The organism is Danxiaibacter flavus (genome assembly GCF_041060425.1).
In the GTDB taxonomy this organism is placed as follows: domain Bacteria; phylum Bacteroidota; class Bacteroidia; order Chitinophagales; family Chitinophagaceae; genus Danxiaibacter; species Danxiaibacter flavus.
The window spans coordinates 393,417-451,087 of record NZ_JAULBC010000004.1; the positions used below are offsets into that span (position 1 = coordinate 393,417).

43 protein-coding genes and 8 tRNA genes (2 of these 51 cut by a window edge) are annotated in these 57,671 nt (G+C 41.2%); 22 read left to right on the top strand and 29 right to left on the bottom strand.

What is annotated here, in order from left to right; genetic code table 11:
* A protein-coding gene (locus tag QTN47_RS14300; protein WP_369330075.1) for an LOG family protein crosses the window boundary here: on the bottom strand, nucleotides 1-22 show its start. Its footprint begins 722 nt before the window's first position; only the first 22 of its 744 coding nucleotides appear in the window; its start codon is at nucleotides 20-22; the stop codon falls past the left edge of the window.
* A gap of 314 nt (nucleotides 23-336) precedes the next feature.
* Here QTN47_RS14300 and QTN47_RS14305 point away from each other — a divergent pair, with 314 nt between their 5' ends.
* From QTN47_RS14305 to QTN47_RS14320, 4 genes are all read left to right on the top strand, one after another.
* A complete protein-coding gene (locus QTN47_RS14305; protein WP_369330076.1) occupies nucleotides 337-1,107 on the top strand; it encodes an exodeoxyribonuclease III in 771 nt (256 codons plus the stop codon).
* 179 nt (nucleotides 1,108-1,286) lie between these two features.
* Nucleotides 1,287-1,592 carry a DUF4286 family protein gene (locus QTN47_RS14310; protein ID WP_369330077.1) on the top strand — a complete coding sequence of 102 codons (306 nt, stop codon included), beginning with the start codon at nucleotides 1,287-1,289 and terminating at the stop codon, nucleotides 1,590-1,592.
* 296 nt (nucleotides 1,593-1,888) lie between these two features.
* Nucleotides 1,889-2,164: an HU family DNA-binding protein gene (locus QTN47_RS14315; protein ID WP_369330078.1), complete on the top strand. Its 276-nt coding sequence runs from the start codon at nucleotides 1,889-1,891 to the stop codon at nucleotides 2,162-2,164.
* 27 nt (nucleotides 2,165-2,191) lie between these two features.
* On the top strand, nucleotides 2,192-2,461 hold the full coding sequence (locus QTN47_RS14320; RefSeq protein WP_369330079.1) for an HU family DNA-binding protein: 270 nt from the start codon (nucleotides 2,192-2,194) through the stop codon (nucleotides 2,459-2,461).
* 300 nt (nucleotides 2,462-2,761) lie between these two features.
* Here QTN47_RS14320 and QTN47_RS14325 read toward each other — a convergent pair whose 3' ends face one another.
* On the bottom strand, nucleotides 2,762-3,778 hold the full coding sequence (locus QTN47_RS14325) for an SH3 domain-containing protein (RefSeq protein ID WP_369330080.1): 1,017 nt from the start codon (nucleotides 3,776-3,778) through the stop codon (nucleotides 2,762-2,764).
* A 233-nt stretch (nucleotides 3,779-4,011) separates the two neighbouring features.
* Here QTN47_RS14325 and QTN47_RS14330 point away from each other — a divergent pair, with 233 nt between their 5' ends.
* On the top strand, nucleotides 4,012-4,131 hold the full coding sequence (locus tag QTN47_RS14330) for a 30S ribosomal protein THX (RefSeq protein ID WP_369330081.1): 120 nt from the start codon (nucleotides 4,012-4,014) through the stop codon (nucleotides 4,129-4,131).
* A 235-nt stretch (nucleotides 4,132-4,366) separates the two neighbouring features.
* Complete coding sequence (locus QTN47_RS14335; protein WP_369330082.1) at nucleotides 4,367-6,091, top strand: hypothetical protein; 1,725 nt, start codon at nucleotides 4,367-4,369, stop codon at nucleotides 6,089-6,091.
* Nucleotides 6,092-6,384: 293 nt separating this feature from the next.
* Here the strand turns inward: QTN47_RS14335 and scpA are convergent, their stop codons facing one another.
* The 9 genes from scpA to nhaD form a co-directional block, all read right to left on the bottom strand.
* Entirely contained in the window at nucleotides 6,385-8,517 is a 2,133-nt protein-coding gene (gene scpA / locus QTN47_RS14340) for a methylmalonyl-CoA mutase (protein WP_369330083.1), read from the bottom strand.
* Between the two features lie 621 nt (nucleotides 8,518-9,138).
* Nucleotides 9,139-10,950 carry a methylmalonyl-CoA mutase family protein gene (locus QTN47_RS14345; protein ID WP_369330084.1) on the bottom strand — a complete coding sequence of 604 codons (1,812 nt, stop codon included), beginning with the start codon at nucleotides 10,948-10,950 and terminating at the stop codon, nucleotides 9,139-9,141.
* Nucleotides 10,951-10,995: 45 nt separating this feature from the next.
* Nucleotides 10,996-12,288: an acetyl-CoA hydrolase/transferase family protein gene (locus QTN47_RS14350; RefSeq protein WP_369330085.1), complete on the bottom strand. Its 1,293-nt coding sequence runs from the start codon at nucleotides 12,286-12,288 to the stop codon at nucleotides 10,996-10,998.
* A gap of 59 nt (nucleotides 12,289-12,347) precedes the next feature.
* A complete protein-coding gene (locus tag QTN47_RS14355; protein WP_369330086.1) occupies nucleotides 12,348-13,607 on the bottom strand; it encodes a sodium ion-translocating decarboxylase subunit beta in 1,260 nt (419 codons plus the stop codon).
* 10 nt (nucleotides 13,608-13,617) lie between these two features.
* Nucleotides 13,618-14,037 (bottom strand): acyl-CoA carboxylase biotin carboxyl carrier protein subunit, encoded by a 420-nt coding sequence (locus QTN47_RS14360; protein WP_369330087.1) that lies wholly within the window; start codon nucleotides 14,035-14,037, stop codon nucleotides 13,618-13,620.
* 92 nt (nucleotides 14,038-14,129) lie between these two features.
* Nucleotides 14,130-14,471 (bottom strand): OadG family transporter subunit, encoded by a 342-nt coding sequence (locus QTN47_RS14365; protein WP_369330088.1) that lies wholly within the window; start codon nucleotides 14,469-14,471, stop codon nucleotides 14,130-14,132.
* A gap of 10 nt (nucleotides 14,472-14,481) precedes the next feature.
* Nucleotides 14,482-16,044 carry an acyl-CoA carboxylase subunit beta gene (locus QTN47_RS14370; RefSeq protein WP_369330089.1) on the bottom strand — a complete coding sequence of 521 codons (1,563 nt, stop codon included), beginning with the start codon at nucleotides 16,042-16,044 and terminating at the stop codon, nucleotides 14,482-14,484.
* Nucleotides 16,045-16,183: 139 nt separating this feature from the next.
* Nucleotides 16,184-16,597, bottom strand: a complete 414-nt coding sequence (mce, locus tag QTN47_RS14375; protein WP_369330090.1) for a methylmalonyl-CoA epimerase — start codon at nucleotides 16,595-16,597, stop codon at nucleotides 16,184-16,186.
* Nucleotides 16,598-16,872: 275 nt separating this feature from the next.
* A complete protein-coding gene (gene nhaD, locus QTN47_RS14380; RefSeq protein WP_369330091.1) occupies nucleotides 16,873-18,153 on the bottom strand; it encodes a sodium:proton antiporter NhaD in 1,281 nt (426 codons plus the stop codon).
* Nucleotides 18,154-18,643: 490 nt separating this feature from the next.
* Here nhaD and meaB point away from each other — a divergent pair, with 490 nt between their 5' ends.
* A complete protein-coding gene (gene meaB / locus QTN47_RS14385; RefSeq protein ID WP_369330092.1) occupies nucleotides 18,644-19,672 on the top strand; it encodes a methylmalonyl Co-A mutase-associated GTPase MeaB in 1,029 nt (342 codons plus the stop codon).
* Between the two features lie 190 nt (nucleotides 19,673-19,862).
* Here meaB and pdxH read toward each other — a convergent pair whose 3' ends face one another.
* Entirely contained in the window at nucleotides 19,863-20,504 is a 642-nt protein-coding gene (gene pdxH / locus QTN47_RS14390; RefSeq protein WP_369330093.1) for a pyridoxamine 5'-phosphate oxidase, read from the bottom strand.
* 338 nt (nucleotides 20,505-20,842) lie between these two features.
* Nucleotides 20,843-23,164, bottom strand: a complete 2,322-nt coding sequence (locus QTN47_RS14395) for a GH92 family glycosyl hydrolase (protein WP_369330094.1) — start codon at nucleotides 23,162-23,164, stop codon at nucleotides 20,843-20,845.
* A 254-nt stretch (nucleotides 23,165-23,418) separates the two neighbouring features.
* Between QTN47_RS14395 and QTN47_RS14400 the strand changes: the two genes are divergently transcribed.
* On the top strand, nucleotides 23,419-23,892 hold the full coding sequence (locus tag QTN47_RS14400) for an anthrone oxygenase family protein (RefSeq protein ID WP_369330095.1): 474 nt from the start codon (nucleotides 23,419-23,421) through the stop codon (nucleotides 23,890-23,892).
* A gap of 382 nt (nucleotides 23,893-24,274) precedes the next feature.
* Here QTN47_RS14400 and QTN47_RS14405 read toward each other — a convergent pair whose 3' ends face one another.
* The 14 genes from QTN47_RS14405 to rplM form a co-directional block, all read right to left on the bottom strand.
* Entirely contained in the window at nucleotides 24,275-27,646 is a 3,372-nt protein-coding gene (locus tag QTN47_RS14405; protein WP_369330096.1) for a glycoside hydrolase family 38 N-terminal domain-containing protein, read from the bottom strand.
* Nucleotides 27,647-28,010: 364 nt separating this feature from the next.
* The gene (locus QTN47_RS14410; protein ID WP_369330097.1) at nucleotides 28,011-29,606 is read right to left on the bottom strand and encodes a RagB/SusD family nutrient uptake outer membrane protein; all 1,596 of its coding nucleotides are present in this window, start codon (nucleotides 29,604-29,606) and stop codon (nucleotides 28,011-28,013) included.
* Between the two features lie 265 nt (nucleotides 29,607-29,871).
* A complete protein-coding gene (locus tag QTN47_RS14415) occupies nucleotides 29,872-32,394 on the bottom strand; it encodes a SusC/RagA family TonB-linked outer membrane protein (RefSeq protein ID WP_369330225.1) in 2,523 nt (840 codons plus the stop codon).
* Nucleotides 32,328-32,876, bottom strand: a complete 549-nt coding sequence (locus QTN47_RS14420) for a carboxypeptidase-like regulatory domain-containing protein (protein ID WP_369330098.1) — start codon at nucleotides 32,874-32,876, stop codon at nucleotides 32,328-32,330. Before QTN47_RS14420 ends, QTN47_RS14415 begins: the two co-directional genes overlap by 67 nt.
* A gap of 816 nt (nucleotides 32,877-33,692) precedes the next feature.
* Nucleotides 33,693-36,020, bottom strand: coding sequence for a GH92 family glycosyl hydrolase (locus QTN47_RS14425; protein WP_369330099.1), 2,328 nt, complete (start codon nucleotides 36,018-36,020; stop codon nucleotides 33,693-33,695).
* An 81-nt stretch (nucleotides 36,021-36,101) separates the two neighbouring features.
* The gene (locus tag QTN47_RS14430; RefSeq protein WP_369330100.1) at nucleotides 36,102-37,319 is read right to left on the bottom strand and encodes a DUF5005 domain-containing protein; all 1,218 of its coding nucleotides are present in this window, start codon (nucleotides 37,317-37,319) and stop codon (nucleotides 36,102-36,104) included.
* A 53-nt stretch (nucleotides 37,320-37,372) separates the two neighbouring features.
* The gene (locus QTN47_RS14435) at nucleotides 37,373-40,066 is read right to left on the bottom strand and encodes an ROK family protein (protein ID WP_369330101.1); all 2,694 of its coding nucleotides are present in this window, start codon (nucleotides 40,064-40,066) and stop codon (nucleotides 37,373-37,375) included.
* A gap of 19 nt (nucleotides 40,067-40,085) precedes the next feature.
* Entirely contained in the window at nucleotides 40,086-41,273 is a 1,188-nt protein-coding gene (locus QTN47_RS14440; protein WP_369330102.1) for an MFS transporter, read from the bottom strand.
* 364 nt (nucleotides 41,274-41,637) lie between these two features.
* A complete protein-coding gene (locus QTN47_RS14445; RefSeq protein WP_369330103.1) occupies nucleotides 41,638-42,366 on the bottom strand; it encodes a GntR family transcriptional regulator in 729 nt (242 codons plus the stop codon).
* Between the two features lie 220 nt (nucleotides 42,367-42,586).
* The gene (gene pyrH / locus QTN47_RS14450; RefSeq protein ID WP_369330104.1) at nucleotides 42,587-43,306 is read right to left on the bottom strand and encodes a UMP kinase; all 720 of its coding nucleotides are present in this window, start codon (nucleotides 43,304-43,306) and stop codon (nucleotides 42,587-42,589) included.
* Between the two features lie 541 nt (nucleotides 43,307-43,847).
* Nucleotides 43,848-44,687, bottom strand: coding sequence for a translation elongation factor Ts (gene tsf, locus QTN47_RS14455; protein WP_369330105.1), 840 nt, complete (start codon nucleotides 44,685-44,687; stop codon nucleotides 43,848-43,850).
* A 154-nt stretch (nucleotides 44,688-44,841) separates the two neighbouring features.
* A complete protein-coding gene (gene rpsB / locus QTN47_RS14460) occupies nucleotides 44,842-45,858 on the bottom strand; it encodes a 30S ribosomal protein S2 (RefSeq protein WP_369330106.1) in 1,017 nt (338 codons plus the stop codon).
* A gap of 36 nt (nucleotides 45,859-45,894) precedes the next feature.
* Nucleotides 45,895-46,284: a 30S ribosomal protein S9 gene (rpsI, locus tag QTN47_RS14465; RefSeq protein ID WP_369330107.1), complete on the bottom strand. Its 390-nt coding sequence runs from the start codon at nucleotides 46,282-46,284 to the stop codon at nucleotides 45,895-45,897.
* Between the two features lie 24 nt (nucleotides 46,285-46,308).
* A complete protein-coding gene (gene rplM, locus QTN47_RS14470) occupies nucleotides 46,309-46,752 on the bottom strand; it encodes a 50S ribosomal protein L13 (protein ID WP_369330108.1) in 444 nt (147 codons plus the stop codon).
* Between the two features lie 1,045 nt (nucleotides 46,753-47,797).
* Between rplM and QTN47_RS14475 the strand changes: the two genes are divergently transcribed.
* From QTN47_RS14475 to QTN47_RS14520, 10 genes are all read left to right on the top strand, one after another.
* Nucleotides 47,798-47,870: transfer RNA gene (locus tag QTN47_RS14475), tRNA-Glu, on the top strand.
* A 1-nt stretch (nucleotide 47,871) separates the two neighbouring features.
* Nucleotides 47,872-47,944, top strand: a tRNA-Gln gene (locus QTN47_RS14480).
* Between the two features lie 7 nt (nucleotides 47,945-47,951).
* A tRNA-His gene (locus QTN47_RS14485) sits at nucleotides 47,952-48,024 on the top strand.
* A 5-nt stretch (nucleotides 48,025-48,029) separates the two neighbouring features.
* A tRNA-Ile gene (locus QTN47_RS14490) sits at nucleotides 48,030-48,102 on the top strand.
* A 20-nt stretch (nucleotides 48,103-48,122) separates the two neighbouring features.
* Nucleotides 48,123-48,195 (top strand) — tRNA-Lys (locus tag QTN47_RS14495).
* Nucleotides 48,196-48,199: 4 nt separating this feature from the next.
* A tRNA-Asn gene (locus QTN47_RS14500) sits at nucleotides 48,200-48,271 on the top strand.
* 93 nt (nucleotides 48,272-48,364) lie between these two features.
* A tRNA-Ser gene (locus QTN47_RS14505) sits at nucleotides 48,365-48,447 on the top strand.
* A gap of 22 nt (nucleotides 48,448-48,469) precedes the next feature.
* A tRNA-Phe gene (locus QTN47_RS14510) sits at nucleotides 48,470-48,542 on the top strand.
* A gap of 29 nt (nucleotides 48,543-48,571) precedes the next feature.
* Nucleotides 48,572-49,057 carry a ribonuclease H-like YkuK family protein gene (locus tag QTN47_RS14515; protein ID WP_369330109.1) on the top strand — a complete coding sequence of 162 codons (486 nt, stop codon included), beginning with the start codon at nucleotides 48,572-48,574 and terminating at the stop codon, nucleotides 49,055-49,057.
* A 600-nt stretch (nucleotides 49,058-49,657) separates the two neighbouring features.
* Nucleotides 49,658-50,758, top strand: a complete 1,101-nt coding sequence (locus QTN47_RS14520; protein ID WP_369330110.1) for a slipin family protein — start codon at nucleotides 49,658-49,660, stop codon at nucleotides 50,756-50,758.
* Between the two features lie 75 nt (nucleotides 50,759-50,833).
* On the opposite strand, the gene QTN47_RS14525 is transcribed toward QTN47_RS14520, so the two are convergent.
* Nucleotides 50,834-51,829, bottom strand: a complete 996-nt coding sequence (locus QTN47_RS14525) for a PDDEXK nuclease domain-containing protein (RefSeq protein WP_369330111.1) — start codon at nucleotides 51,827-51,829, stop codon at nucleotides 50,834-50,836.
* Nucleotides 51,830-52,160: 331 nt separating this feature from the next.
* Here QTN47_RS14525 and QTN47_RS14530 point away from each other — a divergent pair, with 331 nt between their 5' ends.
* From QTN47_RS14530 to QTN47_RS14545, 4 genes are all read left to right on the top strand, one after another.
* Nucleotides 52,161-52,526, top strand: a complete 366-nt coding sequence (locus tag QTN47_RS14530; protein WP_369330112.1) for a PadR family transcriptional regulator — start codon at nucleotides 52,161-52,163, stop codon at nucleotides 52,524-52,526.
* 10 nt (nucleotides 52,527-52,536) lie between these two features.
* Nucleotides 52,537-54,738, top strand: a complete 2,202-nt coding sequence (locus tag QTN47_RS14535; RefSeq protein WP_369330113.1) for a PspC domain-containing protein — start codon at nucleotides 52,537-52,539, stop codon at nucleotides 54,736-54,738.
* 420 nt (nucleotides 54,739-55,158) lie between these two features.
* Nucleotides 55,159-55,926 (top strand): 16S rRNA (adenine(1518)-N(6)/adenine(1519)-N(6))-dimethyltransferase RsmA, encoded by a 768-nt coding sequence (rsmA, locus tag QTN47_RS14540; protein ID WP_369330114.1) that lies wholly within the window; start codon nucleotides 55,159-55,161, stop codon nucleotides 55,924-55,926.
* A 205-nt stretch (nucleotides 55,927-56,131) separates the two neighbouring features.
* On the top strand, nucleotides 56,132-57,061 hold the full coding sequence (locus tag QTN47_RS14545; protein WP_369330115.1) for an NAD(P)-dependent oxidoreductase: 930 nt from the start codon (nucleotides 56,132-56,134) through the stop codon (nucleotides 57,059-57,061).
* 238 nt (nucleotides 57,062-57,299) lie between these two features.
* Here QTN47_RS14545 and QTN47_RS14550 read toward each other — a convergent pair whose 3' ends face one another.
* A protein-coding gene (locus tag QTN47_RS14550) for a hypothetical protein (RefSeq protein WP_369330116.1) crosses the window boundary here: on the bottom strand, nucleotides 57,300-57,671 show its 3' portion. Its footprint extends 147 nt past the window's final position; only the last 372 of its 519 coding nucleotides appear in the window; its start codon lies off the right edge, out of view; its stop codon occupies nucleotides 57,300-57,302.

Sequence of the window (57,671 nt, forward strand, 5' to 3'; positions counted from 1 at the left end):
GAACACTTTTCACTTTTTCCATATCTGCAAAATCAATACAAATTATGTTAATGATGAAATAATTTTTTTTGAAAACCACGGAGGCACGGGCGACACCGAGAAACACGGCGATCTTTTGCCACCAAGACAGAAAGAACACGAAGGGACACTAAGTAAGCTTCTTTGTGCTGCTTAGTGACCTTAGTGCCCTGAAGGTTGGCAATAATGTGGAAAACGTATAACGTATAACTTACAACGTATGACCAGTTCTAAGCTTTACGCTTTAGGCTTTAAGCTAACTTACCACTTTGCCCTTACTCCATTAAGCTTTATTTTGCACCCGCTAAAACATTAACCATGCGTGTTATTTCATACAACGTAAACGGATTACGTGCTGCTATTACCAAGGGTTTTATTGATTGGCTGGCTACAGATCCGGCTGACGTGATATGTCTGCAGGAAACAAAAGCGCATAAAGACAATGTGGATTATGCAAGAATTGAGGCCCTTGGGTATGAGACTTACTGGTTCTCAGCTGAAAAAAAAGGATATAGTGGCGTAGCCATTTTCACAAAAATAAAGCCTGACAATGTGCAGTTTGGGAATGGCATTATGCAGAGCGATGCCGAAGGTCGTGTAATCAGGGCCGATTATGGAGATATTACGCTTATTAATGCTTATTTCCCTTCCGGAACAAGCGGTGATGAAAGACAAACTTATAAATACCAATGGCTGGATGAATTCCTGGAATATTTAAGTGTACTTAGAAAAACAAGGCCCAAACTGATCGTAACCGGTGATTACAACATTGCACACAAGGAAGTTGATATACATGATCCGAAAGGAAATAAAAAGTCATCAGGTTTCTTACCGGAAGAAAGAGAATGGCTGGACAAAATGCTGGCCAACGGATTTGTTGATACGTTCCGCTGTGTGAGGCCGGATGAGCTACACCGCTACAGTTGGTGGAGCCAGCGTTTTCCGTCTGTTCGCCTGCAAAATAAAGGATGGCGTATTGATTATATAACCGTAACCGAAAATCTGAAAAAGCAGATTGTTGACGCTGAGATCTATCCGGATATTAAGCACAGTGATCATTGCCCGGTATTTTTAGAGCTGAAAGCATAGTTTTAAGCTTAAAGCCCAAAGCCTAAAGCTTAAAACCATGCGAAGAATTAAAGCAACCAGACTGTGCGCAAACTAAGAAGTAAGCTTTAGAATTACTTATATGGCTTTACATTTTGAACTGGAGAAGTGACTAGCTTTAGGCTTTAAGCTTTACGCTTTGAGCTTCTAAAATTCATCTTATGTTAATCTACAACGTTACCGTAAAGGTTGATTTATCTATACACGAACTGTGGCTACAATGGCTGCAGGATATTTATATTCCCGAAATATTGGGTACCGGCTGCTTTGTAAAGCATCAGTTATTGCACTTGCTGGAGTTGGATGACCGGGAAGGAATTACCTATGCTATACAATATTATGCAGAAAGCAAGGCCAATTATAACCGGTATATAAGTCTGTACAACCAGGGGTTTTTACAGCAGGAAAAGGCCGCCTGGGGCAATAAAACCGTGCATTTTGCCACTATTATGGAGGTTGTGAATTGATTGTGGAAATCTATTTTTATTGTTGTTGGCCAATGCAAAAACTGTTGTATATTTCTTTTAAACCCGCGACAGCACTGCATTTTAATATATAATCTTCTGAAATCCTTTACAGCAAAGGGTTTCAGAAGATTTAAGATTTTTTCTTGCAATTGCACAATATGTTCATTTACGCTGAATCCCTTGCACTGTGCGAGGTACAGCAAATGCCCAATATAAAAACTTAACAAAATTTATTTTGTTGATATGTAAAACCTAATACATTTGTTATGATTTACTAACAACAAAAAATCATAACTATGAACAAAGCTGAATTGGTTGCCAAAATTGCAGAAGATGCAGGCATCACAAAAACCCAGGCCAACGCTACATTAGATTCTTTTACAACTGCTGTAGCAAAATCTTTGAAAAAAGGTGATTCTGTTACTTTAGTAGGTTTTGGTACTTTTTCTGTTACCAAAAGAGCTGCACGTACAGGACGTAACCCACAAACAGGCGCAACTATTAAAATTGCGGCAAAAAAAGTAGCGAAATTTAAAGCTGGCGCAGATCTTGCAAAGACTGTAAACAAATAGTTTTTAATTATTTTAAATAGAACAATCATGAACAAAGCTGAATTGGTAGCTAAACTTGCGGATGATGCTGGTGTAACTAAAACACAGGCTAACGCTGCATTAGATTCTTTTGTAGAAGCTGTTACTAAAACTTTAAAAGGTGGTGGTAAAGTAACGCTGGTAGGTTTCGGTACTTTCTCTGTATCTAAACGTGCTGCACGCACTGGCCGTAATCCTCAGACCGGCGAAACAATCAAAATTAAAGCGAAAAAAGTTGCTCGCTTTAAAGCTGGTAAAGAACTGTCTGAAAAAATCTAACTAGTTTGGATTATATCAAAAAAGCAGAAGTGTTGCATAACGCTTCTGCTTTTTTATTTCTCTCCCACTTACATTATTTTTTTGGTTACACAGAGAAACAGCCGGAGAAGACACAGAGTGCCACAGAGCTTTTGCAAGTATGATCTATCATTTTCTTTGCGCTTGTCTACTTCACACGATTTAGTCGATATGGCGCTCAATACTCATCAGTTCTACTGAATATAATCAACCCACAGCACATCAATCTCTCTTACCTATCTTATAATCTTACACGTCTTACGGTCTTACTATCTTACTCTCTTACTGTCTTAACTCAAGCTTCTCCCCCTCCGCATCATAATAAAACTCATCATCCGCCCCACAGTTATATGGCATTAAAAATTCCCTGTCAAGGTTATTATTCTCCACATCTTTTAGCGGAACAAGAAACAATGTCTCGGGATCAGAAGCTTTTCCACCCACACCTATAACAAGATAGACAGGTTTATTTTCATCTTCAGCATATTGTTTATAATTGTTAAGCAGAGAAGATTCGAGTTCAATTTTATCGTTAAAAAAATAGTGCCGCCACTTGCACTCAAGTCCGAACGCACGATTTATTTTTTCGCCATTTTTAGTGCCGCTAAACATGATCTCAAAATCTGGATGCTTGTTTGACTGAGCAAATATTCCTTCCACATACTTATCCGATCGCCAGCGTTTGATTGATAAAGATGGATTCTTACTTAATTTCTTAATGATAAATTGTTCAAACGCGTCGCCCTTGTCTTCACCCTCTGCAAGAGGAATATAATCCGGCATATGTTCTTCGACAGCATTCACCACCGGTGGCACAGGGTCGTTCTCACTCACAATTGTCTCCGTTGGAATACGCTCCGTTTGCATTGGAACAGTTGCTACCGTTTTTTTAACCGGTGGAGTTGGCTTATCGAGTTTTGCCCGGATCCATTTATACAGGAAGTAAAGAACAATTATGATCAGCAACCATTTAAACAGCTTGCCAATAAAGCTCCAAAAACCGCCACTACCAGGTCTGTCCTTTACATCTATTTTCTCGATCATTTGTGCAGCCACAAAACCCCTTGTATTGTTTTTAATGGCTACCACTTCCATCCATCCTTTTAAATCATGAATGGCTTCAAGGGTATCTCCTTTTAGTGCAACTGTGATGGTATTGTAATTCTTGCCGGGACCACTCCTGATATTTAATCCATCTACTGTCACGCGGTAATACTGTTGTGCAATCGCAGAAGAACCGGTTGCGAAAACAAGACCGGTAATCAATAAAATGCTTAAATATTTTAAACAATGCTTCATAACACAGGTTAAGGACGATCATTTTTCGACGCCGTGCCTCAGCCATAACGAATATATACCAAATTCATAAAATATTTAGAAACAAAGAAACCAGCCGATTTACTTTAAAAAGATGACAAAAAATGGCATTTATAATCATCGAAGTAGCCTAAAAACCATTCTTACTTTTTTAAGTAAATAGTTTTTTGCATTTTTGCAGCTACCAAATTATTCATTTATTAAAAAAATACGTCATGGGAAGAGGTGATAAAAAAACCAAAAAAGGTAAAATATTTAAAGGTTCTTTTGGCAAAAGCCGTTTAGCAAGACCTTCAAAAGCTAAAAAAGCTGCTGCAGAAAAAAAAGAAGCTTAATTAATTATACAAAAGCTTGACGTACGGATCAGTTCTTAGGAATGATCCGTATTTCTTTTTATAAAAGGATTATTTCTACTCAATCCTGATAACTATCTTCCGTACTCCTCCGTCATCTATAAAATATCTTCGTTTAGTATCAGGCATTACTTTTAATGCAACACAGTCTGCATTGGCCAAAGATTTGTATCTTATCCATAAGCTCCTTTTTGTCCAACACATAAAACGGATTAACATGAGGTTTCGTTCTATTCTGCTTGCAATGCTTTACTTCTCTTTTTTATCATGTCGCCAACAGTTGCAACCCAACCCGGTTTCGCAACAACATCTTGTAACCGTTGATTCAATGGCTGATATACCTCAACCATTAAAGATCATCGACTGGCATAGCATGGCAACATCTTTTGACAGCATTGCGTATAACGTTAATGAAACAGGACAATACTGGCCGTTGATTTGGTGGGACAGCAGCCGCAAGAACTTTGATCAGCCGGTAATGGCATTATATACAGCAATGGGTGATGCAAGGCAGGGCCCTAAAAATAACAAAGGCATGTTTCATGAATCCGTAGCGGCAATGGGTGGAGCACTTGGGGCTTCTTTGGTGGGTATTAACAAAACAGATCAACATGGTTTGAACTATGTCGCCATGCTGAAAAATTATTTTAACAGGGAAACGAAATGGAACATTATGATGAACAATACCAACCCCCAGGTTGCCTTGCTTGGCGGCGGCTATGGAAGGGACTGGTGGTATGATGTTTATCCAAACGTATTGTTTTATGGCGTGTACAATCAATATCCCAACGAAAAAGATTTTGATTACATCGCGAGAAGTATCGCCGACAAATTTTACCAGGCCGATTCAGTTTTAAACGGAAATTATGATTATACATTCTTCGACTATGATAGCCTGAAGCCGAAAGTTAACTGGATCTGCAAACAGCCGGATGCAGCAGCGGGTCATGCGTACGTGTTATATAATGCTTACAAAAAATGGGGCGACGAAAAATATCTGAAAGCAGCCAATAACGCACTTACTGCTTTGCTAAAAGAAAAGGACAATACTTTTTATGAAATACTGATGCCATTTGGCGCGTATACTGCAGCAAGACTTAACGCAGAAAAAAATGACAGTCTTAATGTAAAAAAGTTGCTCGACTGGACATTTGATGGCACAGCAAAATGCAGGGAAGGATGGGGCGTACTCGTTGGCAGATGGAATGCAATGGATATTTCCGGCATTGTTGGCAGCACGGTAGATCATGGCGGTTATGGCTTTCTAATGAACACGTTTGATCTTGCGTGGCCGCTGGTTCCGCTGGTAAGGTATGATCAATCTTATGCCAACGCTATCGGAAAATGGATGTTAAATGCAGCCAATGCTGCAAAATTGTTTTATCCGCAATACATGCCTGATGATCATCAAACGCTTCCACAACTAAAGTCGATCACTAAAGGAGTCATAGGATATGAAGGCATTGTGAAGCAATCAACATTTGACGAGTATAAAAATATCGCAGCGCCCGTAGCGCAAGGAGATGGCCCCAAATGGGTTCCGGGCAAAAATCCGGATGTTACGCAATTCAGTGTGTACGGCAGTGCGCATGCAGGCATATTTGGCGGAATTATCCGCAATACCAATGTTGAAGGCATCTTACAACTAAACTTACTTGCTACTGATTTTTTCAGGGATAAAGCTTACCCTACTTACCTTTATTACAATCCATATAATGAAGAAAAAACTATTGCGATTACAACCAGCAGCGACGATGCTGTTGATCTGTACAACACAATAACCCGCTCTTTTACTGTTACAAATGTAAAGGGTAGTGCAGAAATCAAACTGCCTGCAAAGGGATCAGCAGTAATTGTTATAGCGCCAGCTGGTGGCAAGGGAGCGTATAAGGATAAGAAATATTTGATTAATGATGTAGTGGTTGATTATCATGCGAGGTGATACGTGCCTGTAACCACCTAAACGCCGTGTAAAGTCTCCAGTCTTCGTGGTTTTACTCTGTGGTTTCTAATGATGCTTATTCATAACAAATCGCCAGATGCGATAGAATAAGACTGCAGAGCCCGGAAGCTCAGTACAGCGGAATGCAGCCAGGTAATTAACCCTCCGCTAAGCCTCCTCGCTTCGCGGTCTTACTTTATCATTTGCAGCAATGCATAAATTCACACTATTATTAAATTCAACAAAAACAGCCGACACATCTACATGCCGGCTGCTTCTTTAACTATGAACCTTTACGCTAACACCATTAATTTTTCAAGGATCGTTTTTGCGCAAACCGGAATTCTTGAGCCGGGTCCAAATACTGCTATAACTCCTTTTGAAAACAAATAGTCATAATCCTGTTGCGGAATTACGCCGCCGGCAAACACAATAATATCTCCGCGGCCAATCTTTTTAAGTTCCTTCACAAGCTGCGGAATCAACGTTTTATGACCGCCTGCAAGTGACGATGCGCCCACAAAGTCAACATCGTTCTCTGCGGCCTGCCTGGCAACTTCTTCCGGTGTCTGGAATAACGGCCCCATGTCCACATCAAAGCCCATATCTGCAAAAGATGTAGCAACTACTTTGGCACCTCTGTCATGTCCATCCTGCCCCATTTTAGCGATCATGATCCGGGGACGCCTGCCTATCTCTTCCGCAAACTTGTTGGTAAGTTTCAAAACATCGGCAAATTCTTTATTACCGGCCGTTTCAGATGAATATACGCCAGCTATTGTGCGAATGGCAGCTTTATGTCTGCCAAATACTTCTTCCATGGCATTTGATATTTCGCCCAGTGTTGCGCGCGCTCTCGCCGCGTTTACTGCAAGCTCCAGTAAATTTCCATCGCCTGACCTTGCACATTCGGTCAAAGCCGTTAGCGCATTGTTGGCTGCATTACAATCACGCTCCGCCTTAAGTGTATTCAATCTGTCAATCTGTTCTTTACGTACCGCTGCATTGTCCACTTCCAATACCTCAATATCCGTCTTCTCATCCACCTTATATTTGTTTACTCCAACCAGAACATCCTTGCCGGAATCTATCCGGCCCTGCTTTCTGGCCGCAGCTTCTTCAATACGCATTTTAGGAATGCCTGTTTCAATAGCTTTCGTCATACCTCCCAAATCTTCTACCTCTTCAATAAGTTTCCACGCTTTTTCAACAAGCTGTTGTGTCAGATACTCCACATAATAAGATCCTCCCCATGGATCAACCACTTTGCAAATATTGGTTTCGTGTTGCAGATACAATTGTGTATTACGCGCGATACGTGCAGAAAAATCAGTTGGCAGCGCAATGGCTTCATCCAACGCATTGGTGTGTAGCGACTGTGTATGACCACAAGCCGCAGCCATTGCTTCAATACAAGTACGGGCCACATTGTTATAAGGATCCTGTTCGCTAAGACTCCAACCAGAGGTTTGCGAGTGCGTTCTCAGCGCCATTGATTTTGGATTCTTTGGATTGAACTGCTTCACCAGTTTGGCCCATAAAACTCTTCCGGCGCGCATCTTTGCAATCTCCATAAAATGATTCATGCCTACTGCCCAAAAGAATGACAGCCGTGGCGCAAATTCATCTATCGACAATCCCGCCTTAATTCCGGTTCTTAAATATTCCAGTCCGTCAGCCAATGTATATGCCAGTTCAATATCAGCAGTAGCTCCAGCTTCCTGCATGTGATAGCCGGATATGGAGATAGAATTAAACTTCGGCATGTTCTTGCTTGTAAAACGGAATATATCACTGATGATCTTCATTGAAGGTGCCGGAGGATAGATATATGTGTTGCGCACCATAAATTCCTTCAATATATCATTCTGGATCGTTCCACTGAGCTTTTCCATTGACACGCCCTGCTCTTCTGCAGCAACAATATAAAATGCCATGATCGGAATAACAGCTCCATTCATCGTCATGGATACGGACATCTTATCCAACGGAATCTGGTCAAACAAGATCTTCATATCCAAAACAGAATCTATTGCAACACCAGCTTTACCCACATCGCCCACAACGCGCGGATGATCTGAATCGTAACCTCTGTGTGTTGCAAGGTCGAACGCAACAGACAAGCCTTTTTGACCTGCAGCCAGGTTTCTCCGGTAAAATGCATTGGATTCTGTAGCTGTAGAAAATCCAGCGTACTGCCTGATCGTCCATGGCTGCATTACATACATGGTTGAGTATGGACCACGCAGATAGGGCGGTATTCCGGCAGCGAAACCAATATGTTCCGCGTGGCACAGATCTGTTTTATTAAATGCCTGCTTCACTGCTATATGTTCAGCAGTCTGCCACTCTTCTTTCGAATTTTGATCTGCGTGCTTTGTCGATGCATAATGATGTAAATCTACTTTTGAAAAATCTGGCTTCATATACATTCTGTTTTACTGAGAATTACTAATTATCACTTCGATGGCATTTAGCCAAGAGTTGTCAATATCAAATGCCCACAGAATATCACAATAAGACCAATATTCGGGAGACCTCTCCTGTCGTGCCAATGACAGAGTTTATAACAGTCACAATTTTTCCCGTAGGGAATTAAGCTCAATAGAAATGATCGAATCGAGAACCTCATAGCCCGTTAGGGCTTTAACCAATTTTAACGGGGTTAATGTCCTACGGACAATAAGGACCTTGTATGTTAGGACTTCTATTAAGCTATAAGCCCTACGGGCTATCGACACCGGGTATACTGTCATTATTTTTTTGATTGTGGCAAACCAAATCTCCCAGTCGAGGTGACGATGCGGTTGCTGACTTGCACATTATTATGTACTTGCTATTAATACTCTTTCAATTACTGTTTCTGGCTGGCCAGGATCATCATGTTGACGAAAGGAGACATCTCCCAAAGTTGACGATGTCTGCTTAATTAAACGACACTGAATTGCCACTTATAGAATGCCCCTTATGGACACATCTTCATAAATGATTCAATACCTATATGGGCTACAGCAAACTCATTTAAAACAATAATCTGCAATAGATTCTCACGTAATTCCCAATCTACATTGAAAGGCGCCAAGAACCTCAATGGCATTTGACCGCAGATGAATGAATTCATCAACCCCTGCATTTTTTAACTGTTCTACAACCGTTTCCGGATAACCCGCCACAACAAGTAATTTATGTTTAGAGGCACTTCTAAATTTCTTTGCAAACCTTGTCCCTTCTGCAACATAAGCTTCATCTGAAGAACACATCACTACAATATCAGCTTCGCTTTTTGTGCTTTCTTCAACAGCTTTATCAATGCTGTCAAAGAAGACCTCATCAAGCACTTTAAACCCAGCCACGCCAAAGAATTCGCCGGCAAAAGTTGACCGTGTTTTTCGCATGGCAAGGTCACCGAAACAAGCCATATAAACTGCCGGAATAGATCCTGCCTTTTGCCAATGCATTAATGTTCTGTTTTTCAACTCTTCAAACTGATATGCTGCATGCTGCTGCGGCAATGTTAATTTCCCAGGTTTACTACTGTGTCTGCCGCGCAGGTTTAGCGGCGCTGTCTCCGCCGGATCAGGAAATTTATTGCTGCCTACATATACCCGCTTCCGGGAGCTTATATCTTTTTGCTTTTGATTTCTTATCTCACAAATTTTCTCTTGAATGATCCCACTATTGTAACAAGCAATAAACCCACCTTTGTCTTCAATTTTCTGCAAAAGATCAAGTGCACTTTCCGCCAACTGTGTCGTAAGATTTTCGATGTAATAAGAACCTGAAGTTGGATCTGTTACCTTATCGAAATAGGATTCTTCTTTTAACAGATTGGAGATATTTAATGCGATCCGCTGACTGAATTTATTGCCGGTCCGGCAATGTTTGTCGTGAGGTTGAACCAACAATGCATCGCAACCGCCGAGTACAGCAGACATTGCCTCGGATGTATTCCTGAGCAAATTCACATTGGGATCGAGCGCAGATTTCGACCACATTGAATTTGAACTCATAATCCTCATGCAGGATGTATTACCAGCATACAACGGCGCTATCCTGGCCAATAACAATTTCAGGGCACGAAGCTTTGCAATCTCAAAAAAGTAATCACCACCAATAGCCATGTGAAAAAGTATTTTATCAAGCAGTTCTTTTGGCACAAGCCATTTGTCTAACAAAAGATCTATATAGTCAATCAACTTGTTTAAAGTAAAGGCGATCTCCTGTGTGCTATTGCAACCTGCATTTGCAAATGCATGCGATTTAATAACAACTGTCTTAAATCCGGGATATTTGAGGGAAAGCCGAACCACCTCCGCAAGCTCACAAATTTCTGCTCTTGTATTATCCAACGATGCCCATCCGAGAATATCGGATTCAATAAATCCTTTGAGGGCTGACGCAGCAACTCCTTTTTTCCGTACATAATCGAAGTAAGCCTTTGTGAATGTAACAGAAGGAACGGGCAACGAAAAAGACACTTCGTTTTCTGCCAGATCAAGATTGTTTAACAACAGATCAAACTCAATATGCTCAGTGTCTTTCAGACGAAACAAGAAACCATTTGCACCAAATTCCAGCATTTCATGCGCTTCTTCATTCGCCTTTATCATGTCAGTTACGTTAACTTCTACGTACCTCGTCCATGCGCCGGCTGAAGCTTTACAGAAATCCTGCCGGCTAAGTATTTTTGTTTCATCTAAATCTTCCGGCGTGTAAAAAGGCTGAACGTCAAATCCTTCATCTGTTTTCCAGACAAGTTTTTTATTAAAGTCACTACCTTTTAAATCCCCGGTAGCTTTAGCCTTCCATTCTTCTTTTGGTATTTTCGGAAAGTCCGAAAATAGTTTATGCAGATTCATATGCTGATGTGTTTCTCGGTGAAAAATATTTACTCTCGGTTTGGGTTAACAGTTGAAAGAAAAGTATCCGCTGCCAAACCTTTCAAACGCAGCTTTTTCCAATTCTTCACGAACAGAAGGATGAGCTACATTGATAATCGCCTTTGCTCTTTGTGCCAGGTTCTTACCTTTAAGCTCAGCCACTCCATATTCTGTAACGATATACTGCGCATGTGCTCTTGTTGTAACTACGCCGGCTCCCGGCTTTAGCATCGGAACAATTTTGGAAACGCCTTTCTGTGTCATAGAGGACAATGCAGATATCGCCTTGCCACCGCAGGAGAGCGCTGCACCACGCATAAAGTCCATTTGACCACCAACACCTGAATACATTGCAATGCCAATGCTATCTGCACAGATCTGGCCGGTTATATCAACTTCCAACGCCGAATTAATTCCAACTACTTTTGGATTTCTTCTGATGACGGATGTATCGTTCACGAATGAGATATCCATCATTTGCACGTTGGCATTATCATCCAGAAAATCGTATAACTTTCTTGACCCCATAGCGAAGCCGGAGACGATCTTATTCGGACAAACGATTTTTCTCGATCCGTTTACAACACCTTTTTCTATCAACGGCAATAAACCATCTGAGAACATTTCAGTATGAATACCCAGGTCTTTATGATTATCCAAATAGGATAATACAGCATTGGGAATACCACCGATTCCCATCTGCAAAGTGGACCCATCTTCTATCATAGCCGCTATATGTTGTCCCATCATGCCTTCTTCCATGCTCGGTGTGCTCATAGACATTTCGTGCAATGGAACGTTCACATCAACGCAGGCAGCAAACCGGCTGATATGTATAATGCCGTCTCCAAGTGTTCTTGGCATTTGCGGGTTTACCTGGGCAATGATCGTTTTTGCAGTTTCCACACCACCGGCAACAATATCGACCGATGTACCCAGGGTACAAAAGCCATGTTTATCAGGTGGTGATACATGTACCAATACTACATCCAATGGCAATGAACCGTTTCTGAAAAGCACTGGTATGTCACTTAAAAACACAGGCATATACTGCGCACTTCCTGCCTGAACATATTTTCTGATGTTTGCGCCGATAAAAAAACAATTGGTCTTGAAGCTTTCGCTATATTCAGGTTTTGCGTAATCACAATAGCCATCTGTATGTAAATGGAAGATCTGCACATTCCTTAATTCAGACGCTCTTTCTACCATTGCCTTCAGCAATATTTCAGGCGTGGCGCATGCGGCCTGTACAAGCACCCTGTCATTTGACTTGATTAATTTAACAGCATCTGCTGCGGACATATACTTTGACATAGCATAGATGTTTTAATTAATGAATCTTTACCTATTACTGTTAAGCGCCGCATTCTTATTTAACCCAAAAAGCTTAATAAAATACCGGCCGCAACAGCGCTGCCTATAACACCGGCAACATTTGGCGCCATTGCGTGCATTAAAAGGTGATTGTTTTTATCGTACTGCAATCCGACCATTTGCGATACGCGGGCGCTGTCTGGCACTGCAGATACGCCTGCGGAGCCAATTAACGGATTGATCTTGTTGCCATCTTTCAAAAAGAGATTCATAAACTTCGCAAAGAGAACACCGCCTGCACTGGCAACTACAAAAGAAGCTGCACCCAGGATGAAGATCTTCATGGAACCCCAGGTAAGAAATACATCGGCCTGCGTTGAAGCACCAACCGTTAGACCAATTAAAATAGTGACTACATCAATCAGCTTTGTTCTTGCCGTCTCTGCAAGTCGCTCAGTACGTCCTGATTCTTTAAGGATGTTGCCAAAGAATAACATTCCAAGCAGCGGTAATGCTGATGGAGAAATAAAACAGGTAAGTAATAAGCCAATAATCGGAAAAAGAATTTTCTGCTGTTTCGATACTGCGCGCGGAGGCTTCATTTTAATCCGTTTCTCTTTTGCAGTTGTTAGCGCTTTCATCACAGGCGGCTGAATAATAGGCACCAGCGCCATATATGAGTAAGCAGCTATTGCAATTGGCCCAATGAATGAGGGCGCCAGTTTCGAAGAAAGAAAAATAGCGGTCGGGCCGTCTGCGCCGCCTATGATACCAATTGCACCGGATTCCTTTAGTGTAAACCCGAGCAAGATAGCACCGGCAAATGTTGCAAACACACCTAATTGTGCGGCGGCGCCTAATAAGATCAATTTAGGATTGGAGATGAGTGTGGAGAAATCTGTCATTGATCCTATTCCAAGAAAGATGAGCGGCGGATAAATACCCTTTATTACACCGAAGTACAGGTAGTTGAGTACAGAGCCTTGTTCATATACACCAACCTGGTAACCGGCAACAAATGGAATATTGCCGATAAGAATACCCACTCCTATCGGGATCAGCAACAAAGGTTCATAATCATACTTTATGGCAAGCCAGATAAACACGAGTCCCACTATTATCATCACTACATGTCCTATTGTAACATTTGCAAAACCGGTGAACTGCAAAAATTTGGTAAGTCCGCTCAATGTTTCCCTAAGCAACCCTTCATGACTATTTACCGATTCGGGCGTAGTACCAATCACCTGGGCCATACAGTATCCGCCAACAACAAACAACAAAAGGATTATTGCAAAGTATTTAAAGATTGATTTCATAATTTGATAGTTATACAATTTCCAACAACAAGTCGCCCTGCAATACGCTTGCGCCCTGTGTAACTTTAATAGAATGAACTGTACCTGATGATTCAGCCAGGATACTATTTTCCATTTTCATTGCCTCAAGAATCATTAGCGTGTCTCCACTTTTTACGGTATCACCCTCTTTCACTTTTATAGCGTGAATAAGCCCGGGAAGTGGTGACAATACTTTTTTTACAGAACTTCCGGCGCTTAGCGGCTCGATCTTTTGTGAGGGCCTGGGTTCGTAGCGAACAAGGGTCGGCGTTTTTGTTGTCTTGACCTCCGTTTCCATTTCCACCTGGAACGGAGATCCATTTACTTCTAATTGAATTGTGCTACCTGAGGCTTCCTTTATATCTACCTCATAGCTATTGCCGTTTATTTTAAGCTTGTATTTTTTCATGATACCATTGCGTTTGTTTTCAATGAACAGACCTCAAAATTTATGGCGACAGAAGAACCCTGATCTTTTCTTACTGTCACTTAAATGCTTATTTATCTCCTGATAAAATTGTGGCTGCCATAAATTTTGGAACTCCAGGGTGAATAGTTTTTAACTGATTGATTGATTGTGAGAATAGCATTTTCTTCATCGTGCATTTCATCTAAAAACATATGGACCGCTGCAGATATGGCTGTTATTTCCTCTGCACTGTTATATTGTTGCTTAATACCAGCGCTTGTATTGTCGTTAGAGGCCGTTGTCCTGCTTATTTTTATTGAAAGGATCGCTGGCAGAATATTTTGAAACACCTGCTGCAGAACAATAAGTGCAAGGAACACAATGCCCATACCGATGATCAGAATGATAATACCTTCTTGAATGTCGTTATTCATTATACAATTGTTATAGGGGAAGATTACAATGTTTCTTTGGGGGATTTAATTGCTTTTTGTTGGCCAGGGCTTCGAGTGAACGGATTATCCTGAACCGGGTATTGCGTGGTTCAATAATGTCGTCGATAAATCCATACTTTGCAGCCTGGTAAGGGTTAGCAAATTTTTCCAGGTATTCTGTTTCTTTTTCCTGCAGATACTTTACGCGCTCCTCCTCGTTGGTAATCTTGGAAATGTTCCGGCTTTCCAATACTTCTATAGCGCCGCGTGCGCCCATAACAGCAATTTCTGCAGAAGGCCACGCGTAATTAACATCGCCGCGCAACTGTTTACAGCTCATTACATCATGCGCGCCACCATAAGACTTCCTTAGTGTGATCGTAATCTTAGGAACCGTTGCTTCTCCGAAAGCATACAATAATTTGGCGCCATGGATGATAATGCCGCCGTATTCCTGGGCACTGCCGGGAAGGAAGCCAGGCACATCTACAAACGTTACTATAGGAATATTAAATGCATCGCAGAACCGGACGAAGCGCGCCGCCTTTCGTGAAGCATTTATGTCTAACACACCTGCAAGAAACATCGGCTGATTGGCAACGACGCCAACGGGCCTGCCGTTGTATCTTGCAAAACCGATAACGATATTCTTGGCATAACTGGCCTGCACCTCAAGGAAGTCGGCACTATCCACGGTGTACCGGATGACATCCTTTACATCATAAGGTTTGTTAGGACTGTCCGGAATTATTTCGTTTAGTTTGTCTTCGAGTCTGTCAATCGGATCATCATTACGTATGATGGGAGGTTCTTCAAGGTTGTTTTGTGGAAGATAGTCAATCAGTTTGCGGATAAGCAAGATACCTTCTTCTTCTGAGTCGGTAAGAAAATGCGATACACCTGATTTGGATGCATGAACTTCCGGACCACCAAGATCCTCCGTTGAAATTACTTCCCCCGTAACTGTTTGTACTACTTTCGGACCTGTAACAAACATGTAAGAGTTCTTCTGTGTCATCAAAATAAAATCAGTAAGTGCAGGAGAATAAACCGCACCACCTGCGCATGGTCCGAAAATGGCACTGATCTGTGGAACAACTCCGGAAGCCATAATATTACGCTGAAATATTTCTGCATAGCCGGCTAATGACCTAACGCCTTCCTGTATCCTTGCACCACCTGAGTCGTTGAGGCCGATCACAGGTGCGCCCACTTTAGTTGCTTCATCAATGATCTTACAGATCTTTTGCGCAAAGGTTTCCGAAAGCGAGCCGCCAAATACAGTAAAATCCTGCGAAAACACATATATCATTCGACCGTCAATAGTTCCACGGCCCGTTACCACACCATCCGAGTAATACTTTTCATTTTCCAGGCCGAAGGATTTGGTACGGTGTGTAACAAACATGTCATATTCTTCAAAACTACCTTCATCCAAAAGCAGTTCTATACGTTCACGGGCTGTAAGTTTCCCTTTTTGATGCTGCGCTTCTATGCGCTTGATCCCACCGCCAAGCCGGGCCTCCTGGCGCTTCGCAATGAGTTCTTTAATCTTATCGACATTTGATGCCATAATCTATCGGGGTTTTAGTGACTATTGTTTGACTTAACAACGTTTCATGATCCTTGTAAGCCTGACCGAAATGTGTGTGTGTGTGAAGAAATGCGGGCAAGGAAATAAAACGTCATTTTGAAATGTTATTGCTCACTTGTCAATGCTGACGCTTGTTTTCGCAGAGCTCTGTTAATACGCCCATTGTGGACCTGGGGTGAAGAAAGGCAATATCCAGTCCTTCTGCTCCTTTACGAGGCTTGGTGTCAATTAGCTGAACGCCCTTCGAAGAAGCATCGGAAAGTTGACCTTCAATATTTTTAACCGCAAAAGCAATGTGATGAATACCTTCTCCTTTCTTTTCAATGAATTTGCTGATTGGCCCATCCGGAGCAGTACTTTCCAGCAGCTCTATTTTAGTTTGGCCTATTCTGAAAAATGCGGTTTTAACTTTTTGATCTGTTACTTCTTCTATCGAATAACAGGTGAGACCAAGCACGTCTTCATAATACCTGATTGCAGCGCAAAGATCCTGTACCGCTATGCCTATGTGTTCAATATATCGTAACTCCATCCTATAGTTTTTTAAGTTAGGAATATGATTATAGTGGAATGCCGTCTATTGTTTTTCCCGGACAGGGTACCTGGATTGATCTTTTCCGGCCAGGGCTCTTTTTTAACCTTTGTGCGGTTAAAAATTCATCTGATTAATGCAACACATGGAATTTGTTTAAGTACACGTCCGAAAGCTTTATTAAGAAGTGTGTAAAAGTATAGCCACTTGCTTGCGCAAACGCTGACTCTTATCACATTTGCAAATAACTTTTATCAATTTCAGTTCGTGAATTGTCAGGCAAGAAATATAAAGTCCAGATACCATACTGCTACTGCGGCGAAAAAGCCTGACAATGCCGGTAAAAAAGCAATTCTAAAATATCTGCCAAATGTTAACTCTTTTACCATGCCCATAGCTACAACCCCGGCAGCCGAACCCACTACCAGCAGAGATCCTCCGGTTCCTACTGTGAGTGCAAGTAATATCCATATATTGCTATCGGTAGTCTGAGCCATTTTTATAGCAATATCCGTTAGTGGCACATTATCCAATACAGAGGATATAATACCAAGCGCAACATTCCCAATGATCAACGCATTTTCATTTGGCTCATAGCCATAAATAAGATGAGCAAGTTTCTCCAAAAGCCCTCCCGCATGCAAAGCAGCAACAGCAATAAGAATACCTACAAAAAATTTAAGAGAAGCTATATCCGTTTTTCTAATCAGGTCCTCAATAGAAGCTGACAGGTGTGTGGCAGTACTACTAAAACGTTTCATCAGATCAATAGTGATCCATACAATACCTAACCCCAACAGCAAGCCGAAATATGGAGCAAGTCCGATAAGGTTAGCAAAAAGCGGCAGCAGGAACGACATAAATACGACTGTGACAACCGTCTTTTCCGACCTGTCTAATTGTGTTATAATTTCTTCTTCATCATCATCTTTAGGCACAGGTTTTAACTGTCTCACAAGTAGCGCTATCGCAACTGCACCCAGCACTACAGAAGGCAGGATTCCTTTTACAATAATTTCACCTGTTCCGAATTTTTTGGCAAACCATAACATAATGGTTGTAATATCACCAATAGGAGAAAAAGCTCCCCCTGCATTAGCGACAATCACAATGCCCGCGGCTACAACCAGCAAATTTTTTCCCTTGAAAAACTTTCTCGAGATCTGTATCATGATGACTGTAGTGGTAAGATTATCAATAACCGCAGACAGAAAAAACGCAATAACGGCAACTAAAACAAACTGCTTTCGATCTGTAAAGTTTAAAGAATACAGCTTACCCCTGACCAGATCAAAAAAACGATAATGGACAAGTATCTCTACAAGGCTTAATGCACAAAGAAGAAATATAATTATGCCAAATACGCCTGCTCCCGTTTCAGTTAAATGGTGTGCGATATCTTCCGAACCCAGTTGAGTGGCAATAAGAATCCAAAGTAATGCACCGGTAACCATTGCCGTGGCGGATTTGTTAATTCGTATCGTGTGTTCCAGAACAATCATTGCAAAACCGGTAATAAAGATCGCTGCGGCAAGAATTGAAATAACAGGGTTCATATGCTACATATTTAGTTAAATAGCGGGCTTGTCATTTTTTGAAAGGAATAAGATGTGTGCCGATGTGACTTCACTGAATCTACACGATAAATTTATTATGGCGCTCCTTTTTTAAAAATGGATTGAGGCAAAATAGTCGCTGGTCATTGCTCAAAAAATGATAATTATCAAGACTACAAAAGCCAGCAGCTGACTTTAGCATCGCAAGTATCGTGAAATGCAATACAGGCAATAGTTTGGAAGTGTAGTCGCCCCGTTAATCTTTAATTGCAGGATAATAATCAAGTGTAAATAGTGAAAGATGAATCATCCCAATTTCTTAAGAACATATATGTGTTGTTACAATAACAGCACTGCCTGCTCAACTTATTTAGTTAAAACAACATCTGCATACCTGCTTCTTCAAAACATGCAACAAATCAGTTTTTATCTTTTACACCTATACTACTTTAGCCTCTTCTATTTTTATTCAATTTTCTATTTAACTCCTATGAAGAAGCTTTTTAAGAAGAGAAAATATTCAGCTGATGAATATGCACAGGGTATTCTGCAAGGTGATCGCATAATATTGAGCAGGGCGATCACATTGATCGAAAGCAAATTACACTCCGATAACGAACTTGCAGAAACTGTTTTGCAAAAGATCCTGCCGTTCACAGGAAATACACTACGCATAGGAATCACAGGTATTCCCGGGGCGGGCAAAAGCACTTTTATTGAAGCTTTTGGAAAATATCTTACTTCTATTGGGAAGCAGGTAGCGGTGCTGACTATTGACCCTACCAGCCGGAAAACGAAGGGTAGTATTTTGGGTGATAAAACGCGGATGGAGGAATTGGCGAATGATGTGAATGCATATGTCCGCCCTTCTGCGTCGGGCGATACATTGGGCGGTGTTCATTCTAAAACCAGGGAGACAATGCTGTTGTGTGAGGCCGCCGGATTTGATGTCATTATAATTGAAACAGTAGGTGTAGGACAGAGCGAAGTGAGTGTTAAAGGCATCGTTGATTTCTTTCTTTTGATTATGCTGGCGGGTGCCGGTGATGAATTACAGGGCATTAAGCGTGGCATTATGGAAATGGCTGATGCCATTCTTATCAATAAAGCTGATGGAGATAATATCACTGCTTGCAAACGTGCAAAGCAGGAGTATGCAAATGCATTACACATGTTTGCTCCGCAGGAAAATAGATGGAACCCCCAGGTACTGTTGTGCTCTGCTATACAGAAAATGGGTATCGCTGAAACCTGGCAGCTGATCAGGCAGTTTGAAATACATGCAAAAGAAAACGGATCATTTAACCGGAACAGACAAACCCAAAACAGGCAATGGATGCATGATGTCATCAGCTATTATCTTCAACACAATTTTTATAATAATGGCAGCATAAAAGATGTGCTGCCGAACCAGGAACAACGGGTTGAAACCGGCAAAACACCAGCAGTAGTGGCCGCAAAAAAATTATTGAAAATGGCAGAGGTTGCAGGTGATAAAAAAACGTGTGAAATTTATTAATGGTAGAGGCGGGAGGCATCGCGCCTCTTTAAATTAGATACCGACATTATTCTTCAACCCAGGCGCCATATGTGGCGGGTTATTAATAAAACGACGATTATTATCATCAAGAGGCGCGATGCCTCCCGCCTCTTGATAATTAAATGCCGACAATCATGATCGAGGCGCGATGCCTCGCGCCTCTACCCGATTACGGCGCTAATCGTTCAATGCGCCAATCGTTGCTGTTTACGCGAGTGTACAAAAATCTGTCGTGCATGCGGCTGCTTCTGCCCTGCCAGAATTCAATGCAACGCGGAATTAAACAATAACCACCCCAATGTGCGGGACGTGGAATGTTGTCGCCAAATTCATCAAGGTATTTCTGGGTATTTTTATCCAGCACATCCCTGGACTGTATGATGCTGCTTTGTGGACTTGCCCAGGCACTAATACGGCTGCCTGCTGGTCTTGAATGGAAATATTCTTCACTTTCGCTTTCTGCTATTTTTTCTATCAGGCCTTCTATGCGTACCTGTCTTTCCAGCTCTTTCCAGAAAAACAATATGGCGGCTTTATGGTTTTCAGCTATCTCAATTGCTTTGTGAGAATTATAGTTGGAGAAAAACACAAATCCGTTCTCATCAAAATCCTTCAGTAAAACGATGCGCGCATGTGGAGTTAAATTTTTGTCGCAGGTTGCCAGTGTCATGGCATTCACCTCATCTATATCGCATTTTACTGCTTCGTTCCACCATTTGTTAAATTGATCGATTGCATCCGGCGCCAGGTCCGCTTTGCTGAGTGACTGAAGTTTGTAGTCTTTACGTATATCCGCTATTTTTTTGTTCATAATCACGAAGGTTAGTTTTAACAAATTTAATATACCTGCCAGGACCAATAAATGATGAATATCATTTTGGATAATGATTAAAACAAAGATAAAACGTAAATAGTTGAAAAAAATACAGCGTCCGGGGGACGCTGCAGCGATAGTTTTTAACCACAGAGTGAATAGAGTTGATTCACTGAGCTGCAAGGAATAAAGAGCCTGATTGTCTGCAGAGTCAGTGAAACTCTGTGCCTTAACCCTTTTACCTCTGTGGTTAGGCTTTTTTATTAGACTACCTGCAGATACAGGAATCTCTGTGCCTTAACTCATTTACCTCTGTGGTTAATTTCTTACCAGGATCACTTTTTCTTCTTCGGTCTTGCAGACATTGAAGGCGGCGCATCTTCATCCTTGCTTCCCCATTGCATATTGGGCTCGGGGCCCATTTCAAGAACCAGGCTTCCTCCTTTCACCAGGTCAGCATGATAAAACCATGGTTTTGTTAACGGCTGACCGTTCAGCGTTGCAGACTGGATATACCTGTTCACGTCTGAAGTATTGTGCGCCTCAATGGTGAACGTTTGTCCGGGATAATATTCCGGATCAAGATTGATGGTGACTTTCTCAAACAACGGACTTCCTATTTCGTAAAAAGGTTTTGTTGAAGCGCCGCCATCAGTCTGGAACAATCCCATCGCGGCCATTACATACCATGCGCCCATTTGTCCCTCGTCCTCGTCACCCAGCCAACCGTGATAAGCGGTAGCCCCATAATATTTGCTCATGATCTCCCTTGTCCATTTTTGAGTCAACCATGGCTTGCCGGAATAGTTGAACAACCAGGAAGCCTGCATGTTTGGCTGGTTACCATGGTTGATCGGAACACGGTCGTACAGATCACCTTCAGCATTGAAATTAAAGCGTGCTGACTTTTCAAAACCTTCATCAAGACGATTGTTGAATTCATCTTTTCCCATCAGGTTCAGAATGCCTTGCACATCATGCGGGTTAAAGAAACTATATTGCCATGCATTGCCTTCAAGGTAACCCGGTCCGCTAAACGACGTGCAGCAGTATGGGTTCCATTCTTTAACCCATGTACTGTCCTTGTGCTTCATGCGGATATATTTCACAGATGTATCAAACACATTTTTATAGTTACCTGCGCGCTTAATAAACATGTCATACTCTTTCTTTTTACCCAACGCTTTTGCCATCTGCGAAACGCACCAGTCGTCATACGCATATTCCAGTGTATTAGAAACCTGCCCCTCTTCTGTTGGCACGAAACCCAACTTCATGTACGACTCAAAGAATTTATTACCCGCATATCCACCTTCCGGCGTTACTACTCCTGGTGTGGTTTGTTGATGAAGCATAGCTTCAAATGCCTTATTTACATCAAAGTCACGAATGCCTTTTTGGTAAGCACCAACTATTAAAGGAATTTCATGCGAAGCTTCCATAATGCCCGAATATTCAATACCAGCGGGTCCTTTAGGAAGCCATCCGCCTGTCTTGTAAATTTCCAGTAGCGACCTCACCCAATTACTTGTGAGATCCGGATTAACAAGCGCCCACAACTGGTTAAGGTTCCAGAATGTATTCCAAAGCGCGTCACTTCCGTAAACTGGCGAATTTTTATCGACCTGCCGTACTATTTCATTCACATCTACATACTTGCCGTTTACATCGCTCCATGTTGTGCGGGCAACGTATGATCTGTAGAGATTTGTATAAAATTTCTTTCTGTCAACATCAGATCCGCCCTCAATTTGAATTTTGCCAAGCAGGGCGTTCCATGTGTTTTTTGCATTGTCCCTTACGCCGTCAAAATTCCAGTTGAAAGGATTCATCTCTGTTTCAAGGTTCAACCTCGCCTGTTCTATGCTTACAAGCGATATTGCTGTTTGCATTAAAATAACATCGCCCTTTTTGGTTTTGAAGTCGGCATACGCCCCCATCTTTCCTTTACCTGCAATTGCAGTTGTATCTTTGGTCACTTTATTCCCTACCCAACCGCCAAAACTTTCAATGGGTCTGTTGAAGCGAACTACAAAATGCACCGTGTAATCATTCCAGCTCCACTTTTGTTTGGAGTAACCTTCAATTTCCTTGTCGCTTACTTTTGTAATTTTTGCGTCCAGTATTTCCGCAGTATTTTCAAACGGAATATCAAGATCTAACAATATATGCGCATCCTCTTCATCTGAATAAGAAAAGCGGAAGAAGCCTGCGCGCGTGGTGCTTGTAAGTTCGGTGGTGATGTCGCCATTCATGAGTTTTACCGCGTAGTAGCCCGGGCTTGCCTGTTCTGTTTCTTTATAAATCCTTGAACGGTAACCGGTCGTCCAGCCTGTAGTTGGTCCATCTGCCGGTCCACGACGGGTGTTCAGCGCACCTACAGTCGGCATTACAGAAAGACCCGCCATCGTCCATGAATGAATATGACTAAAGCCGCCAATATTATTAAGAGAATATTCGTAGCCTGATTTCCATACGCCTCCCTGGTTGTCAGGACTCAACTGCACCATTCCAAATGGCATAGTCGCACCCGGATTTAACATCCAGCGGGACTCGGATGTGCCGAGTAAAGGATCGGCGTAATCAACGGGTTGCTTTTGAGCAGTAGCACTCACTAAAGCAACAAAAAAAAGTGCAAAGAAGAATATCTTTTTCATGGTCATGTTAAGGTTTGAGATAAACAGAAGGTCTTTTTATTTTGAAATGTTTTAGGATACAAGTTACAGAATGTTCTAATGTCCATACATATGAATCTCCTTTTTTCATTCATCCGAAAGACTTTAATAAATTTCGTCTTTGTATTATCTTCACCTACGAATAAAAAAGCGACAGCAGCCAGCAAGGCAGAATGCTGTTTTCCTGCCTGCATAAGCCCAACCTTGTTAGCAGCTACATTATTAAAAATTCAGCAATGAAAAAGCTTTTGAATTTTGTGACACTTATGCTTCTGCTTTTAGTTACCGGAGTCTTTTGGGGAACATGGTTCACTTTAACAAGATCCATTGAGGAATTTTCCATTTCGGAATTCATCCACATTGGCAAAGTGATAATAGCAAATGTGGCGTGGCCCATGAGAATTTTAATGCCTTCGTGTATCCTGTTCCTATTCCTGGCCACAATGTCTCATCACCAAAAGAAAAGCCCCGGATTCTATCTGTCACTTTTTTCCTTATTATTGATGATTGCTACTCTACTGATCACTTTGATCGTTTTAGTTCCCATTGACAATCAAATAAAGAGCTGGATAGCAGACAATCCACCGGCTGATTGGCAAAACATAAGAAATCGCTGGCAATTCTATCATCAGGTAAGAACTATAACTTCTGTTGCAAGCTTTGGATTTTTCACGGTCTCTTTTCTAAGTGCTTCAAAAAAAAGCATTTAAAAGTTTAGACTTTCCCCCACTGTTTGTTTTGAAAGTGATCGAAGGAACATATTCTCCGCTCCATTTTCAGATGCAGATAGAATTCGAATATTAAATTGATACAGAATAACAGATGCCTCCAGCAGCAAAACAGCATGGATCGTATTCCGAAAAAAGGGGAAAATTACGTGCATATATTGACTCCCTTTTTTTAAAAAAAATTTGAACATTCTTTAAAGTAAAAAATCCCTTCTTCGTACTGAAGAAAGGATTTAAAATTTATCTGAACAGATGGATTATCTATTTCCCAGGAGAAGATGCCAACTCGTACTCCAGCTTGCCGCCCTTTACAATATCTTTAAACAAAACAGATGACTTTGACATCGCGGGTGGACAAACTTTGTTACTTCTCCACTCTTAACATAACCACTTCCAGTGCATCAATTGTTATTTCATCAGCAACCTTGTTCAGGATATGTTCCCCCGTATTACTATATACGATGCTTTTAACCGGATATTTCCACTTCAATGCTGTTTGTTGTTTCATATCGGTTGGGTTAAACAACGTCACTATAAATGCATTTCCCTCATCAGCAGGTTTTAACGCTGTTACAATAATATTTGGCGAGCTTAATTGTAATAAAGATTCCGCCTGCTCATTACCGGTTGCATCAGCAACAACCAACGGCTGCAATAATGCTGTAGCAAACCTTGTCGCCTCCGCAGGATCATATTGTGAATGCGGCCGCATAGCATACCGGAATGTTATGATGCCATCCTGATAAGCTCTGTAATTTGTTTCCCAATGATTATTTAACGCCCATGAATAGAGTGTTTGTGTCTGATCAATTTTCTTTCGCCACACATCAGGATTTGTCTGTCCACCTAATAAATTTGCAGTAACGCCCCCAACCTGAATAAGTGGTGCATCCAGGCTAGACCATGTGATACCGAAGTTATCGTTACTTACATCAACCCACCGGTTTGTTTCCAGCCAGTTTTTACACGAGCCGGGTATCTGATCTTTTTCCGGTTGCATAACACCAAAAGGTATGTCGATATTCATTACACCGCGGGATACATTAAACGGAAATCCAAAATTTAAACTCTCTTTTCCACCCACATTTGCCCAGGCATAATCACCGGGTACGGGATTGAGCTCCGCCGGTTTTTTGTCTACAATATTTGCCACTTCAACATAATCAGCACCTGCTACCAGCCTTATTTCACGCGTTAATTTGTTAGCACCGGGAGCTTCGCTTTGCACAGATAACACAGCCATTACCGGCCCGGATTCTTTGACTTTTATTGTTACAGGTCCGTTGCGTTTAATAGTTGCTACATCATTACCGCGTAGAAACAGGAAATCGTTTAAATAATTGCCATTTGCAGAATCAGCAAAATTATTATCAATGGCCATACATCTAAGGCTTGTTATAGCGCCGCTTGTTTTATCTACCACTACACGTATTAAGCCGTTATCTAAAATATTATCAGTGGCAAGCACCTTCGTTGCGTCAAAGCCTACTCCGTTATTTATGGTAAAACGCTTAGCTGCAAACGGCGCTATATCTTTTGCTACAAAAGCCAGTTCGCCGGTTGACAAACGTTGTGAAGGAAATACATTTCCAGCTGCATCTTTAACAACATCTCCATTTGCTGACTGTTGTGCAGATACAATTACCAGCCCGGTTTTCGCCCATGAGTTGGTATTCAATACATCAATGGTATTTTGTGCGCCTCTGCCGCTATAGGCCCTGTGCAAAAGAACTTTAGAAATACTATCGGCTGCCGTTGCGTAAGATTTTTTTATCTCCCACTGTTCTATTGTTTTCTGGCTCAACGGTGTGCTTACGCTTATATCAGCTCCCCATGTATGTTCAGAATATAGTGATACATGTTTCCATCCATTTTCAAAATCTGCTGTTGGATATTTACTACTGTTAGCCATCGACCAGACAGTTTCAGCCTGTGTTAACCTTTCGGAACTTGCCCTGTTTTGTGCAGTTTCAAAAGAAGAAGATCCTGCACCGTCCTCCCAGTAACCTGTCCAGTCACCTTTTTCAACAGGTAATGTACTTCCGTATTTATCTTCAAAGGTTTTAAATGCTTTGCTGGTAGATGTGATAATAAATTTTGGCCAGGTATATTTACTGCTCCAGTCTTTTACAAAATCGCTTATTTCTATATCCGGCACAGCATTGTCACCATGGCCTGCCCAGCGTATATAGCTTATATCGTAAGGAAAATTAATTTCTTTAAGCTTGCCTACATAGTTGGAAACAAAGTCGGCATTAAGTGCACTTACACCATGTGATAACGCATACCCACGATAAGGAATCCATACAAGCACTTTTTCTTTGCCCGAAGGAGATACCCAGTAGAAAGGTTTATTCTCCCACTTTACGAGGATATCGCCAATGCGGTCAAAGTTATTGGGCGCATTGGAAAAATATTTTATACCCGCGCGGGCCATGGCAGCCACGGTTCCCCATGTATTACCCGGCACATCGCTTAGCATGGCGGCATCAATTGTAACATTGCATTTATTGCCTAACTCTGTTGAATACTTAAACAGGTTTATTAATTCTTCTGGTCTGCATAAGCCTGTTAGTGTATTTACATACATGCCGTTCAACGCAACACTTCCATTTTTAACTGCATTGTAAAACGCTGCTTTCTTATCCTCACTCATGCGTTGCAGGAACAAGTCCGCAACATACGTGCCTTCTACATTCCAGACAAACCTGGCTCCCTCAGGATAGTTTTTTGTTTTTTCTGCATACTCAATTCCTGTCAATAAATTGTTGATTTGCTTTTCTTCAACGGCTGATTGAATTTCCGTATAACCAATATCTGTATGAGAATGTGGCAATACATAAATCGTCATTTTGGTAACAGGCTTTACGGTAACCTTTTGCGTTAACAATACCTTACCGCCTTTTTTTAGTGTTATACTTATAACCGAGTCTTTGGTAACTTCCGGAGCTAAAATATCCGCTTGCTGATACCCTGTTGGCACAACAATATTTTGCGATAATCTCCTGCTCAGTTTTGCAGTAAGATTAGCCTGATCGCCGGTATTGGTCAGCATTAATTTTACCGGCTGGTAACTGCGGTTATTCTTTGTCTGTATAAAAGGCAGGCCTGTTGCTTCTGCCACCGTTATATTTGGAGTAACAGCCTGTGCAGTAATTTCTGCCGGCGCCGTAAGTCTTAAATTATCATATACCATCCAGCTTCCGCTTTCTGTTGTAAGCGAAATAATATTGTTGCCCGCAATAAATTCTGTTGAAGGTATTGTTACTGTGAAAGTATATTTTTTACCACCTGTTGTATCGCCACTAATTGCTTTAGATGCGCCCCGCGGTACTGTTACCGTATGCTTGTTATTATTGACTGTTACGAGTAATTTTATTGAACGGCGACCAACATCTGCCAGTTGAACCGTAAAAACTGCATCACTTTTACTACTTGCATTTTTTAAACCAAACACCACAGTAAATGTATGTTTGCGGTTACCTGCCCATCCGTCATCCGGACCGGGATGACAATAAGGCCAGTCCATTTGTTCCGATGATTTGCCTACAATAAAAAATCCGTCCTTAGAAAATTTACTGTATTGATCCGGTGCCAGTGCAAACTTGTTTTGCTTTCCACCTATCTGCCACAACAGGTTTTGTTGAGCACTTGCAGTGCCGCTATATGATCCTATTGCAACTATTACTATCAGTACAATAGTTTTTAATGTTGCAGTGGCCTTTTGTTTAAACATAATATATTGTTGCTTTTATTAGTTAGTATAATAACGCAAAGTGTTGAAGCTTTTCTCTTTTTGGCCGATATTAATAATTCCGTTTTTTTGTTATGACCCGGGCAACAGAACTTCTATGAATCGTTCCTTGCGTCGCACACTTGCACTTTTGTTCTTTATTGAGCTATGCGAAGAAATGGAACACGAATTTGAAAGGTCAAGAACGAATTTATTATAAATCGTTCAAACCGGTCCAATTCGTTTCAAATCCGTGTTCCGAAAAGTTTCGCAAAAAATTTTACTCCCCTATGCCTCGACCGTCTTTACCCGGTTGTAAAAAACATTCCGTACTTCGTCAATTTTTCTGTAGCAAAATAACTCATCCTTATTCATACATTGGATTTTGCGGTTGTAGATTCGGATTACGCTGCATTTCTGTTGGCGGTAACGGCAACAATAAATCTTTTGTCGTATAAAACTGCCCCCTGCCGTTTGAATGGCCTATCAACGCAGAAAATGTTGGATTAGTACCTGACACGTCCGGGTAAAGCCTTGTACGTAACATATCAAACCAGAAATGCCCTTCCATAGCAAGCTCCCTGCAACGTTCGGCTAAAATAAAATTTTTTCGGCCTGCCGCATCACCGGGTATAGCTGGCATATTTATGTATGCCCTGTGTATAATCGGTTGCAGGTACGGTGTTGGATCTTCACCTAATTCGTTGGCTGCTTCTGCTGCTATTAAATATGCATCTGCCATCCGGTAAATGGCAGTGTATTTACCTGAAGCTCCCGTCATAAATAATGCTGCACTATCATACCACCTGTAAGGCATGGCGGAAAAACTTATAGCAGTATCGTCACTACTGGCTGTGCTTTTATATACAAACGAGGTGCTATAGAACTGCTTTTCATGCCTGCGGATATCATTGGCGCTGTCATACATTTTTAATAACTGGGTAGAAGGTGTCCATGTTGATAGAACCAGCGAGTATTGTATTTTTAAATTAGTGGAAGGTATCGGACTTGGAAATGTATTAGGGAATGAATATTGGGGGAAAGGTGATTGTTGTATAGAAGGATCGTATTCTATAAAGAAAAGATATTCACTACCCTTATCATAGTCTGACAGACGAAGTTTGTCAAAAGGTGTTAATCTACCAGAACTTGTAAAGAGTGCATAGCCACCGCCACTGTTCAATAGCTCCTTAGCAGTGTTTAACGCTTTCTTGTAATATTCTACGCCTTTTTGCAATGGATAACCCGCCATTGTTAAGTATACTTCTGACAACATTACCTGCACCGTTCCTCTTGATATATTATTACCGTTGAAGCCCATTGGCACATCTGCCAGCATTCCGTTTGTAAGAGCCCAGTTTAAATCCTCCGTAATGGAATTGTATACAGAATCAACTGATGTGCGTGGCATATAAATATTGTCCAGCGACGTGTACGGTTTTAATATAAGCGGCACTGCGCCAAACAACCTTATGAGATAATAGTAATTTGCGGCGCGAAAAAATTTCGCTGTTGCCAGTATTTTCTTCTGGGCCTCAGCATTAATATTCCCATTATTCTCCACGTTAGCTATAATTGAATTCGCATCTGCTATAGAGCTATAGAAATTCCTCCAAATACCGCCGAGGTAGTTCGCGCAATTATCCGGCCCTTGTGTTAGAGAAGCAAAGTTTCTTATGCTGGTATTTTGTGCCACTACATTATTTGCAAGACCCGACATGTTATCAAATGTAAAACTGTTTGATGCATCGTACAAGCCTCCTCTTACACTATAAAAGGATGGTATACCCGTACCTTTATCATATAAATAATTTAGCGCGCTTAATGCCTGTTCGGTTGTTTGATAATATTCTGATGCCGGCATGTTGCTTTTGGGTGTTTCCTGCAAAAACTTGGTACAGGAAGTTGAGGTAAATATTGCAGCAACAATGAATACCTGTATTATTATTATTGAGTGTTTCATTTTAAAATCTTTACTATTTTATAAAATCGATCTTAAGTACGAAGTGCTTTAATTCGGGCATTGCTTATTACTCATGCACAACGCTCCGGAATCCATTACTTGCTAATTAATGTTGTTGTTGTAGATTGTTGTATTTTATCTTTTTCATTAGTAATGCTATAGTTGAAGAGTGCGACGCAAGAAATGCTTAATAGCATTCCTTTGGTGGGTTCATAATAAAATTCTCGCACCATATCCATATCCTATCTCTATTAAAATATAACATTTAAAGACTTACGTTCAAACCAGCTGTAAATGTGCGTGCTTTGGGATATTGATAAAACTCAATATTCTGTCCAAATGGTGGTGCTCCTGCAGTGCTCCATGAAATACTTTGAGGATCATAGCCCTTATAGTCACCGGATTTAATGAGGAACAGGTTTTGAGCACTTATATACAATTTGGCCCGTTTTATTTTTAATAACTCCGTAAAATGCGTGCTGAAATTATAACTGATTGCAACGTTTCTTCCTCTTATGAAAGATCCGTTTGACACCCAATGACTATCGAAGCAGGCTGTTTGTCCCGCATCCGGTGCAAAACGCAATTGCTGTATGTTAGTATTCTGATTTGCCGGAGTCCATCCGTTTAACACTGTAGATAAAGAATTGCTATAGCCAGTTCTGTCTTCTGATGAAAACAGGAACGCCTGGGCCAGACTGGCACCCTGCGAAAATTGAAGATCAATTAACAGATCAAAATTCTTATAGCCAAATGTGTTTACAAAACTGCCTGTCCAGGTGGGCGCACCTTTACCTAAAATTGTTTTATTGGCAGATTCTTTTTCTTCGCCTGCATGATAAGGATAGTTGGGATCCTTTGCTTTGCCTTCAGCAACTTCTTCGATGCTGTATGTACCTAACCTTTGATAGCCCCAGAAAGAACCTGCGGCTTCACCTACCCGCAAAATGGTAAAACCATCTGAAACCGGTCCCCAATATGGACCGGGAAATATATCTTCATTATTGTTACCCAATTTTTCTATGCGGTTTTTATTATAGTTGGCCACAATACCCATTTTCCAGTAAGAGTTCTTTTGCTGAATATTCATAGTGTTTAATGCTATATCCAGCCCTTGATTACTCATGGATCCTATGTTGGATAAAACACCGTCAAAACCTGTACTGTTTGGTATGGGTTTGTTTAACAGCAAATCGGTAGTTAATTTGTAATAATAATCGGCTTCTAAAGAAATCCGGGTTCTAAACAGCTGCAATTCAAAACCTACATCCGTTTGTGCTGTTTTCTCCCAGCGCAAATCAGGATTGGCCAGGTTTCTTACGTAAGATGAGCCTACCCTACTACCATTAATTAAACTTGTCTGACTGTTAATGGTGGCAATACTTTGATAAGAACCTATTTCGGTATTGCCGGTAAGGCCATAACTTGCCCTTACTTTTAAATAATTTATCGCAGGTATTTTTTCCATAAACTTTTCTTTACTTACTATATAACCTGCGCCGGCTGATGGAAAGAATGCATACTTATTGGATGATCCAAAACGTGATGAGCCGTCATCGCGGCCGGTTAATGTAAGCAAAAACCTGTCGGCAAAAGTGTAACCTATTCTCGCAAAAAAAGAATTGATACTCCACTGATCATAACCGCTTCCCGGTGCGTTGGGCTTGCCGCCTGCGCCCAGGTTATACATCTGAAAATAATCGTCCGAGAAATATTGTGTTGAGCCGTTTAATGTTCTGTCTATCCTTTGCTGCCAGCTTGCACCAGCCATAGCATTAATGCTGTGTTTTTTATACTTTTTTCTATACGTTAAAAAGTTTTCCCATTGCCAGTAATTATACCTTTCACTTTGCACGCTGGCCACTCCTTTTTGGTCAGCAGACCAGTTCATTATTGTTGACGGTGAATAAGAATCGTATAACATACTCTGCATATCAACTCCTAACTGCGTTTTAAATTCAAGATCCTTTGCCAGCTTAAAATTGAAGAATAGATTGCCAAACAATTGGGTGCGTGTATTCCGGTTGACTTGTTCCTCCAAAAACTTTACGGGATTTTCTGCGGGATCTAAAAACGAAAACGTTGATGACATCATATTATTCGCCCATTCACCATCCGGTAATTTTACAGGGAATATGGACGGCATTTCTATCATAGTTCTTGTTGGGTTATTACCGCCGGTACTTGGATATACAACATTCTCCACAGTGTTGTTAATCATGAGGTTGGCGCCGAAATCCAACCAGTTATTTATTTTGTTATCATGTGCCAGTCTTGCATTTAACCTGCGCAAATCTGAATTAAGCATAATGCCCTGGTTGTAGCTATAATTCAGGAAAACACCTGTTGAGGAGTTTTCCCCACGTTGCTGGATAGATATTTGATGATTGTTAGATACTGCAGTCCTTGTTACTTCATCCTGCCAGTCTGTATTATAAATGGGTGTTCCGTCAGTTTTAAACAAGCGCGTATCAGATAAGTCCAGTGTACGGGGTCCTGCTCCCCATAGTGGATTGTTAGCCATGCCTTGTTTTAATACATCCAAAAACTGTCGGGAGTTTAATACAGAGATTTTATTGGCCATTTTACCTATACTTAAAGAAGCATCATATGTTATAATGGTACCTTTAGCTGAGTTGCCTCTCTTGGTTGTTATTAGTATTACTCCATTTGATCCTCTGGCTCCATAAATACTTGTTGCCGATCCATCTTTTAATACTTCTACATTTTGTATATCATAAGGTTCAAGTATTGTATGTTTGTCATTGCTACCCCATCTACTACATATAACGGGTCTGTTGAGGAATTGATGGAACCTATACCTCGAATAATAACAGAGGGAGAACCGGTAGGTGACCCAGAGTTTAAAGCTATGTCCACGCCGGCAACGCGGCCCTGTAAACCCTCGAGCGCATTAGTTACAGGTCGTGCCAGCAAATCAGTGGCTTTAACTGAACTTACGGAACCGGTAACATCTTTCTTACGCATAGATCCATAGCCAACAACCACAACAGAATCAAGGTTATTTTTAATGGCTGGTAGTATTACATCCTTTGCCATGTCAGCAGGCTTTTCAACTTCCGCATAGCCTACCAAAGTAAAAATAAGCTTGCTGCCTGCGGCCTCGATGGCAAGCGTATAATTACCATTGTCATCAGTAATGGTTCCGGCAGTAGTTCCTTTAACCAATACTGATACATTTGACAGCGGCTTACCAGTTTCATCCGCAACACGTCCTTTAATTATAGTACTTTGAGCAGTTGCTGACATCGTGCATATTAAGAGTAAATATGTTGCACGTAAAAGGCTTAAGAATCTCTTATACGAAGATTTGTTCTTTTTCATATTTGAATGGAGTTAAGGTTTTACTTTGATTAATTTTTCAAACAATCGTATTCCCTGACTATATAAGGTGGATTTTCAACATTATCCTTAAAACACAAATTGGCATGACTTCATAAAAAACAAAACAATTTCCGGAACCATTGATTACCAAAAGACTGTTATATAGAATTGGACACAGCAGTATCCACAAATATTTATATAGTTATTACATTGTCACGGTGGTAATTCTGATAGTATAGCATGACAAGCTGATTGTGTATTTTTTTTCATGCCAGGTTATATTAAAAGTGAAAAAATTGCTTGCACAGGGCTTCGTGAAAGCCGTAATAGAAATCTAATTATTGGTAATGTTTGTACTAAAAGCTTATCAATTGCATAACACGCTGATTAGTTCCATTGATTTATCCTGTTGCTAATATTGTTATACTTCGGTGGAGCGGCCAAACAAGAATAGCTACAACATAAATTTGCATCATCAAAAAAGGATATGCAAGCATCGGCTTTGGCGCCCTAACTCATCTCACATTCAGACAGCTCATGTCATAAACAGCAAAAAAGAAACTGCTGACTGATTCACGGGTTTAAGTAATAATTAAAAACATGTTCAAATGTATGAACATATAAATACACATTTATTGAGATAAATCATGTTTTGAAAAAAATTTAAACATTTTTTAAAGCAAAAAATCCCTTCTTCGTACTGAAGAAAGGATTTAAAATTTATCTGAACAGATTGATTATCTATTTCTCTGGAGAAGATGTCAACTCGTACTCCAGCTTACCACCTTTTACAATATCCTCGAACAATACTGAAGGCTTTGACAATGAAACACCATTAAGCTTAGGTTGTTTTATATAAATGTTTGAGGCGCTGTTGTTGCGCGTTATGATTTCAAACTTATTTCCACTATAATATTTCTTGTTTAGTTGTATTGTCACTTTATCAAATAAAGATGACGACACCTGCATTTCGGGTTTGCTTAAGCCACCGCCCTGCACATCAAACAATCCGATTGCGCCAAGTACATACCAGGCACCCAGTTGCCCCTGATCCTCATCCTGCCCGTAACCATAACCGTGTATTCCGTCTGTTCCATAGAACTCGTTACAAATAGCGCGCACCCATTTTTGTGTGAGCCATGGCATACCGGAATAGTTAAACAACCACGGCATATGTAAACAAGGTTGATTTCCCTGGTTGTAAAATCCTTCCAAACCGGAAAAAGCATCGATCGTTTTACCACCACTGAAAATATCTTTTTGTGACATTAAGAAGATACTATCCAGCCGTGAATTGAATTCTTCGCGTCCCATTTTATTGATCAATGAAGCAGGATCGTGCGGCACATAGAAAGAGTATTGCCAGGCATTCCCTTCCTGGAAACCTCTCCAGGGTTGTCTTGGATTGAACTTATCAATAAATTTTCCATCAGCATAACGTGGGCGGACAAACTTTGTGGTAGTATCAAATATTTTCTCCCAGCCTTTTGACAGACGCATCAGCTCATTATAGTCATCTTGTTTATTTAATGCTTTAGCCCATTGTGCTACAGCAAAACCACTGAAAGAATATTCAAGTGTATGTGACGCAGAAAAACAGGATTCTTCAAAGCAGGAATCCAGGTGATCAACATATCCGTATTTGCGAAAGCGTTCAACATCTGCCTTACCAGAACCCTTTGGCCGATCGGTATAACCGAGCTCATTTTTTAAGGCTGCAGCATATCCTTCCTTTACGTCAAAATCACGAATGCCGTACATGTAAGCACCGGCCAATACCAGGCTCACAAAATTGGTTCCTACACCGGAGACATACTTGCTTGTTGCAATGCCATCACCCAGCCAACCAGCATCTTTATATACCAACAATTGGCTCTTTACAAAATCGGAATAATACTCAGGATAAGCCATGGCCCATAATGGGGTTAAATTCCAGAATGCCCCCCATATAGCATCTGTATTGTAATGCTGATGCAATGGTTTGCCGTTCGCATTCAGAGCGATTTGACCAACAGTTCCATCATTTTTAGGATAGGCTCCGTTAACATCACTTGCCAGGCCACGACCCAGCAGTGCATGATACAGGCCGGTATAAAACTTCTCTCTGTCTTGTGCTGCACCTCCTTCCACTTTAATTCTTCCGAGATAATTATTCCAGCTCGTCAAAGCATTGGTCTTAGCCTGGTCAAATGTTAAGGTAGCTGCTTCTTCTTTTAAATTCAGTCGTGCATTTTCAACTGATGTGTAAGACAATCCGGCTTTTACCGTTATCTTTTCATTTTCCTTGGTTGAGAAAGTAAGATACAATCCCGAACCTGCACCCTGCATCTCTTTTACGCCTGCAGTTTGTGCATCACCTTTAAATACACCAAAGGAGGTTGGCTTTTTATCGACAACAGCAGAAAAGTACATAGCAACTTCAGCCCCGTGCTGGTATTTCTGCACATAAACCGGCAACGTGATTACATACCCTTCTATACGGCCATCATCTGTCATATACACTTTTGCATCTTTTACTTCGCCGCTTTCACCTTGCTTGTTTCCTATATCGAACAAAATGTGCGCATCCTCACTTGCCGGAAATGTGTACCGCTGAAATGCCACACGTGGTGTGGATGTAAGTTCAGCTTTAATACCATAGTCTTTTAACAACACGGAGTAATAGCCAGCTGTTGCTTTTTCATCTTTATGATCAAAGCGTGAACGATAGCCTTTTTTTCCGGCATCTTCCATCAATCCCGGTGTTGTTCTCAGTTCTCCTGTGGTTGGCATAAATACCACGCCACCTACCTGGAACTCATGAAAATTGGGAAAGCCTTCTATTGATTCATGCCTGTAGTCATAACCAACCGCTTCCCATCCGCTTTTGTTACCATAATGCCCGTTTGTTGACGGTGCAGGCTTAGCCATCGCAAATGGAACTGCGCCAGGCGTAAAGTGAAACCAGCGGCAATGCGCTGTGCCTATGTAAGGATTTACGTAGTCTGATATTTTTTTTGATGATTGAGCCTGTGCTTTCGCAATTAATAGAAGCACAAGAAACGAGACTATAAATTTACGGCTTGTCATAAACCTTTTTTTAGGAGTTATTTATGAGATACTCATCCGGTGCAATTGTGCCAGTTGAGCGACTAATTCGTTGAGATGATTCTATTCAACCTTAACCCGAATAAATCTTGGCCGGTAAAGATCCGGGTACTTTTGTATGTCATTAAAAAAGTCGAAAGAATTTACATTATAGCTTATCAGCAATTCATTAGGGGTTGAAAAGTTGGAATGCGCCTTGGCATTATAAGTAAAAATATTTTTACCCAATTTTATTTCTGGACATTCCCAAATTTTTATCACGGGACCAAATGGCCCTACGGGAGACGAACCAAGTCGTAAGCCAACTGCAGAGCCTATTCCGTCAACCTGAAACACCAATGCATAGCGGCCGTCTTGCAACCTTGTTACACTTAGCTCGTTAGACAGATGATCTGTAATGTTTGCGATCGTGTGCATATCGGCGTTCCATTTTCTTCCATCCCAATATCGCCATTCTGCTACATTCCCAATGTCTTTCGGCTTTACCCTGGCCGCCACCAAATGTTTTGCTTTCCCGCGCACGCCATACACATACACAAAGCCATCTCCGTTAGCTATGCCGGTCTTTTTTGTGTTCACGAAAACACCTGCACCAAATGAAGCAAATTGTTCTTCATCACCGTCATTCAAAAATGGTAAATCTATCTGCTGTAAATTCTTAAAAGGTGGCCGGCTGTAAGCAGGAATGGTAATTAAAGTAGTACCGACTTCTTTGAACCCAAATACACTGTCTTTGGTATTGCGGATAGTGTGGCCAAAAAGATTTATTTCGTTATTTCTTTCGGTATTCACAAATCCATCACCCAGCCAGTAATAATCGCCTTCTTTTGTTGCCGGAGTACGAGGCTCAAACACAGACAGCGGCTGACCAATTGATGTACTATCCCATTTGAATTGAATCTTGTCCTTTTCAGAAATTGTACCCTTTACGTAAGCTACACTGTTATGGATCATTACATAACCCGGCTGCAGCTTGCCATTGATGATGTCGCCGATCATGCTGTCACTAAACACAAGCATTGTCGTATCATCATCAGCACTTTTTGTATCCTTACCGTTTAGCGGAATGGCATAAATACCATCTGCTCCAAACCAGCCATGTTGCCTGTTGAAAAGCGCTGTCCATTGCGAATCCGGTTTTGCAGTAAACTTAATTGTAGTATTGTCTGTGCTTTTTGCGACAGCCATTTTATTGCTGCTTTTACAAGCAACCAATGACACAGACAGCATTAGTATGCATGCCGCAGTATGTTTTATACTTCTGCAAGCCTGGCTATTCATGAACTAAGTTTAATAAGTTATCCGGTAAACAACTTTCAGTAGTTTTTTTACTACTATTTCACAAAGGCTTTTACAATTTTAATTATTCCGGAAGATCCGTTTGTCAACTTGTATGATCCTGCAGCAGCGGGTATAACAAAGGTTTCGGCATAACTGAATTCCTGTTTCTCACCACCTGCAGTTTCTACAATTACAGATGCTCCTTCTACAACCATCAGCACATGCGCTTTATTTTCTGTTTGTACCTCAATAGAGCCATCAAACTCCATCCTGTGAACATCATAAAAATGTTCGGGATGCGTAGGTACATGAACCAATGTATAGGCATCTTTCTTTTCAAGGATTTCAGGCTTTGAGATCAATTCTTTGCAAACCTTGTCACCGTTTCTTTCAAAGTTCAAATTATTAAATGCATGTTCAATGTTGATTGGTCTCGGTTTGCCGTCAAGTCCCGGCCTTACCCAATCATACATTTTAAAAGTAAAGATGTACGGCGTGGCACTAATTTCCAGTACCATATTGTTCGCGCCTGAGCTATGTATGGTACCGTTCGGGATAAGGAAAAGATCGTGTTTTTTTGCGGGAAATTTCTGAACGTACTGCTCTATTTCGATTGCCTCGCCGCTGGCTACACTGTTATTAAGCGCTTCACGGAATTCTTCTTTATTAATATTTTCCTGAAAACCAAGATATACTTGCGCATCATCTTTACAGTCGAGGATATAATAAGTTTCATCCTGCGTTATGGTCTCGCCGAAATTTTCCTGTATGTACTTTAGGGAAGGATGGCATTGTATTGAAAGATTACCTCCGTCAAATGTGTCCAGAAAATCAAAGCGGATGGGGAACTCTGTTCCAAATCTTTCAGCATCTGCACCCAGGATAGATTTATTCTCCAGTAACATCAGCCAGTCAAAAGCAATCTCCAGTAACCATCCATCACTCTTGAAAACAAGGCCATTTTCCGGAACGATCAATTCAAATGACCATGCATAGTTGATCTCATCTTTATTGAGTCCTTTTATCTTTTCTTTCATCCACTGACCGCCCCATGCACCTGCTGCGAACCATGGCCTTGCACGCAACACATTTTTCGCCAGGTGATGAACGCCATCCCTGATATCCTGCGCCAGTGACCAGTTAATCGTAGAAACCTGCTGACCATCAGCTATGATTGCAATTTTATCAAGTATTGATTGTTTGTGATTAAACAATACCACCCAGTCAACAAAATAAAACCGTTTATACATCTCTTCATTTGTATCAGTAGTAGATGCACCAAGGTTGCGGATGCTTTTTGCCTGCATCCTGTACTGGATCTCATCTTTGGGAAGATCGATGTATATCACAGGTGCGTTCCAGTTACTCAGCGCAGCACCTTCTCCTATCAGTATCACAATATCAAATTTATCAGAAACAGACAGGGATTGTAGTTTCTCAATATCATAATAATCAGCAAGCTGAATGGTTGCACGTTTGCCCCAAACGGTACCGGGCGTGCCAATAAAAGGCTGTACCAGCTGAGTTATTTTTTCCTCGCTTTGCCTGAATGCCGACATTTCATACCAGAGCACACGCTTACCAATTAACTGCAACTGACTGCTTAATGCATTGCGAATTGAGTTCCAGTCATTGCCACCAAAACCATCTATCAGCACTGTCTTATGGGTAGCAATCCATGTAGCCAATGTGTCATATCCCGATTTAATTTTGCCGGCTCCTAGGGTTGCAGCAGGGTAAATATCATAATCAGCGTGTCCTAATCCATTCGTATTATGTTTAACCGGTAACAGTGGCTGCGTGGTTTTTCTCAAGCTCATTATATCATTATTTTTTAAAGAGTTATTGCGCTTTACAACAAGTGCAGCGCCGGCAATAGCCTGTTGTTCAGTATTGTTTGATAAGGTGCAGGGAATGGAAATATTTAAACGATCTAAAACATGTTGAAAATGCGGCATAAAACTGCCCGCAGCCTGTGTGATATTGCCTCCGATCACCACGCAGTCTGCTTTAAAAGACTGGATCCATGGAGCGATGCATTCCGCAAGGGTTTCACCGAATTCTTTAAACACGGCTATTGCATGCGCATCTTTTTCTTCTACTTTTTGCTGAATTTCCCGCGCATCTTTTGCATCATTGCCAGAGCGGCTGTTGTATTCTTTTACTAACCAGCGGGTGGAAATATAATCCTCTGCCATACCCTCTCTAAATGGCCAATTGTACAAATATCCGCCATCAGGCACACCCGAACCGTTATGTATTACCTTTCCGTCCGTCATGAAAGTGGAGCCGAAGCCGGTGCCAAGCGTTAAAGCAATTACATTGCTGTATGCAGAAGCGCTCCCACTCCATGCTTCGCCAAGCGCAAAGCAGGAGGCATCGTTTTCAAAACATACTGAGAGCTCTCCATTAACACCAAATGCATCCACAAAACATTGTCTGACGTTAACACCATACAGGGAATGATATTTACAAACACCTTCAATCAGTGAAATGCCATTTGTGTAATCAAAGGGACCGGGCATAGCAAAGCCTATACCTCCCAATTTGACATTATCAACGGAAGCCTGTACCTTTTTCAATGCATCTATCCATTGCTTTAATATTACATGGGCCTGTGCCTGTGCATCTACGCGCGCTCTGACCATTGATTCTTTAATAAGAGAGCCGTTTTCTGCATCAACCAACGCGGCCGTAATGTGCGATCCGCCAATATCCGCCGCCAAAAAACATTTTCTGTTCATCATAATTTTCCGGATAAATATTCTATTGGGATGATTTCAATTCAAGTTCTGGCTGTGTTTCTTCCTTCATACTAATTCCACAAACAAGCATATATAATATTCCTGCAATTAATACTGCGATGGCACCATTCTGTCCGCCAACTACATCTGCCACATAACCCGCAATAAAGGGCAACAATGCACCACCTGCCACACCCATGATCAGCAATCCGGAAACCTCGTTCGTTTTTTCCGGTTCCCTTTGCAATGCCTGGGCAAAGATGATGGAAAAGACATTGGCGATGCAAAGACCAATAGTAAAAATCAATACATGCAACACCTGGATTTGTGAAACAAACATCAATGCCAGTGTACATATAATTGCGAGCACCATAGTAATGATCATAAATCTCCTGCCTGATATCCTTGCAAGCAAAAAGCTGCCACACAAAGAGCCGACGGTACGGGCAGCAAAATAAGTACTCGTTGCGAGGCCTGCTTCTGCAAGTTCTACGCCACATCTTTCCATAAGAATTTTCGGCAAAGTGATGTTTAGCCCCACATCAACCCCAACCAGAAAAAGTATACCAAGGAATAACATGAGAATTTGTTTGTTGGCCAGCAATCTAAAACAACTGTTGAATGTAGTTGTTGCAACGGGCGCCGATTCTCTTTTAACAGAAGTAGCAAACAGCCAGATTGCGGACAACAATGTCACTGACCCAAATAATGGAAAGATCAGCTTCCAGTTACCCCATTTACTTACTGCAAAAGCGGTGATAATCGGACCCAGAAAAGATGCTATCGCTTTGATAAACTGACCAAGCGTTAACGAGCTTGCCAGACGGCTGCCGTCCACCATACCTGCCAACAATGGATTCAATGACACCTGCAGTACGGTATTACCAATACCCAGCAGGCAAAATGCAAACAGAATGACCGGGAAAGAATAGCTTAAAAGGGGAAGAATGAGTGATACTGCACTGATAACAAAGCTTAACAAGACAGTGTTCTTTCTACCGATCTTGTTCATTAGCATGCTGGTAGGAATGGAAAAAACAGCAAACCAAAGAAACACCATGAACGGCAGGGTGTTGGTAACGGTATCGGAAAGCGAAAAGTCCCGTTTTATATAATTTGCGGAAATGCCAACCACATCCGCAAACCCCATTATGAAAAATCCAAAGAAAACAGGCAGCAATTGTATCAAAAATGGCAAGCGCTTTGACATATTTTAAGTATCTTTTGGAAATGAAAGGTACGTATTAGTTTAATATGTTCATACATATGAACATAGTTTTTATTGACAACTGATAAGAATCATGTTTTTGGGAACCACGGAGACGTTGAACCACGGAGACAGGGCGGCACGGAGAAACACATCGTTTTTTGCCACGAAGAAGCAAAGACAGGAAGAAGCACAAAGATTGAACCACGAAGACACGATGGGCGCAAAGGAGCACAATGAAAAAAAGCAATATTGTTTAACGTTGATGCTGAATTTGCTAAACACGAAAAATACAAATCAGTGCTTCAGTGCCTCAATGGCAAACGCTTCGCTTCGATAAACGTATAACGTATAACTTACAACTCAACTACTTCTTAATATCTATCGAGTAGGTAAATCTTTCAGAATGATAATAGCCCAGATTGTATTCGATGGGGCGATCGCCGAGGTCGTAGACAAATCTTTCCCTGAAAAGGATTGGCGCCTGGGATTCTACCTGCAGTCTTTTGGCGATCTTGCCGGCGGCACGGGCACTGATGTTTTCGCTGGAGCGTTCAGCAACGATGCCGAATTTCTCTTCCAGTAAAGTGTACAGCGGTTTATTCAGGTCGTCTTTTTTGTCGATAACAATTCGTGGATGAAAGTAGCTTTCAAAATAAACGATCGGCTTGTCTCCTACACCTTTAAGCTTGGACAGCTTGATAACAGGTGTTCCCGGTTTTATATTAAAGAAAGTAGCCATTTTTTCATTGGCTTTCACGGTTTCCAATTTCAGCAGCAGGTTGGAAACGTCGATGCCACGGCTTTGCATCTCCTTGGTGAAACTATACCAGTTGTTAAGTCCCGTAGATAATTTTTCCTGCGGGGCTACCTTGGTACCCACGCCTTTTTTACGGGTAAGCAGGCCTTCATATTCCAGCTTGTTGGTTGCCTGGCGAATGGTATTGCGGGACACACCAAGGCGGTTGGCCAATTCAACTTCCTTTGGTAAAAAAGCACCGTTTTGGTATTCTTTTAGTGCAATAAGCTTTCTTAATAACTCCTCAACCTGAATGTGTAAAGGCAGTTTGCTTTTATGACTTATTTTAAGATCCACTTGGTATAATTTAATCGGAATGTTCAAACATACATAATAATTGCGATGTAGAGAACATAATCCTGCAGAGATAATTGATAGTTGAAAGTTGAAAATTGAAAAGGTGGAATAGCTTTCGCTTACCTTTTTAAAGCAAGGTTCGTTAAGCGGTTCCTTTTCACAATTTATCTAAATTCTTTGTGTGACGCAAACTAAAAAAGCAGCTGTTACGCTGCTTTTGTTAACTTACTAATGTTCCCACTTTTTCTCCTTTTACTACTTTCATCAGGTTGCCGGGCTTGTTCATGTCGAACACAATAATTGGCAACTTGTTTTCCATGCAAAGTGTAAAGGCCGTCATGTCCATTACTTTAAGGCCTTTCAATATGCACTCCTGGAAAGTAATGTTTTCATATTTGGTAGCGGTAGGATCTTTTTCGGGATCTGCCGTGTAAATGCCATCGACCCTAGTTCCTTTCAGTATCACATCAGCTTGAATTTCAATCGCGCGTAAAGAGCCAGCAGTATCGGTGGTAAAATAAGGATTACCTGTGCCGGCCCCGAAAATCACCACGCGGCCTTTCTCAAGGTGGCGCATTGCTCTTCTGCGGATATAGGGCTCAGCTATCTGCTCCATTTTAATGGCGCTCTGCAACCGGGTGTACACGCCGATCTTTTCCAGCATTGCCTGCATGGCCATACCATTGATCATTGTCGCCAGCATGCCCATATAATCCCCATGAGCTCTTTCTATGCCACTTTCTTTTTCATTCAAACCGCGATAGATGTTTCCGCCGCCGATAACTATTGCAACCTGCGCTCCCGTATTCACAATTTCTTTAATATCATTTGCATACTGTTCAATGATCGCCGCGTTAAAAGGATCAAATCCGTGGGACTGGTTACCCATCAATGCCTCTCCGGAAAGTTTTAAAAGAATACGCTTGTATTTAGGCTGCATATGGTTGTAGATTACAGTTTACTTAAATAAGTGGTTGCAAAGAACCTGAATTTTATTGAGAATGGGAAATTTTAGCAGCTATCAGCTTTCAGCTTTCAGCTATCAGCCCTGCTGTCACTCAATTGAAACACTTTCTCTTATTATGTTCAGATAAAATATGCTGCACCGGAACCAGCCGATCAGAACACATTCTTTGGATTTAGCTGTTAGCTTTCAGCTTTTTACCAGCACACAATGGAATTAGTTGCCGTAATTGCGATTGAAAAAGACTGTTCCAATATCATGAGAGTACACTAAAGCTGTTCACAAGCTCGCGGAATAACTACTACACGCGAATTATCCTGTAGACTGATAACTCTATTATACGGGAGTAACTCCCAAGTATCGTGGCCAGGCTCACAGCTGATAGCTGATAGCTCACAGCTACAAAAAAACCCGGCACTTTCGCACCGGGCTCGTATCTTAAACGTGTACGTCTCCTAACTACTAATCTTCGCTACAATAAACGTACAACGTATAACTTAAAACGTACAACTTAAAACTAGCCTAAAGCTACGCGTTTGAATTCGATCACTTTCAGATCGCTGTCAACGCTCTTCAGGTAGTCAGCAACGCTCTTGCTTCCGTCTTTAACGAAAGGCTGAGCCAATAAAGTCTGTTCTTTGAAGAAGGCGTTCAGTTTACCTTCAGCGATCTTAGCGATCATTTCGTCAGGTTTACCAGCCATTTTAGGATCAGCTTTCATAGTTTCTACTACGATAGCTCTTTCTCTTTCTACTGTTTCAGCAGGAACGCTGTCAGCATCTACCGCAACAGGGTTCATAGCAGCAATCTGCATAGCTACGTCTTTACCTGCTTCAGCAGCTTCTTTGGTAAGAGCAACCAATACACCCATTCTGTTAGCGCCATGGATATAAGAAGCAACATAAGGTGCATCCACTCTTTCAAATCTGGCAACACCGATTTTTTCACCGATAGAAGCTAATTTATCATTGATAAGATCTGCAACTTTAGCACCGTTGATAGAAACTTCATTCAGTTCTTCAGCAGTTTTTACGTTGTTTTCAACAGCAGCATCAGCAATGCTCTGAGCGAAAGCAACGAAATCAGCATTCTTACTTACGAAGTCAGTCTCACAGCTGATCAACACTACGAAACCGGTTTTGTTATCTGCAGTTGTTTTAGCAATAACAACACCTTCTTTAGCTTCACGGTCGCTACGTTTAGCAGCAACTTTTTGTCCTTGTTTACGCAACCAGTCAATAGCAGCTTCAAAATCACCGTTTGTTTCAGTTAAAGCTTTACGGCAATCCATCATACCGGCGCCTGTTGCCTGGCGCAACTTGTTAATATCAGCGGCTGTAATTGTTACAGTTGACATATTATATAATTTGAATGTTGAATGAATAAATGTCGGTGAAATATTGAAGTATTTGTTGACTTCATGTTTATTTAACCGATAGGCAGATTATATATAAAAGTTGGGTCAATAATCACTGAAGGATTAATGACCCAATTATCATTTATACAAGTGATTATCTTCTTGGACCACCACCCTGACCGCCACCACCAGTTCTGCGGCTAGCGCCACCTGGTACACGACGTTTAGGTTGTCCTGCACCAGCTCCGCCGGGTGCGTTGTTGCCGCCACGGGAGCGACCACCACGTCCACCTTCAGCTTCTGCCTCAGCAAGTAAACGAGCAGCTTTCTTTTCAGCTTCGTTGTCAACTTCTTCTACGTCATCTTCTTTAGCAGCCTGGCGTTCAGCCAAACCTTCAGCTATAGCAGCAGTGATGTAGTTGGTAACGATAGCGATAGATTTAGTAGCATCGTCGTTTGAAGGAATAGCGAAATCAACTTTGTTAGGATCACAGTTGGTATCAACCATACCAAAAGTAGTGATGCCTAAACGTTTAGCTTCAGCCAAAGCGATGTGCTCGTGCCCGATGTCAATCAGGAACAATGCTGCTGGTAAACGGCCAAGCTGAGCGATACCGCCCAATACTTTTTCCATTTTTTCTCTGTCGCGGCTCAGCATCAAACGCTCTTTCTTTGTGATGTTCTCAGCGCTACCGTCAGCAAGCATTTTTTCGATGCTCTGCATTTTCTTAACGCTTTTACGAACAGTGTTGAAGTTAGTTAACATACCACCCAACCAACGTTCAGTGGCGAAAGGCATATTTACTTTTTTAGCGCACTCGCTAACGATTTCTTTTGCTTGTTTTTTAGTGGCAACAAACATGATCTTTTTGCCACTTTTAGCTATCTGTTTCAAAGCAGCAGCAGCTTCCTGCAGGCCATCAACAGTTTTATTTAAATCTATGATGTGAATACCTTTCTTTTCAGCAAAGATGTAAGGTAACATCTTAGGATTCCACTTCTTACGCAAGTGACCAAAATGCACACCTGCTTCGAGCAATTGTTGTTGTAATGAAGTGTTATTTTCCATTGTTATAGTTTGAATAATTTGAAATTTGAGATTTGAGATTTGAAATTCGAGATTGATTGATTTAGCAACTTGATCTCTCTTATCAGATTTAAAATTGAACATTTCAAATTTTCAATCTCAAATCTCAAATAAATAATATTAACGTTTACTGAACTGGTAGCTTCTACGAGCTTTCTTGTGACCGAATTTCTTACGTTCAACACCACGAGGGTCACGAGTTAAGCAACCAGCAGCTTTTAACGTAGGACGGTATTCAGGATTAATTTCAAGCAAAGCACGGGAGATACCCAGTTTAGCTGCTTCTGCCTGACCTTTTAAACCACCACCTGTTGCATTGATCTTAACATCAAATTTGTCAGCAGATTCGATAGCTTTCAAAGGAACTTCCACCTGGTTCTGTAAGTAAACCAGCGGAAAATATTCTGTATAGTTTTTGCCGTTAACAGTAATGTTACCTTCACCCTTGCTGATGAAAACGCGGGTTACGGCTTCTTTACGACGACCAACTGCATTTTTTTGCTTTTCCATTTATGATAATTAGGAATGAGTTAATTAGAATTTTAATTCTTTAGGTTGCTGTGCGAAGTGAGGATGCTGAGCACCTGCATACACAAATAATTTTTTGATCATTTTGCGGCCCAGACGGTTTTTAGGTAACATACCTTTTACTGCTCTTTCCATCACAACTTCAGGGCGACGCTTCAACAGATCTTTTGCAACCTCTTCTTTTTTACCACCTGGGTAACCAGAGAAGTTAATATAAGTTTTGTCATCCAGTTTGCTGCCTGTGAAAGTAACTTTGTCAGCATTAATTACAATTACGAAATCGCCACAATCAACATGAGGTGTGTAATAAGCCTTATTCTTACCACGTAAAATAGCGGCAATTTTAGAGCTTATGCGACCTACGGTTTGATTGGTACCGTCTACAACGTACCAGGTACGCTGTACTGTAGCCTCGTTCGCATGTTTGGTAGTGAAATGAAGATTACTCATAGTTTTTAATTTGTGTCATTGCCATCCCAATGACTTTTTTAATGGAGCGCAAAGTTGCGTTTAGTAATTGGATTTACCAACGAATTGGAAATTTATTTTGATACACACTTCTGCAACACATTGATTTACAATAAAAAAAATGATTGCCTTTTTAAATTACAGGTGCAAATGTGCGGTAATTAAGGATTTTTTAGGAGAAATGAAGCTGGGACCGCGATTTAAAAGATTGAGGAGATTTTTTGGATTGAGCGATAATTAATTTAAAAGTTCTTCTATTTGGAGTCATCGATTTGCAGATATGAAGGTGCTGTTTCGTCCGGGCATTTGTATGGGAGCAGCAAATTGCCGTTAAAAATTGCAGTATATTTTTCTTTTTCCGGGAAAAGGGAAAACAGATAATCGATAAAAGCCACAAGCCCCATCATACTTTACCTTTTTGCACTCTTTAAGTGAAAATTTCAATTCAAATATTTTCCTTAAAAATAATATCATAAAAAAATGTGAAAAAAATTTGGAGGATTGAAAAATTAATCCAAATCTTTGCAACGTAAAAAATTATTAACCATATATGCCACGCATACAATTACATATAAAATCAAATAATGAGTTTAGCCAGGAATTCGGCTATATCATTTTTGAGGCATATACTGCTGTTGATGAGTGAACCCCACAAAATCACTGAAGGATATGCCTCGCAAAAAGCGGGGCTTTTTTATGTCCACAATGTCAGGCTCACAAAAAATGCGTTTCCTGGATCTGGCTAAATAATGATCAAAATGAACAAAGAATTACAACATACCCGATTTAACAAATACCGCATGAATCTCATGTTCTTATATACTGTGTGCTATAAGCTTAATCAGCCTGTGCAACATATACAGCATACAGGCAATGAGAGTAAAAGCGAATTTCCAGGACCGGCTAACGTCCATACATAAGTTAATACATACTTATTTAGGGCCCGGTCACAAAATGACCGGGCTTTTTTATTGGCCCAAACGAAAGCAGCAACAAAGATGTTAAACGCTGATCCTTTTTAAACTGGGGCCTGTTCGTCTAACGGTTCAGGATATCACACTTTCGATGTGATGATATGGGTTCAACTCCCATACAGGCTACTATTGGGTGGTGCAAATGGTTAGCATTTCAGATTTTGACTCTGAAGATGCGGGTTCAAATCCGGCCCCAATAACAAACATGTTGGCTTTAGCTTAACTGGCAAAGCGCCACACTGTGGATGTGGAGAACAGGGTTCGAGTCCCGGAGTCAACCAAAACTGACCTGTAGCTCAATGGTAAGAGCGGTTGCCTTATACGCAAAAGGTTACCGGTTCAAGTCCGGTCAGGTCAACAGTATACAAATACACATAAGATCTCGTGGCTCAACTGGCAGAGTAATCGGCTTTTAACCGATAGGTTCCGGGTTCAAATCCCGGCGGGATCACGAAGGATGAATAGCTCAATGGCAGAGCTGCGGCTTGTTAAGCCGATGGTTGAAAGTTCGAATCTTTCTTCATCCGCAATGAGTGAGTGCGACGAAGCTGGAGAGCCGTGGCGGTCTGTAAAACCGTTGCCTTCGGGATAAATAAGTTCGAATCTTATCACTCACACTTGGAGAGCGTCCGGTTGGTCGAGGACACTGTCTTGAAAACAGTCAGCCTTTTAGGGTCCGGGGGTTCGAATCCCTCTCTCTCCGCCTTTAAATATAAGAAGCAACAGGTGTCTTGGCAGAGTTGGTCTATGCACCGGACTGAAAATCCGGCTAAGAAGGTTCGATTCCTTTGGACACCACTTATGAAGAAAATGTAAAAAAGCATGCTATGGAACAGAATCAACGATGGCGGAAACTGAGTGGGCAAAGGGTTTACATTCCTATTACTGAAGAAGTAGCAAACACTTTGTCAAAGGAAATATCCGCAGGCAATGAAATGAAAGTTTGTATTGGCACAGACAGCCAGGTGAAGGGCGATGAAACAGAATTTGCTACGGTAATTGTTTTCATTCGTAAAGGCAAAGGAGGTTTTATGTACTTACGCAATGAGATTACCAGTCAGAAAATGCATATCAAACAAAGGATGTTAACAGAAGCCAGCAAAAGCATTGAAGTTGCCTACGCACTATGCGGCATTTTTTCAAAATATGGCGTGGATCTGGAAGTTCATGCTGATATCAATACCAACCCTACATTCAAAAGCAATGGTGCATTGAAAGATGCTATGAGCTTCATTACAGGAATGGGATTTGTTTTTAAAGCAAAACCTGAAGCGTTTGCAAGTTCAAGCTGCGCGAATAAAGTTGTTCAATAAGATTTTTAAAATAATTGTTCATCAACTCTACATTGGGTAATGAACATAAAGGCTTGCTTAACGGCAAGAAGGGAATTGGCATGTTTCAGCAAACCGGATGTGTGTTTTATTACACCATAGTGCAGCGGTAGTAACCTGCTGTATGCTGTTGCGTTAATATGCAATTTCCTCCAATAACACTGTGTGTCCGGGGTTCAAGTCCCCGCGGGGCAATTGCCTTGTAGCTCAGTTGGTAGAGCAACAGCTTCCATGCAGGTTCGAATCCTGCTCCGCTGAAAACGGGTAGCCTAATGGCAGGTAAAGCAGGGAAGTCCGCTGCTTCCAAAAAAATGGCGATTTACTTAAAGTATGGACCGTTCTGTGTCGTTTGCTTTAACGCGTGTGTGCACGCAAAGCAATGGCAACAGGTGTCTGGCCAGCGTATCAGGCTAAAGTATTAAGCAGCAAAGCTCTTTTATCTTGCTCAAATGGAATTGACAAGAGACTCGGAAAACTGCTTTGATCAATCATACGGCAGCTGATATCCGCCATGTACAGGTTAAGAACGGTCGTGCTTTAATATCAGGAAAAATTATTCAGAAGATATATAAAAACACAGACATGAAAAATGTAAGAGTGAATGCCTACCAGGTTGGTTTGGTATTCAAACGTGGCGTATATCAACGCCTGTTGAAAGAAGGGAGCTACTGGTTTTGGGGTTTGGAAAATATCGTATTGTTTGATTTAACAAAACCATTTATCGCTCCTGTTGAGTTAAATATTCTGTTACAAGATGCTTATATCGCAGAGATGCTGGAGATTGTAATCGTCGGTGATAATGAAATCGCGTTGCAGTATGAAGATGGATTGCTGAAACAAGTGCTGACCACTGGTAGATATGCTTATTGGAAAAATGCTATTCAACGCACTTTTGTTCGCGCTGATATTAGCAAGGTAGAAATAACCGAACCAATTGAAAGATCGGTTCTGCAAAATAAATTGCTGGCTAACTATGTACGCAGCTTAACTGTAGAAGGTTATGAGCAGGCAATTCTTTTCGTTGACGGAAAATATGTACAAACCATTTCTGGTGGCGTATATTATTGGTGGAAGAATGCAATCTCTGTATCTATTGGTAAAGTGGATAAGCGTCAGGCACAATTGGAAATAAACGGCCAGGAAATAATAACCAGGGATAAGGCAACATTGCGAATCAACGCATGGGCGCAGTACAAAGTTATCGACATAGAAAAAGCTCTTCTGCAAAATAAGGAGTACGATAAGCAATTGTACATTTCTTTCCAGTTGGCATTGCGGGAATACATTGCAGGCTATGGATTTGACGAACTGCTTGAAAAGAAAGAAAGCATTGCTCCTTTTGTATTGGAACGTGTAAAAGAAAACGCGATAGTGCTGGGAGTAGAAGTTACAGGCTTTGGCATCAGGGATATTATATTGCCCGGCGATATAAAAGAGATAATGAACCATGTGCTGGTTGCAGAGAAAAAAGCACAGGCAAATACCATTATGCGAAGAGAAGAAACAGCGAGCACAAGAAGCCTGTTGAATACTGCTAAACTAATGGAAGAAAATAAAATGTTATGGAAGCTGAAAGAAATGGAGTATGTTGAAAAAATTTCAGAAAAAATCAATAACATCAGCGTAAATGGTAACGGCGCTTTAATAGAACAATTGAAATCCATCTTTATAGCTAAGAATTAAAAATAACATCCGGCTCTGGCCGGATGTTTGAGTTTCTCCGCAAGGTTTCACAGCTGACCAAAGCGGTATGCCGGATCAGCCTGATTTTTGTTCCCTTTTTTTCAGCTCATGTAACTGCCGGTCGTTTTCTATCAGCTTTTTGAGTTCCGCCTCTTCCGGCAAATACAACAGGTATTTACTGGCAAAGAGCTGCCGGTTTTCAGCTAACATAGAATACTTAACGATAGTTTCATCTTTTTCAGAACATAGCAAAAGTCCAATTGTGGGATTGTCTCCGTCAGTCGTTTTCAGGTCATCATACATACGTCTGTACATGTCCATCTGGCCAATGTCCTGGTGACTCAGTTTACCTCTTTTTAAATCAATCAAAACAAAGCATTTCAGATAATAATTATAAAATACCAGGTCAATAAAATAATCCGAACTGTCGGTCACGATATGCTGTTGACGAGCCACAAAAGCAAATCCTTTACCCAGCTCCATCAAAAATTGCTGCAAATGAGTTGTCACAGCATCTTCTAAATCTTTCTCTAAAGGCAGATTTTGACCCGAGAGTCCCGCAAACTCAAGTATATATGGATCTTTGATCAGGTCATTGACTGAAAAGGACTCTGCTAAAGACTGTTTTTGGGCTTGTTTTACATTTCGCTCAAAATATAAGCTTTGAATATTCCGGTCTAGTGTACGGCTGTTCCAATTACCTTGAATAGCTTCGTTTATATAATATGATCTTTTTTCGGACGTTTCCTGCCTGCTTATAATACGATAATGAGTCCAACTCAATTCGGTACGCACTGCGTTCCAAATTGGAAACGAGCTGTAAAAAGCCCGCATATTATTCAAATTACGTTCATCAAATCCTTTTCCAAATTCCAGTGTAAGCTGTACGCTCAGATTTTTCAGAATAGCCTTGCCATATTCCGCACGGGCATTGCCATTTTGTTCGTCCTGAACAATCAGTTTCCCAATCTGCCAATATGTGCTTAACAGTACGCTGTTAATTGATTTGAGTGTTTGTCTGCGGGATTCAACAATAATGCTCTTAATCTCATCGAATAAAGACTGTGACATTTTTAAGGTTTTGGGGTTCATTAATAATCATGCGTTGAGCATTCAGGCAAATATATTATCAATTTTTATCATGATGAGGATTATTTAATTCTTCAAATTCGCCGTTCATCAAATTTTATCACCGTTCATCCTAAGTGAAAAAATTTCAAACAAATTTAATTACTTCAAAATCAAATAGTTATTACATTATAGAATACTGCCTCATACCCATTACTGAAAAAAAACTGGTACTATGTGTTGCATAGTACTAAAATTTACCCCATCTTTGTGTTGTCAATGAAACAAAACACCGCGAAAGCGGAGAAACAATAAAAAAATAAAAACCCCGGATATGGATATTCAAAACACACAAAGCCAAATGAGGAAAGGGGTATTGGAGTTTTGCATTCTATCAATTATTAGAAAAGGAGAAGTTTATCCGAGTGATATTGTTGATAGCATGAAAGCGGCCAACCTTCAAATCCTGGAAGGAACCCTCTATCCGCTCTTAACCAGGTTAAAAAATGCGGGGCTTCTCACCTACAGATGGGTTGAAAGCAGCTCCGGACCCCCACGCAAATATTTCAGCATGACTGACAAAGGACTTGAGTTTTACAATGAACTGGAAAGAACCTGGCAGGAACTGGCTGACGCGGTAGATGCAATCACAACCCAAACCAACGGACAACTAACAGAAACTCCCAACACTAACCAATAACTTTTATACCATGAAAAAGGTAATCAATATAAACTTTCAAGGCCGGGTGATTCCGATAGAAGAGGCCGCCTACGACATATTGAAACAGTATGTTGAAAGCCTTCGGAATTTCTTTGCCAACGAGGAAGGACGTGACGAAATAATCAATGACATTGAGGGTCGTATAGCCGAACTGTTTAGCGAATCCTTAAAAAAAGGTAGTACATGCATTACTGAGGATGATGTAAACGCCATAATCGCCAGCATGGGCCGCCCTGAAGATTTTGATGATGATGAAACCAAAGTGAAATCTCAGCTTGGCAGCGAGGCAAACAGTCATTCTGCTAACAGTGGCTCATACAGTGGCAGCAAACAACAATCTGAAACTTATACATCTACAGGGCGTGGACGCTTGTATCGTGACGAAGATGATAAAATTTTAGGTGGTGTTTGTGCCGGCCTGGCAAACTACCTTAGAATTGATCCGGCTATTGTCCGTATTCTTTTCGCGGTAATAACCATCGGCGGGTTTGGAGCAGGCTTCCTTATCTATATATTAATGTGGATCATCCTCCCAAAGCGTACGCTGCAAAGGGAGGAAATAAGAAAGCGTCTTTTTCGTAACCCGGAGGATAAGGTAATTGCGGGTGTTGCGAGCGGTATCGCTGCTTATTTTGACATTGCCGTTTGGATCCCCCGGTTAATATTCGCTTTCCCGCTGTTGTTGGGTATTATCACCTCTATTTTCAGAAATATCTTCTGGCATTTTGATCCTTTCCCCGGTGTGATATTCGGATCATTCGGAAGTACGCTGTTTATTATATATGTAATTCTATGGGCTTTAATTCCTGAAGCAAATACAGCTTCTGAAAAACTGGAAATGCGTGGCGAAAAAGTAGACCTTAATACCATAAAAAACACCATCCAGGAAGACCTTTCAGGTTTTAAGACCCGCGCTGAAAAATGGGGAACTGAATTTAAGGATAAAGCCCAGCAAATGGGTTCTGAAATAGGCGCGACAGCAAAAAAAAATGGCAGCAGAATTGGGCACGTAATAGGCATCATTTTTAAAGCTTTCTTTCTCTTCATCGCTGGTGTTATTGCCTTCGCGTTACTCGTGGCTTTAATTGGTATGATCATAGGTGGTGTAAGTGTAATGCCTCTGAAAACCTTCTTCCTTGATGGTTTTAATCAAACCTCACTTGCCTGGGCCACTGTACTGCTGTTCTTAGGTGTACCTATCTTAGGCTTCTTCACCTGGCTGGTAAGAAGAATTCTGAGAGTGAGATCTAAAAACCCTTACCTGGGTTATATATTCAGCGGTTTGTGGGTGATTGGTTTGATCTGCGCTATTTGTCTTGCTGCTTCTATAGCCCGCAGCTACAGAACAAAGAGTGGAGTTGAAGAAAAAGTAAGTCTTGTGCAGCCCACCAGCAACAAACTGTTCGTGACCACTCCAAGGATCTCTTACAACTTTGAAGGTAGCGACTGGTACGGCATTCACTGGGATGATGATGGTCTCTTTTACGGAATTAATGAAGACAGCCTGATCATGCGCACCGTTAGAGTGAGTGTTGTAAAAAGCAACGATAAAGACTATCACCTGCAAATGGTAAAATTCAGTCACGGTATCAATCCTGCAATCGCCAGAAACAATGCACAAAAAATAGATTTCAGGATAAACCAGGCAGACAGCATACTTACCTTACCCAATGGATTTGCTATCACAAAAAATAACAAATTTCACAACCAACAGGTATTGGTGATCATAGAAGTACCGGTAGGAAAGAAAATAGAACTGGACGAAAGTATCAATGGCTATAAATGGTTCAATGTAAACTTTAACTACAATCGCAGAAGAGGCTGGAATGTTGAATGGGAAGACAATTGGAACGAAGGCTATAGCTGGCGCGAAAACACAGAATATGTGATGACTGCTGAAGGACTAAAAAGTACCAAACCTTCTAAGGATGAATTGGATGAAAAGCAACGTGACAGCGAAATTCACAAGGACGAACTGGACGAAATTCAACGCCAACGCAAAGAGCTGGATGAAAAACAAAAAGAGCTGGAAAACAAATTAAAAGATGATAGCACACGCTACCATTATCAACCCGAAAAACCTGCAGCTCCACAAGAACAGCCAGCTGCACCAAAAGCAAAAGCAGTAAAAACAGCTTCAATATTTTGGGGAAATCCCTCACAGTATTTAATAGCAAGATTCGCTATATAAGTCGGTTAAAGTTGGGACAACCAGAAGGACCTTGTTCTCGTTTGAGGGCAGGGTCTTTTCTTTTGGCTGTGAGCTGTCAGCTATTAGCTCTGAGCTTGGGTATCAGGTTTCAGGCGTCAGGTATCAGGCATAAGATATGAGCTATAAGGCTTGAGGTATAAGAACGATAGGATGTCTATCAGGTTTAAACTAACATCAGACATTTCCACTACATCGTACACCGTACCCGCCCGAACGTGCCGTCGGTATGGGCGGGCATCTAACCTCCTACATCAAAAGCCGCCTGCTGCGCCTAAGTACTTCGTAACTCGTACTTCGTACTTAAAATCCCACGCTGTCGCATTTAATCACATCAGACATCTAACATCGTACACCGTACATCCAACACCGAACATCGTACATATGCCTTACTTTTGTACGATGCAGTACACACTAAAAAAATCACTTGGACAGCACTTTTTGAGAGATGAGAACATTTGCCGTAAGATTGTTGCTGCGCTGGAGAAGAGTTTAGAAGATACTGCAATTACGCAATTATTGGAAGTTGGCCCCGGTGGAGGTGCGCTTACCAAACACCTTATTCAGCTTGCTAATATTGACTTCAAAGCGGTTGAGCTGGATGACGAGAAAGTAACTTACCTGGAACACACTTACCCCGGATTAAAAGATAAGATCATCCATAAAAGCTTCCTGGATATTGATGCCCCTTTTGACAACAATTTTATAGTCGTAGGCAACTTTCCTTATAACATTTCTTCACAAATACTTTTTAAAGTTCTTGATTGGAAAGATCAGGTGCCTGTGTGTATCGGTATGTTCCAGAAAGAAGTAGCCCAGCGTGTTGCTGCTAAACCCAACAGCAAGGTGTACGGCATTATTAGTGTGTTAATACAAGCGTTTTATGATGTGGAATACCTGTTTGATGTGCCGCAGGGCTGCTTTAATCCTCCACCCAAAGTAATGAGCGGCGTTATAAGACTTGTAAGAAAAACGAATGCTTACGAAATGAGGTCTGTAAAAGATTTTTTCACAGTAGTAAAAACCTCTTTTAACCAACGCAGAAAAACGTTGCGAAATGCATCCCGCAGCCTGTTCTCAGAAGATGTATTAAAAGATGAAATCTTTAATAAACGCGCCGAACAACTTTCAATAGACGATTTTGCCGCACTAACGTTTAGAATGAAATAAAAGAAAGCTTAAAGCGCAAAGCTTAAAGCTCAAAACCATTTCCTGAGCGAATATTGTCTCCTGAAAGATGGGAATTCTCCGTGTCTCAGCTATTGTCAATTGTCAACTGTCAATTTTCAATTAAATAAATTTTAGTGTTTCGCCCGTGGCGCCATGTCTCTGTGGTTCAAAAATTGTTACTTTGCTGCTCAAAAAAATTTCAGCAGTGCAACCGAAAGTTTTAATTACCGCCAAAACACACGAGTATTTAAGGACAAGATTAGAGAGCAGTGGTTACGAGATCATTTATCTTCCGGCTATTACTTACGATGAGCTGAAGAATGGCGCGCTTGCTGAAGTGTCTGGTTTGATCGTTACTACCAGGTTAAAAATTGACAAAGACATTCTCGATAGCGCTCCCATGCTGAAATGGATCGGCAGACTCGGCAGCGGAATGGAACTGATCGACGTTCCTTATGCAGAGAGCAAAGGCATACTTTGTGTAAGCAGTCCTGAAGGGAACCGTAATGCTGTTGCTGAACATTCAATGGGTTTCATTCTAAACATGATGAACAAGATCGGCAGCAGCTTCAATGAAGTAAAAGAAGGCAAATGGATCCGCGACGCGAACAGAGGAACCGAACTATTCGGCAAAACTGTCGGCATCATAGGCTTTGGTAATACCGGCGGCGCTCTTGCAAAATTGCTTGGCTCTTTTGGAGTAACTGTGCTTGCTCACGATAAATATAAATTTGATTTCGCCAAAGATCATGTGCACGAAGCCAATGTGGAGCAGATAGCCAGGTATGCAGATGTGATCAGCCTAAATCTCCCCTTAACGGACGAAACCTTTCACTACGCAAATGATGCATTTTTCAATAGCCTTGAAAAAAAGCCTTATTTCATTACCGCTTGCCGTGGTAAGGTAACAGATGCTTCGGCGATTATCCGTGCATTAGATAATGGGAAAATTGCAGGCGCCGCACTGGATGTTTTAGAAAACGAAAAGCTGGAAACTTACACAGAAGAACAAAAATTACAGCTGGAAAATCTTTGCAATCGCCCCAATGTTATTATAACTCCGCATATTGCAGGTTACAGTCATGAAGCATATTATTTGATGGCGAAAATTGTGTTGGATAAGATAGGGATATAGCTGTCAGCTTTGAGCTATCAGCTTTCAGCAACCGATGCGAATGCAAGATATTTTGTTTTATTGGCGAGGACCTGAGAGGTAAGTAACCCCTCGGCATTAGTTATAGATAAAATTATCTCACCATTTTCTTTCACCCGGTTTTAAGCTTTAGGCTTTTAGCTTTAAGCCTGGATACATCTTTACCATGCCGCATCATCTCCAGCCAGGTTTTAAGCTTTGGGCTTTAGGCTTTCAGCTTTTACCTCCCCTCTATCGTTGCCAGGAAAGTAAGATCATGGTTACGGTAAAATGAACCGGAGGCATTTTCTGAAGAACCCGTCCATTCCTCGCCGTCCGGGTAAGGGTCTTTTTCCGTCCAGCTGCCTTCCCCAATGGCAATCATTCCGCCGTTATTACAACTAATTTTAAAGCCATACTGCCTGTGAGCATCCAACACAATTCCATCCATATTAAACTCGAGCCATTGGCCATCAGTTGAGTGATCTACTTTCACATGTTTTTCGAGCAACGGCTTCTGCCACACGTGATTTCTTTCATCAAACTCAAACAGCGTAATGCTTGCATCAGTATGTGCAGTCACCATTTCGGAAAACAATTTGATCGCCCGTAA

Bases quoted from the DNA above. Each gene is read 5' to 3' on its own strand.
- QTN47_RS14405 (WP_369330096.1), bottom strand. From the start codon at position 27,646: ATGTTTAAACAAAAGGCCACTGCAACATTAAAAACTATTGTACTGATA.
- meaB (WP_369330092.1), top strand. From the start codon at position 18,644: ATGAAGAAGCTTTTTAAGAAGAGAAAATATTCAGCTGATGAATATGCA.
- mce (WP_369330090.1), bottom strand. From the start codon at position 16,597: ATGGAGTTACGATATATTGAACACATAGGCATAGCGGTACAGGATCTT.
- rplM (WP_369330108.1), bottom strand. From the start codon at position 46,752: ATGAGTAATCTTCATTTCACTACCAAACATGCGAACGAGGCTACAGTA.
- rpsI (WP_369330107.1), bottom strand. From the start codon at position 46,284: ATGGAAAAGCAAAAAAATGCAGTTGGTCGTCGTAAAGAAGCCGTAACC.
- QTN47_RS14420 (WP_369330098.1), bottom strand. From the start codon at position 32,876: ATGTCAGCAACTGCTCAAAGTACTATAATTAAAGGACGTGTTGCGGAT.
- QTN47_RS14305 (WP_369330076.1), top strand. From the start codon at position 337: ATGCGTGTTATTTCATACAACGTAAACGGATTACGTGCTGCTATTACC.
- QTN47_RS14425 (WP_369330099.1), bottom strand. From the start codon at position 36,020: ATGACAAGCCGTAAATTTATAGTCTCGTTTCTTGTGCTTCTATTAATT.
- QTN47_RS14315 (WP_369330078.1), top strand. From the start codon at position 1,889: ATGAACAAAGCTGAATTGGTTGCCAAAATTGCAGAAGATGCAGGCATC.
- pyrH (WP_369330104.1), bottom strand. From the start codon at position 43,306: ATGCAGCCTAAATACAAGCGTATTCTTTTAAAACTTTCCGGAGAGGCA.
- QTN47_RS14330 (WP_369330081.1), top strand. From the start codon at position 4,012: ATGGGAAGAGGTGATAAAAAAACCAAAAAAGGTAAAATATTTAAAGGT.
- QTN47_RS14410 (WP_369330097.1), bottom strand. From the start codon at position 29,606: ATGAAACACTCAATAATAATAATACAGGTATTCATTGTTGCTGCAATA.
- QTN47_RS14365 (WP_369330088.1), bottom strand. From the start codon at position 14,471: ATGAATAACGACATTCAAGAAGGTATTATCATTCTGATCATCGGTATG.
- QTN47_RS14515 (WP_369330109.1), top strand. From the start codon at position 48,572: ATGGAACAGAATCAACGATGGCGGAAACTGAGTGGGCAAAGGGTTTAC.
- QTN47_RS14400 (WP_369330095.1), top strand. From the start codon at position 23,419: ATGAAAAAGCTTTTGAATTTTGTGACACTTATGCTTCTGCTTTTAGTT.
- scpA (WP_369330083.1), bottom strand. From the start codon at position 8,517: ATGAAGCCAGATTTTTCAAAAGTAGATTTACATCATTATGCATCGACA.
- rsmA (WP_369330114.1), top strand. From the start codon at position 55,159: ATGCAGTACACACTAAAAAAATCACTTGGACAGCACTTTTTGAGAGAT.
- QTN47_RS14345 (WP_369330084.1), bottom strand. From the start codon at position 10,950: ATGAATCTGCATAAACTATTTTCGGACTTTCCGAAAATACCAAAAGAA.
- QTN47_RS14325 (WP_369330080.1), bottom strand. From the start codon at position 3,778: ATGAAGCATTGTTTAAAATATTTAAGCATTTTATTGATTACCGGTCTT.
- QTN47_RS14310 (WP_369330077.1), top strand. From the start codon at position 1,287: ATGTTAATCTACAACGTTACCGTAAAGGTTGATTTATCTATACACGAA.
- QTN47_RS14335 (WP_369330082.1), top strand. From the start codon at position 4,367: ATGAGGTTTCGTTCTATTCTGCTTGCAATGCTTTACTTCTCTTTTTTA.
- QTN47_RS14430 (WP_369330100.1), bottom strand. From the start codon at position 37,319: ATGAATAGCCAGGCTTGCAGAAGTATAAAACATACTGCGGCATGCATA.
- QTN47_RS14350 (WP_369330085.1), bottom strand. From the start codon at position 12,288: ATGTCAAAGTATATGTCCGCAGCAGATGCTGTTAAATTAATCAAGTCA.
- pdxH (WP_369330093.1), bottom strand. From the start codon at position 20,504: ATGAACAAAAAAATAGCGGATATACGTAAAGACTACAAACTTCAGTCA.
- QTN47_RS14360 (WP_369330087.1), bottom strand. From the start codon at position 14,037: ATGAAAAAATACAAGCTTAAAATAAACGGCAATAGCTATGAGGTAGAT.
- QTN47_RS14435 (WP_369330101.1), bottom strand. From the start codon at position 40,066: ATGATGAACAGAAAATGTTTTTTGGCGGCGGATATTGGCGGATCGCAC.
- QTN47_RS14535 (WP_369330113.1), top strand. From the start codon at position 52,537: ATGAAAAAGGTAATCAATATAAACTTTCAAGGCCGGGTGATTCCGATA.
- tsf (WP_369330105.1), bottom strand. From the start codon at position 44,687: ATGTCAACTGTAACAATTACAGCCGCTGATATTAACAAGTTGCGCCAG.
- nhaD (WP_369330091.1), bottom strand. From the start codon at position 18,153: ATGAACCCTGTTATTTCAATTCTTGCCGCAGCGATCTTTATTACCGGT.
- QTN47_RS14525 (WP_369330111.1), bottom strand. From the start codon at position 51,829: ATGTCACAGTCTTTATTCGATGAGATTAAGAGCATTATTGTTGAATCC.
- QTN47_RS14355 (WP_369330086.1), bottom strand. From the start codon at position 13,607: ATGAAATCAATCTTTAAATACTTTGCAATAATCCTTTTGTTGTTTGTT.
- QTN47_RS14320 (WP_369330079.1), top strand. From the start codon at position 2,192: ATGAACAAAGCTGAATTGGTAGCTAAACTTGCGGATGATGCTGGTGTA.
- QTN47_RS14530 (WP_369330112.1), top strand. From the start codon at position 52,161: ATGGATATTCAAAACACACAAAGCCAAATGAGGAAAGGGGTATTGGAG.
- QTN47_RS14370 (WP_369330089.1), bottom strand. From the start codon at position 16,044: ATGGCATCAAATGTCGATAAGATTAAAGAACTCATTGCGAAGCGCCAG.
- QTN47_RS14520 (WP_369330110.1), top strand. From the start codon at position 49,658: ATGAAAAATGTAAGAGTGAATGCCTACCAGGTTGGTTTGGTATTCAAA.
- rpsB (WP_369330106.1), bottom strand. From the start codon at position 45,858: ATGTTCAATTTTAAATCTGATAAGAGAGATCAAGTTGCTAAATCAATC.
- QTN47_RS14395 (WP_369330094.1), bottom strand. From the start codon at position 23,164: ATGAAAAAGATATTCTTCTTTGCACTTTTTTTTGTTGCTTTAGTGAGT.
- QTN47_RS14440 (WP_369330102.1), bottom strand. From the start codon at position 41,273: ATGTCAAAGCGCTTGCCATTTTTGATACAATTGCTGCCTGTTTTCTTT.